Source organism: Rhodococcus sp. NKCM2511 (genome assembly GCF_014905595.1).
In the GTDB taxonomy this organism is placed as follows: domain Bacteria; phylum Actinomycetota; class Actinomycetes; order Mycobacteriales; family Mycobacteriaceae; genus Rhodococcoides; species Rhodococcoides fascians.
In genome coordinates this window covers 577710-634666 of the sequence record NZ_BNHJ02000001.1, presented here as the reverse complement: position 1 = coordinate 634666, position 56957 = coordinate 577710, and the positions used below count along the sequence as shown (strand labels likewise).

55 protein-coding genes and 1 riboswitch (2 of these 56 cut by a window edge) are annotated in these 56957 nt (G+C 65.2%); of the genes, 37 read left to right on the top strand and 18 right to left on the bottom strand.

All coding sequences use genetic code 11. The features are described from left to right. A protein-coding gene (locus JLZ96_RS02790) for a M23 family metallopeptidase (RefSeq protein WP_201009471.1) crosses the window boundary here: on the bottom strand, positions 1-125 show its 5' end (the start). It extends 376 nt beyond the left edge of the window; only the first 125 of its 501 coding nucleotides appear in the window; it begins with the start codon at positions 123-125; its stop codon lies off the left edge, out of view. A 342-nt stretch (positions 126-467) separates the two neighbouring features. Between JLZ96_RS02790 and rpsB the strand changes: the two genes are divergently transcribed. The 6 genes from rpsB to JLZ96_RS02760 all read left to right on the top strand — a co-directional run bounded on the left by rpsB (position 468) and on the right by JLZ96_RS02760 (position 5535). Continuing rightward, positions 468-1358, top strand: a complete 891-nt coding sequence (gene rpsB, locus JLZ96_RS02785) for a 30S ribosomal protein S2 (RefSeq protein WP_032366407.1) — start codon at positions 468-470, stop codon at positions 1356-1358. Between the two features lie 159 nt (positions 1359-1517). Continuing rightward, entirely contained in the window at positions 1518-2342 is an 825-nt protein-coding gene (gene tsf / locus JLZ96_RS02780; protein WP_027496703.1) for a translation elongation factor Ts, read from the top strand. A 164-nt stretch (positions 2343-2506) separates the two neighbouring features. Next, on the top strand, positions 2507-3235 hold the full coding sequence (gene pyrH / locus JLZ96_RS02775) for a UMP kinase (protein WP_027496704.1): 729 nt from the start codon (positions 2507-2509) through the stop codon (positions 3233-3235). 55 nt (positions 3236-3290) lie between these two features. Then, positions 3291-3848: a ribosome recycling factor gene (gene frr / locus JLZ96_RS02770; protein ID WP_027496705.1), complete on the top strand. Its 558-nt coding sequence runs from the start codon at positions 3291-3293 to the stop codon at positions 3846-3848. A gap of 36 nt (positions 3849-3884) precedes the next feature. Further along, positions 3885-4799: a phosphatidate cytidylyltransferase gene (locus JLZ96_RS02765; RefSeq protein ID WP_027496706.1), complete on the top strand. Its 915-nt coding sequence runs from the start codon at positions 3885-3887 to the stop codon at positions 4797-4799. A 16-nt stretch (positions 4800-4815) separates the two neighbouring features. Then, entirely contained in the window at positions 4816-5535 is a 720-nt protein-coding gene (locus JLZ96_RS02760; RefSeq protein WP_201009470.1) for a class I SAM-dependent methyltransferase, read from the top strand. A gap of 21 nt (positions 5536-5556) precedes the next feature. Here JLZ96_RS02760 and JLZ96_RS02755 read toward each other — a convergent pair whose 3' ends face one another. Together JLZ96_RS02755 and JLZ96_RS02750 are read right to left on the bottom strand one after the other, a co-directional pair. Then, the gene (locus JLZ96_RS02755) at positions 5557-6399 is read right to left on the bottom strand and encodes a CoA ester lyase (RefSeq protein WP_374758044.1); all 843 of its coding nucleotides are present in this window, start codon (positions 6397-6399) and stop codon (positions 5557-5559) included. 90 nt (positions 6400-6489) lie between these two features. After that, positions 6490-6930, bottom strand: coding sequence for a lipopolysaccharide assembly LapA domain-containing protein (locus tag JLZ96_RS02750; RefSeq protein ID WP_032370957.1), 441 nt, complete (start codon positions 6928-6930; stop codon positions 6490-6492). A 166-nt stretch (positions 6931-7096) separates the two neighbouring features. Between JLZ96_RS02750 and rlmN the strand changes: the two genes are divergently transcribed. Then, a complete protein-coding gene (rlmN, locus tag JLZ96_RS02745; protein ID WP_045841851.1) occupies positions 7097-8248 on the top strand; it encodes a 23S rRNA (adenine(2503)-C(2))-methyltransferase RlmN in 1152 nt (383 codons plus the stop codon). Positions 8249-8252: 4 nt separating this feature from the next. Here the strand turns inward: rlmN and JLZ96_RS02740 are convergent, their stop codons facing one another. Continuing rightward, the gene (locus JLZ96_RS02740) at positions 8253-8522 is read right to left on the bottom strand and encodes a DUF2631 domain-containing protein (RefSeq protein ID WP_027496710.1); all 270 of its coding nucleotides are present in this window, start codon (positions 8520-8522) and stop codon (positions 8253-8255) included. A 217-nt stretch (positions 8523-8739) separates the two neighbouring features. On the opposite strand from JLZ96_RS02740, the gene puuE reads away from it, so the two are divergent. Beyond that, complete coding sequence (gene puuE, locus JLZ96_RS02735; protein WP_032366410.1) at positions 8740-9639, top strand: allantoinase PuuE; 900 nt, start codon at positions 8740-8742, stop codon at positions 9637-9639. Position 9640: 1 nt separating this feature from the next. Here puuE and JLZ96_RS02730 read toward each other — a convergent pair whose 3' ends face one another. Then, positions 9641-10162 carry a DUF1990 family protein gene (locus JLZ96_RS02730; RefSeq protein ID WP_201009468.1) on the bottom strand — a complete coding sequence of 174 codons (522 nt, stop codon included), beginning with the start codon at positions 10160-10162 and terminating at the stop codon, positions 9641-9643. Positions 10163-10278: 116 nt separating this feature from the next. On the opposite strand from JLZ96_RS02730, the gene dxr reads away from it, so the two are divergent. The 5 genes from dxr (at position 10279) to JLZ96_RS02705 (ending at position 16688) form a co-directional block, all read left to right on the top strand. After that, positions 10279-11424, top strand: coding sequence for a 1-deoxy-D-xylulose-5-phosphate reductoisomerase (dxr, locus tag JLZ96_RS02725; protein ID WP_201010640.1), 1146 nt, complete (start codon positions 10279-10281; stop codon positions 11422-11424). 3 nt (positions 11425-11427) lie between these two features. Continuing rightward, on the top strand, positions 11428-12639 hold the full coding sequence (locus JLZ96_RS02720; protein ID WP_032370793.1) for an RIP metalloprotease: 1212 nt from the start codon (positions 11428-11430) through the stop codon (positions 12637-12639). 61 nt (positions 12640-12700) lie between these two features. After that, positions 12701-13840 carry a flavodoxin-dependent (E)-4-hydroxy-3-methylbut-2-enyl-diphosphate synthase gene (gene ispG / locus JLZ96_RS02715; protein WP_032370959.1) on the top strand — a complete coding sequence of 380 codons (1140 nt, stop codon included), beginning with the start codon at positions 12701-12703 and terminating at the stop codon, positions 13838-13840. Between the two features lie 116 nt (positions 13841-13956). Further along, positions 13957-14793, top strand: a complete 837-nt coding sequence (locus JLZ96_RS02710; RefSeq protein ID WP_201009467.1) for a GNAT family N-acetyltransferase — start codon at positions 13957-13959, stop codon at positions 14791-14793. A 104-nt stretch (positions 14794-14897) separates the two neighbouring features. Then, complete coding sequence (locus tag JLZ96_RS02705) at positions 14898-16688, top strand: penicillin-binding transpeptidase domain-containing protein (protein ID WP_094715307.1); 1791 nt, start codon at positions 14898-14900, stop codon at positions 16686-16688. Positions 16689-16710: 22 nt separating this feature from the next. On the opposite strand, the gene JLZ96_RS02700 is transcribed toward JLZ96_RS02705, so the two are convergent. Further along, on the bottom strand, positions 16711-17580 hold the full coding sequence (locus JLZ96_RS02700) for a LuxR C-terminal-related transcriptional regulator (protein ID WP_236253817.1): 870 nt from the start codon (positions 17578-17580) through the stop codon (positions 16711-16713). Between the two features lie 139 nt (positions 17581-17719). On the opposite strand from JLZ96_RS02700, the gene map reads away from it, so the two are divergent. Both map and JLZ96_RS02690 read left to right on the top strand, forming a co-directional pair. Next, positions 17720-18595 carry a type I methionyl aminopeptidase gene (gene map / locus JLZ96_RS02695; RefSeq protein WP_201009465.1) on the top strand — a complete coding sequence of 292 codons (876 nt, stop codon included), beginning with the start codon at positions 17720-17722 and terminating at the stop codon, positions 18593-18595. Positions 18596-18632: 37 nt separating this feature from the next. Next, entirely contained in the window at positions 18633-20162 is a 1530-nt protein-coding gene (locus JLZ96_RS02690; RefSeq protein ID WP_094622430.1) for a cobyric acid synthase, read from the top strand. Here JLZ96_RS02690 and JLZ96_RS02685 read toward each other — a convergent pair. From JLZ96_RS02685 to JLZ96_RS02675, 3 genes are read right to left on the bottom strand one after another with little or no spacing between them, the layout of a single operon-like run. Beyond that, the gene (locus JLZ96_RS02685; RefSeq protein ID WP_094622431.1) at positions 20146-20841 is read right to left on the bottom strand and encodes an ABC transporter permease; all 696 of its coding nucleotides are present in this window, start codon (positions 20839-20841) and stop codon (positions 20146-20148) included. The genes JLZ96_RS02690 and JLZ96_RS02685 overlap by 17 nt on opposite strands. Beyond that, positions 20838-21788, bottom strand: coding sequence for an ABC transporter ATP-binding protein (locus JLZ96_RS02680; protein WP_201009464.1), 951 nt, complete (start codon positions 21786-21788; stop codon positions 20838-20840). The genes JLZ96_RS02685 and JLZ96_RS02680 overlap by 4 nt, the downstream gene beginning before the upstream one ends. Then, on the bottom strand, positions 21785-22147 hold the full coding sequence (locus tag JLZ96_RS02675) for a GntR family transcriptional regulator (protein WP_027496722.1): 363 nt from the start codon (positions 22145-22147) through the stop codon (positions 21785-21787). The genes JLZ96_RS02680 and JLZ96_RS02675 overlap by 4 nt, the downstream gene beginning before the upstream one ends. Positions 22148-22253: 106 nt before the next feature. Between JLZ96_RS02675 and JLZ96_RS02670 the strand changes: the two genes are divergently transcribed. Continuing rightward, positions 22254-22820: an alpha/beta fold hydrolase gene (locus tag JLZ96_RS02670; RefSeq protein WP_201009463.1), complete on the top strand. Its 567-nt coding sequence runs from the start codon at positions 22254-22256 to the stop codon at positions 22818-22820. A gap of 7 nt (positions 22821-22827) precedes the next feature. On the opposite strand, the gene mtr is transcribed toward JLZ96_RS02670, so the two are convergent. Then, positions 22828-24213 (bottom strand): mycothione reductase, encoded by a 1386-nt coding sequence (gene mtr, locus JLZ96_RS02665; protein WP_201009462.1) that lies wholly within the window; start codon positions 24211-24213, stop codon positions 22828-22830. Beyond that, positions 24210-25250: an alpha/beta hydrolase gene (locus tag JLZ96_RS02660; protein WP_201009461.1), complete on the bottom strand. Its 1041-nt coding sequence runs from the start codon at positions 25248-25250 to the stop codon at positions 24210-24212. The genes mtr and JLZ96_RS02660 overlap by 4 nt, the downstream gene beginning before the upstream one ends. 191 nt (positions 25251-25441) lie before the next feature. Between JLZ96_RS02660 and mqo the strand changes: the two genes are divergently transcribed. The 10 genes from mqo to JLZ96_RS02610 all read left to right on the top strand — a co-directional run bounded on the left by mqo (position 25442) and on the right by JLZ96_RS02610 (position 38220). Then, positions 25442-26962: a malate dehydrogenase (quinone) gene (gene mqo / locus JLZ96_RS02655; protein ID WP_032366421.1), complete on the top strand. Its 1521-nt coding sequence runs from the start codon at positions 25442-25444 to the stop codon at positions 26960-26962. Positions 26963-26973: 11 nt separating this feature from the next. Continuing rightward, on the top strand, positions 26974-27450 hold the full coding sequence (locus tag JLZ96_RS02650; protein ID WP_027496727.1) for a GNAT family N-acetyltransferase: 477 nt from the start codon (positions 26974-26976) through the stop codon (positions 27448-27450). A gap of 51 nt (positions 27451-27501) precedes the next feature. Further along, positions 27502-27637, top strand: a riboswitch (cobalamin riboswitch). 45 nt (positions 27638-27682) lie between these two features. Then, on the top strand, positions 27683-29620 hold the full coding sequence (locus tag JLZ96_RS02645) for a magnesium chelatase subunit D family protein (protein ID WP_374758020.1): 1938 nt from the start codon (positions 27683-27685) through the stop codon (positions 29618-29620). Positions 29621-29631: 11 nt separating this feature from the next. Further along, the gene (cobO, locus tag JLZ96_RS02640) at positions 29632-30252 is read left to right on the top strand and encodes a cob(I)yrinic acid a,c-diamide adenosyltransferase (RefSeq protein WP_027496729.1); all 621 of its coding nucleotides are present in this window, start codon (positions 29632-29634) and stop codon (positions 30250-30252) included. Then, the gene (locus tag JLZ96_RS02635) at positions 30246-31640 is read left to right on the top strand and encodes a cobyrinate a,c-diamide synthase (protein ID WP_201009459.1); all 1395 of its coding nucleotides are present in this window, start codon (positions 30246-30248) and stop codon (positions 31638-31640) included. Before cobO ends, JLZ96_RS02635 begins: the two co-directional genes overlap by 7 nt. Further along, complete coding sequence (locus JLZ96_RS02630; RefSeq protein ID WP_201009458.1) at positions 31631-32020, top strand: cobalamin biosynthesis protein; 390 nt, start codon at positions 31631-31633, stop codon at positions 32018-32020. Before JLZ96_RS02635 ends, JLZ96_RS02630 begins: the two co-directional genes overlap by 10 nt. 37 nt (positions 32021-32057) lie before the next feature. Further along, positions 32058-33725 (top strand): alkaline phosphatase D family protein, encoded by a 1668-nt coding sequence (locus tag JLZ96_RS02625; RefSeq protein ID WP_201009457.1) that lies wholly within the window; start codon positions 32058-32060, stop codon positions 33723-33725. A 70-nt stretch (positions 33726-33795) separates the two neighbouring features. After that, positions 33796-35478 (top strand): ATP-binding cassette domain-containing protein, encoded by a 1683-nt coding sequence (locus tag JLZ96_RS02620; protein ID WP_201009456.1) that lies wholly within the window; start codon positions 33796-33798, stop codon positions 35476-35478. 11 nt (positions 35479-35489) lie between these two features. Next, positions 35490-36725 (top strand): uroporphyrinogen-III C-methyltransferase, encoded by a 1236-nt coding sequence (cobA, locus tag JLZ96_RS02615; RefSeq protein ID WP_027496733.1) that lies wholly within the window; start codon positions 35490-35492, stop codon positions 36723-36725. A 7-nt stretch (positions 36726-36732) separates the two neighbouring features. After that, positions 36733-38220: an MFS transporter gene (locus tag JLZ96_RS02610; RefSeq protein ID WP_032366427.1), complete on the top strand. Its 1488-nt coding sequence runs from the start codon at positions 36733-36735 to the stop codon at positions 38218-38220. Positions 38221-38233: 13 nt separating this feature from the next. Here the strand turns inward: JLZ96_RS02610 and mgtE are convergent, their stop codons facing one another. The 4 genes from mgtE to yaaA all read right to left on the bottom strand — a co-directional run bounded on the left by mgtE (position 38234) and on the right by yaaA (position 42540). After that, entirely contained in the window at positions 38234-39580 is a 1347-nt protein-coding gene (mgtE, locus tag JLZ96_RS02605) for a magnesium transporter (RefSeq protein WP_201009455.1), read from the bottom strand. Between the two features lie 44 nt (positions 39581-39624). Then, positions 39625-40524, bottom strand: a complete 900-nt coding sequence (locus JLZ96_RS02600; protein WP_201009454.1) for a nuclear transport factor 2 family protein — start codon at positions 40522-40524, stop codon at positions 39625-39627. A 64-nt stretch (positions 40525-40588) separates the two neighbouring features. After that, positions 40589-41800 carry a DUF2786 domain-containing protein gene (locus JLZ96_RS02595; protein WP_201009453.1) on the bottom strand — a complete coding sequence of 404 codons (1212 nt, stop codon included), beginning with the start codon at positions 41798-41800 and terminating at the stop codon, positions 40589-40591. Beyond that, positions 41797-42540, bottom strand: a complete 744-nt coding sequence (gene yaaA / locus JLZ96_RS02590) for a peroxide stress protein YaaA (protein WP_032366430.1) — start codon at positions 42538-42540, stop codon at positions 41797-41799. Before yaaA ends, JLZ96_RS02595 begins: the two co-directional genes overlap by 4 nt. 70 nt (positions 42541-42610) lie before the next feature. On the opposite strand from yaaA, the gene JLZ96_RS02585 reads away from it, so the two are divergent. Next, on the top strand, positions 42611-44362 hold the full coding sequence (locus tag JLZ96_RS02585) for a proline--tRNA ligase (protein WP_201009452.1): 1752 nt from the start codon (positions 42611-42613) through the stop codon (positions 44360-44362). Between the two features lie 91 nt (positions 44363-44453). Beyond that, positions 44454-46175, top strand: a complete 1722-nt coding sequence (locus JLZ96_RS02580; RefSeq protein ID WP_201009451.1) for an acyl-CoA dehydrogenase family protein — start codon at positions 44454-44456, stop codon at positions 46173-46175. Between the two features lie 3 nt (positions 46176-46178). Here the strand turns inward: JLZ96_RS02580 and JLZ96_RS02575 are convergent, their stop codons facing one another. Continuing rightward, positions 46179-46793, bottom strand: a complete 615-nt coding sequence (locus tag JLZ96_RS02575; protein ID WP_236253816.1) for a TetR/AcrR family transcriptional regulator — start codon at positions 46791-46793, stop codon at positions 46179-46181. A gap of 83 nt (positions 46794-46876) precedes the next feature. On the opposite strand from JLZ96_RS02575, the gene JLZ96_RS02570 reads away from it, so the two are divergent. Beyond that, complete coding sequence (locus tag JLZ96_RS02570) at positions 46877-48334, top strand: DHA2 family efflux MFS transporter permease subunit (RefSeq protein WP_201009450.1); 1458 nt, start codon at positions 46877-46879, stop codon at positions 48332-48334. Here the strand turns inward: JLZ96_RS02570 and JLZ96_RS02565 are convergent. Continuing rightward, complete coding sequence (locus JLZ96_RS02565) at positions 48297-48737, bottom strand: ferritin-like domain-containing protein (protein ID WP_048318331.1); 441 nt, start codon at positions 48735-48737, stop codon at positions 48297-48299. The two genes, JLZ96_RS02570 and JLZ96_RS02565, sit on opposite strands and share 38 nt — an antisense overlap. After that, entirely contained in the window at positions 48734-49243 is a 510-nt protein-coding gene (locus tag JLZ96_RS02560) for a hypothetical protein (RefSeq protein WP_032390115.1), read from the bottom strand. The genes JLZ96_RS02565 and JLZ96_RS02560 overlap by 4 nt, the downstream gene beginning before the upstream one ends. A 184-nt stretch (positions 49244-49427) precedes the next feature. Between JLZ96_RS02560 and rimP the strand changes: the two genes are divergently transcribed. From rimP to JLZ96_RS02520, 8 genes are all read left to right on the top strand, one after another. Then, positions 49428-50003: a ribosome maturation factor RimP gene (gene rimP, locus JLZ96_RS02555; RefSeq protein WP_201009449.1), complete on the top strand. Its 576-nt coding sequence runs from the start codon at positions 49428-49430 to the stop codon at positions 50001-50003. After that, positions 50000-51007 carry a transcription termination factor NusA gene (gene nusA, locus JLZ96_RS02550; RefSeq protein WP_027496745.1) on the top strand — a complete coding sequence of 336 codons (1008 nt, stop codon included), beginning with the start codon at positions 50000-50002 and terminating at the stop codon, positions 51005-51007. The genes rimP and nusA overlap by 4 nt, the downstream gene beginning before the upstream one ends. 96 nt (positions 51008-51103) lie before the next feature. Then, positions 51104-51436 (top strand): YlxR family protein, encoded by a 333-nt coding sequence (locus tag JLZ96_RS02545; protein ID WP_052053323.1) that lies wholly within the window; start codon positions 51104-51106, stop codon positions 51434-51436. 97 nt (positions 51437-51533) lie between these two features. Continuing rightward, positions 51534-54467: a translation initiation factor IF-2 gene (gene infB, locus JLZ96_RS02540; protein WP_201009448.1), complete on the top strand. Its 2934-nt coding sequence runs from the start codon at positions 51534-51536 to the stop codon at positions 54465-54467. A 157-nt stretch (positions 54468-54624) separates the two neighbouring features. Beyond that, a complete protein-coding gene (locus JLZ96_RS02535; RefSeq protein ID WP_027496748.1) occupies positions 54625-54915 on the top strand; it encodes a DUF503 domain-containing protein in 291 nt (96 codons plus the stop codon). A 100-nt stretch (positions 54916-55015) separates the two neighbouring features. Further along, positions 55016-55504: a 30S ribosome-binding factor RbfA gene (gene rbfA, locus JLZ96_RS02530; protein ID WP_027496749.1), complete on the top strand. Its 489-nt coding sequence runs from the start codon at positions 55016-55018 to the stop codon at positions 55502-55504. Position 55505: 1 nt separating this feature from the next. Further along, on the top strand, positions 55506-56504 hold the full coding sequence (locus JLZ96_RS02525) for a bifunctional oligoribonuclease/PAP phosphatase NrnA (RefSeq protein ID WP_032370813.1): 999 nt from the start codon (positions 55506-55508) through the stop codon (positions 56502-56504). Continuing rightward, positions 56501-56957, top strand: partial view of an MATE family efflux transporter gene (locus tag JLZ96_RS02520; protein WP_201009447.1) — the 5' end (the start) only. The gene runs 872 nt beyond the window's last position; only the first 457 of its 1329 coding nucleotides appear in the window; the start codon lies at positions 56501-56503; the stop codon falls past the right edge of the window. The genes JLZ96_RS02525 and JLZ96_RS02520 overlap by 4 nt, the downstream gene beginning before the upstream one ends.

Below are 56957 nucleotides of genomic sequence, written 5' to 3'. Positions count from 1 at the left end.
GTCACGACACGAGGGTGCGGCCGTATCGGCCACGCGAACGAGTCCGATTCGGCTGCCGCGGCCGGCGTGGTCAGCACGACCGCGGCAAGAACGCAGGCGATGCAGCCGGTACGAAGAGTGTTCACTCGTCGACGATGGCCTGTGAATGTGCTGGAAAACGAGGCCCGGCACGAATTGTGGACAACCGAAATATTCGTCCACAGGCACCGGAATCTCTTGACAGTCGGGCCTGGTTATGACGGGGGCCGCCGCAGGTCTACACTCCTTGTTGCGGCCTGTGCGTGCACGGGTCGACTTCGCGCGTCCGCGTCATCGTATCGACTGCCTCGGCAGAGTTCACGATACGAGAACCGGTTGTCGGCGGTCCTGATCCCCCTGTGGTTCAGGTCCGACAACTTCGGCGGTCGCCAGGGCAGAGGTCACCGACACTCTGCGTCAACCGAACCATGAAAGAGAGTTATTCAGCCATGGCTGTAGTAACAATGAAGCAGCTGCTCGACAGCGGCACACACTTCGGACACCAGACCCGTCGTTGGAACCCGAAGATGAAGCGATTCATCTTCACCGACCGCAACGGCATCTACATCATCGACTTGCAGCAGACTCTGACCTTCATCGACAAGGCCTACGAGTTCGTCAAGGAGACGGTCGCCCACGGCGGCACCGTTCTGTTCGTCGGCACCAAGAAGCAGGCACAGGAGTCCATCGCCGCTGAGGCAACTCGCGTGGGCATGCCCTACGTGAACCAGCGCTGGCTCGGTGGCATGCTCACCAACTTCCAGACCGTGCACAAGCGCCTGGTCCGCCTCAAGGAGCTCGAGGCAATGGAGCAGACCGGTGGCTTCGAGGGACGCACCAAGAAGGAAATCCTCATGCTCACGCGTGAGATGACCAAGCTCGATCGCACCCTCGGCGGCATCCGCGACATGGCCAAGGTTCCGTCGGCCATCTGGATCGTCGACACCAACAAGGAGCACATCGCCGTCGGCGAAGCGCGCAAGCTGAAGATCCCGGTCATCGCGATCCTGGACACCAACTGCGATCCCGACGTGGTCGACTACCCGATCCCGGGTAACGACGACGCGATCCGTTCCGCTGCGCTGCTGACCAAGGTCGTCGCATCCGCAGTGGCCGAAGGTGTGCAGGCCCGTGCAGGCCAGAACACCGCAACCGACGCCAAGCCCGAGGTCGGCGCAGGCGAGCCGCTCGCAGAGTGGGAGCTCGAGCAGCTCGCACAGGCGTCCCCGGCCGCTGACGCTCCGGCAGCAGAGGCTCCCGCAGCCGATGCGCCGGCCGCCGACGCCCCGGCAGCAGAAGAAGCACCGGCAGCAGAAGAAGCGCCGGCCGCTCAGGCTTGATCGAATTCGGTCCCGGTTCACCCTCAGGGGTGGGCCGGGGCCGCTTCGGTATGTCAGGGTTGTGATCGGTCCGGCTCCACAGCGAGCCCGTCGATCACGCTTCGAGAACAGCACTTTCGTCAACGCCCGTATTCAGACTTTTGAGGAGGCTCGCCCACGATGGCGAACTACACTGCCGCCGACGTCAAGCGGCTCCGCGAGCTCACCGGCTCCGGAATGATGGACTGCAAGAACGCACTCGCCGAGAACGACGGCGACTACGACAAGGCCGTCGAGTACCTGCGTATCAAGGGTGCCAAGGACGTCGGCAAGCGCGCCGAGCGCAACACCGCCGAAGGCCTCGTCGTCGCCGAGGGTGGAGTGCTCGTGGAGATCAACTCCGAGACCGACTTCGTGGCCAAGAACGACGAGTTCCAGACGTTCGCCGCGTCCGTCGCGGCGACGGCTGCAGCAGGCGAGCCTGCTGATGTCGACGCTCTCAAGGCACTCGACCTGAACGGCAAGACCGTCGAGACGGCTCTGAACGAGTTGTCGGCCAAGATCGGCGAGAAGCTCGAAATTCGCCGCGTCGTGTCCTACGACGGCAACACCGCGACCTACCTGCACAAGCGCAGCGCGGACCTGCCGCCTGCCGTCGGCGTGCTGGTCGAGTACACCGGTGACGGCGACGCCGCCGGCGATGCTGCGCGCGCTGCCGCGATGCAGATCGCAGCGCTCAAGGCCAAGTACGTCACCCGTGACGAGGTTCCCGAGGATCTGGTCGCCGCCGAGCGTCGGATCGCAGAAGAAACCGCGCGCGAAGAGGGCAAGCCGGAGCAGGCTCTGCCGAAGATCGTCGAAGGTCGCGTCAACGGATTCTTCAAGGACGTCGTTCTCACCGAGCAGAAGTCGGTTCAGGACGGCAACAAGACCGTCAAGGCCATCCTCGACGAGGCCGGCGTGACCATCACCCGTTTCTCCCGATTCGAGGTCGGCGCCAGCTAGTCTGCGCTGGATCCGATCGAGGCGATGCCGTTCATTCGATTTCATCGAGTGGACGGCATCGTTCGTGCGCGAGGCAGGTCGGAGCCGTGTCCACCGATCGGGTGCCGATAGGGCAGGATGATCGGTGAGTAAACCGTAGTGTTCGACGAGTACCGAGGAGAGCTATGACCGATCCGGCCCCTGACCGTCCCGGGTTCCGACGCGTGATGCTCAAACTGGGTGGGGAGATGTTCGGTGGTGGCCAGGTGGGGCTCGATCCGGATGTCGTGAACAACGTTGCCGAGCAGATCGCCGAGGTGGTGGCCACCGGAGTTCAGGTCGCCGTGGTGATCGGTGGCGGAAACTTCTTCCGCGGTGCCGAATTGCAGCAGCGGGGGATGGACCGATCTCGCTCGGACTACATGGGCATGCTAGGCACGGTCATGAATTGTCTTGCGCTGCAGGATTTTCTGGAAAAGCAGGGTGTTGCCACCAGAGTCCAGACCGCGATCACGATGGGCCAGGTGGCCGAGCCGTACCTCCCGCTGCGCGCGCGACGGCACCTCGAGAAGGGGCGTGTCGTCATCTTCGGCGCAGGTATGGGCATGCCCTACTTCTCGACGGATACGACGGCGGCGCAGCGGGCGCTCGAGATCGGTGCCGAGGTGCTGTTGATGGCCAAGGCCGTCGACGGTGTCTACTCGGCCGATCCACGGCTCGATCCCGACGCGACGATGTTCGACACGATCACCCACCGCGAAGCCCTCGAGCGAGGCCTCAAAGTTGCCGACGCGACTGCCTTCAGCCTCTGCATGGACAATCAGATGCCGATGTTGGTGTTCAATTTGCTGATTCAGGGAAACATTGCTCGTGCCGTGTCGGGCGAGAACATCGGCACGCTGGTCACGTCGTGAATGCCGCCGACACGACCGCGAATGAACCGAGAACGAAGACGATGGAGGACAGATCGTGATTGACGAAGCTCTCTTCGACGCCGAAGAGAAGATGGAAAAGGCCGTATCGGTTGCCCGTGACGATCTGTCCTCGATCCGCACCGGGCGGGCCAACCCGGGAATGTTCTCGCGCATCGTCATCGAGTACTACGGTGCCCCGACGCCCATCACCCAGCTGGCCAGCATCAGCGTGCCGGAGGCGCGATTGGTGGTGATCAAGCCGTACGAGTCGAATCAGCTCGGGCCGATCGAAACCGCTATCCGCAATTCCGATCTCGGCGTCAACCCCACCAACGACGGCAACCTGATTCGTATCGGCGTGCCGCAGCTGACCGAGGAACGACGCCGCGAGTTCGTCAAGCAGGCCAAGGGCAAGGGCGAAGACGCCAAGGTGTCCATTCGCAACGTGCGCCGCAAGACGATGGAAGAGCTCAAGCGCATCCAGAAGGACGGCGAGGCGGGCGAGGACGACGTCGTACGCGCCGAGAACGAGCTCGACAAGACCACCGCGAAGTACACCGCCTCCGTCGACGAACTGGTCAAGCGCAAAGAGGGTGAATTGATGGAGGTCTGACCTCCTTCGATAGTTGCGCAACACGGTGGAACGACGATGAATATCGAGGAGTTGACGACAGTGGTGGGACCGGATCGGCAGGAGGGCAGCGGCACGCCCGCTGGCTCGTCCGGGGTCGCCGCCACGAAGTCCGCCGGCAAGGCGGGTCGAAATCTGCCTGCCGCGATCGGCGTCGGCGGCAGTTTGGGTATCGGGTTGATCCTCGTGCTCGTGTTCGTGCCGCTGGTATGGATCGGTGTCGTGGCCGTGGCGTTGGCCGTCGCGACGTACGAGGTGTCCAAGCGGCTCCGCGAGGGCGGTGTTCTCGTTCCGCGCATCCCGCTGATCCTCGGTGGTCAGGCCATGATCTGGCTGGGCTGGCCGTTCGGTGCCGTCGGAGTGCTCAGTGCGGCTGTGGGCACCGTCGTGGTCTGCATGGTGTGGCTGTTGCTGAGACAAGGCTTCGGTACTGCTCCCAAGAACTATCTCGAAGAACTCTCCGTCACCGTTCTGGTGGCGTGTTGGCTACCGCTGTTGGCCTCGTTCGCCGTTCTGATGGTCCTGCAGGACAACGGTGCCGGTCGCATCCTGGTCTTCGTCATCGGCGTCGTGTGCTCGGATGTCGGTGGTTACATCGCCGGTGTGCTGTTCGGCAAACACCCGATGGCGCCGGCCATCAGCCCGAAGAAGTCCTGGGAAGGGCTGGTCGGATCGCTCATCTTCTGCGTCATCGGTTGCCTGCTGACGGTGACCCTGATTCTCGAGGCCAACTCGATGATCGGTGTCCTGCTGGGAGTCGTGCTTGTCGTGACGGGAACTCTGGGCGACCTCATCGAATCGCAGGTCAAGCGTGACCTTCGAATCAAGGACATGGGCTCGTTGTTGCCCGGCCATGGCGGCATCATGGACAGACTCGACTCGTTGCTGCCCTCTGCATTCGTTGCGTGGCTCGTCTTCACCGTGTTGCTCTGACCGACTCCGCCGGACGATGAGCGGTGATCGCGGCGGGGTGATTCCCAGTCCCAACATCTGGCACTGGCCGCATCTGTACGAGGCGGAGAACAGGGCTCAGGACGTCGACGGCGCTGTGTTCGCGACCATTCGATCGACCGTCGATTGGACGGCCGAGAACGTCGTGGACGTGGGCTGCGGCAGCGGTTTCCATCTTCCGATGTTCGCTGCGGACGCCCGGTACGTCATCGGTGTGGAACCGCACGCCCCATTGGTGGCCGCAGCCCGCACGCGCGTCGAGTCACTTGCGAACGTCGACGTGCGTGCGGGTAGAGCGGACGCGCTGCCCGTCGACACAGGTTCGGTCGATCTCGTCCACGCGCGAACCGCGTATTTCTTCGGCCCCGGCTGCGGCCCGGGTATCAGCGAAGCGATGCGAGTTCTGCGGCCCGGAGGGGCGTTGGTGGTCGTGGACCTCGACGCGACGGCGTCTCCGTACGGGGACTGGATGCGTGCGGATCTCCCGCACTACGATCCGGCGGCCGTCGAGGCGTTCTTCGATGCCCAGGGATTCGAGATGCGACGCGTCGACACGAGGTGGGCGTTTCCCGACCGCCGGGTTGTGCGGGATGTGCTGGGAATCGAGTTCTCACCGCGGGTAGCGCGCGCTGCGGCACGGCAGGTCGACGGCCTCACCCTGAATGTGCGCTATCGCATCCACGTTCGATACAAGCCGACCGGCGTCGAGTCGATCTGAGCCTGGCTCGGCAGCGAGCGATCAGGACGCGGCGGAGATTCCGAAGATTCGAGCCAGTTCGTTGATCTTGAGGGCCTTTGCCAGACGCGGCAGATCGCTGCCGTCCTTGACGTGAGCACCGTCGGCACCGAGAGCGTCGATGACATCGTGAGCCCAGGACACGTCGGTCGGGGAGGGGGCCAGTTCGCGGTTGACGATGGCCACCTGATCGGTGTGCATACAGAGTTTGCCTGCCATGCCCATCGAGAGCGTCAGGGCTGCATCGCGCCCGAGGATGCTGTCGTTCGCGGTCAGTGTCGGACCGTCGATGGGTCCGGGCAGTCGTGCGACGCGCGAGGAGACGACCAGTCGCGAGCGCGGGTAGGCCATGGCGAGCGGGTCGTCGCTCATGCCCGTGTCGCGTCGGAAGTCGCCGCTGCCGAAGGCGAGACGGAATGTCGAGTCCGCGCGCGCGATTTCGGTGGCGGCCTCAAGGCCTGCTGCTGATTCGACCAGCGCGAGGATCGGGGTGCCGTCGGCGAGGCGGGCGGCTGTCGCCTCGACCTGACCGCCGCTCTCGGTCTTCGCGAGCATGACCCCCACCAGGCCGGGCAGCCCGGACAACGCGGCGAGATCGTCGGCCCAGTACGGGGTCGTCGCGTCGTTGACGCGCACCCAGGCCGAGTTGCCCTCGCTGAGCCAGCGCACGACGGTCTCGCGAGCGGCAGGCTTCTTCGCCGGAGCGACTGCGTCCTCGATGTCGAGGATGACGGCGTCGACACCGGATGCGACAGCAGAGTCGAAGGTGTCGGGCTTGGTGGCCGGAACCAACAGCCACGATCGTGCGCGGTCGGGTGCAACGCCGGATGCCACCGGTGTCTCCATGAAAGTAGTCACGTCATGCTCCTCGAGTGAAGTCGGGCACCGCCAACCTTATCGATTCAGAGCATCGGTGCCAGCTTCTGTACATAGTGTTCACGAACCGTGACGCTGGTTCTTCTTCGCTGCGCGCCGGACCTGCAGGATTCGGGCACCGCCGGCCATGGCCATCACCAGCGCGCCCGCGATCGCGGCCAGCAGCATGCTGATTCCGAGGGGTAGGTCGAGCTGCCAGGCGAAGATCTGGACGGTGACCGAGTCGAGGTTCTGCACGATGAACACCAGGAGAACGACAAGGACGACGGCCCCGACCACCAGGCCGGTCCAGAGGGCGGCGGTGCGGGTGTGCGCCACATCGGTGGGGGTGTGCTGCTGTTCCGGAACGAACTCGGGGTCGGGCGCGGAATGGCCGTCCGAATCCGGGGTGGTGATCGGGGTGAGGTCGCCGGCGGCACTGGTCGGCCGGTCGAATCCGGGCGTGGCCGAGGCCGATGTGTCGAACGGTGCCTCGTTGTTGTCGTCTGCTCTGGTGGCCATGTCGATGATCCTTTCGCACGCGTGGTCCGAATGCACGCGCAATCGGTCCCGGCGTCGATACCCGTCATGGCACCGTCGAAAACCGTCGCGAATAGGACTGTGAGCAGAACGGGTGGACAATGGTGGGTATGGAGTTGAGCCAGCAGGAACGACGCGGGGGTCGAGCATGAGTGATTCCGCAGCCGCAACGGACAGCACGACCGAGCAGAAGAGACCGAATCTTCCGCTGGTCTTCACAGCTCCGCGTCGGGGTATGCCGTCGCGTCACCTCGCCGACCTGGACAAAGAGGGCCTGCGTGAGGCAGTGAAGGCACTCGGTCTACCGGCATTCCGGGCCGACCAACTTGCGCGGCACTACTACGCGCGGCTCGAGGCCGACACCACCAAGATGACCGATCTTCCGGCCGAGGCTCGGGAGAAGGTCGGTGCCGATCTTTTTCCCACCTTGCTGACGCCGATCAAGCACTTGGCGTGTGATGACGGTGACACTCGAAAGACGCTGTGGAAGGCCAACGACGGGACTCTGCTCGAGAGTGTTCTGATGCGGTATCCGGATCGCGCGACGCTGTGCATCTCGAGTCAGGCCGGTTGCGGAATGGCATGTCCGTTCTGCGCCACCGGTCAGGCCGGCCTGACGCGGAACCTGTCGACGGCCGAGATCGTCGATCAGGTCCGTTCGGCGGCCGCGGACATGCGCGACGGCGTCGTCCCCGGCGGTGAGGGTCGGCTGTCGAACGTCGTGTTCATGGGGATGGGCGAGCCGCTGGCCAACTACAAGCGCGTCGTCGCGGCAGTGCGCAAGATCGTCTCACCAGCCCCCGACGGGCTGGGACTGTCACAGCGTTCGGTCACCGTGTCGACGGTCGGCCTTGCTCCGGCCATTCGGAAGCTGGCCGACGAGGGTCTGTCGGTGACCTTGGCCGTGTCTCTGCACACGCCGGACGATGAGCTCCGAGACACGTTGGTCCCGGTCAACAATCGTTGGTCGGTGGCGGAGGTTCTCTCCGCAGCCCGGTACTACGCCGACCAGACCGGTCGACGCGTCTCGATCGAGTACGCGATGATCCGGGACGTCAACGATCAGCCGTGGCGAGCGGACATGCTGGGCAAGAAGCTCCACAAGGCGCTCGGATCCCGGGTACACGTCAACCTGATTCCCCTCAATCCGACTCCGGGTAGCGAGTGGGATGCCAGCCCGAAGCCGGTGGAGCGGGAATTCGTCCGCCGGGTCATCGCGCAGGGCGTCTCGTGCACCGTCCGCGATACCCGAGGGCAGGAGATCGCGGCGGCGTGCGGTCAGCTCGCCGCCGAGAACTGAACCGCTAGCGGGGCTTGCGGCGGACGATGACGTCGCGCACGACGAGTCCGACCAGTGCCACCGCGAAGCCGACCAACCACAGGTCCTCGACCTTGCCGGTGTGATTTCCGATGATCATGAACAGCAGGAACGCGGCAACGACGATGGCTGCGACGCGCATCGCCTTGTTCGACTCGCCGCTCCAACCCCATGCGGCGGACGGCACCTCGGGCACCTCGTTGCGGGTATCGACGACCGGGTCGTACGAAGCGGATTCCAGTTCGGTATTTGCCACCGGTCGATCCTCTCGGGTGATGCGTTCACGTGGGTCCCGGCACGAACGGTGCGAGACGCGTTGTCGGAACAATATTGGCATACGACCGCCCGTCGTAGTGATCAGGGTTGCATCGCTCACCCAGCGCGTGTGCGGGCTCGAATGAGAGACTGCGGCGGTGACCTCCGAGCGCCTTCCCCATCGTCCGAGTCGGTCCCCGCTGAGCTATCCCCGCGACATGGTCGGTTACGGCCGCACGCCGCCGCTCGCGCAGTGGCCGGATGAGGCGAACATCGCCGTCCAGTTCGTCCTCAATTACGAGGAGGGTGCCGAGAACAACGTGCTCGACGGCGACACGAAGTCCGAGACGTTTCTGTCGGAAATGATCGGCGCACAGGCGTTTCCGAATCGACACATGAGCATGGAATCGCTGTACGAGTACGGATCCAGAGCCGGAGTGTGGCGCGTGCTGCGCGCATTCGAGAAGCGTGGGTTACCGCTGACCGTGTTCGCGGTCGCCAAGGCAATGGAGCGGAACCCGGAAGTGGTTGCGGCACTGCTGGAATTGGACCACGAGATCGCATGTCACGGCTTGCGGTGGTTGTCGTATCAGCAGATCGACGCGAACGTCGAGCGCGAGCACATGGCGGAGGCCGTGACCATCCTGCGCGAGCTGACGGGGTCTGCGCCACTGGGGTGGTACACCGGGCGCGACTCTCCGAACACCCGATCGCTCGTGGTGGAGCACGGCGGATTCGTGTACGACTCCGACTCCTATGCAGACGATCTGCCGTACTGGGAGAAGGTGCCCCGAGACGGCGGGGTCGTCGATCACCTGGTGGTGCCGTACACCCTGGACACCAACGACATGCGTTTCGCATCGCCGGGAGGATTCTCGACGGGCGACGAGTTCTACGCGCATCTACGTGACGCCTTCGACGTTCTCTATGCCGAGGGCGCGAGTGGGAGTCCCAAGATGCTCTCGGTCGGACTTCACTGCCGGCTGGTGGGCAGGCCGGCCCGCATGGCTGCACTGGAACGTTTCCTCGATCACGTCCAGTCGCACGACAAGGTCTGGGTCGCGAAGAGAATCGACATCGCCGAACACTGGCGAGCTGTGCACCCGCCCGAGGCCTGAGTCAGTCGGCCTTTCGGCACGCCGATGCCAGCGCGCTCAGATAGCGGTCGGTGAACGCTGCCTGGATACGCCTGCCCACCGGGCCGGCGAGCTTGGTGTACCAGCGACCGGGACGCGAGAACGCCGATATGTGGGCGGTGACGGCACCGTCGGCGGGGGAGTAGTCGACGTAGAAGAGTTCCTCGCCGGACTCGGGATGCCCGTCGAGTGTTCCGTAGGCGAAACCCTGACGGTTCGCCTCGTCGATGACATAGACCACACGACACGGAATGCGCACCGGTCCGAGTGTGAGAACGACCACCGAGTCGGGCACAGCGGTCTCGGCCTCGGAACGGACCTTCAGTCCTGCGCCTCGGTGCATGTCCCATCGCATCAACGCATCGGCCGCCGCCACGAAGTCGTCCAGCCCCGATCCCACGACCCTCGACATCGTGACGTGGTGGTATCCGGTGGGCAGTGGGCCGGCGGTGGCCCCCGCATCGTCGTAATTGAACGGTGCCGAGCGGTACTTCGAGAAGTCCATGCACCCCAGCGTGCCAGCCTGCGTCGGCACATAGGGGTTTCTCAGCCTCGGTAGGCAACAATGGACCGGTGCCAGACCATCGTGAGCGAACGACCAACTCGGATCGCCCCGAGCCGATGCGTGTGCTGTTGCTGGGAAGTACCGGGTCGATCGGAACCCAAGCGCTCGACGTCATCGCCGCCAACCCGGACCGCTTCGTCGTGGTCGGGCTGGCTGCGGGCGGTGGAAACATCGAACTGCTCCGTCGCCAGATCGCGGAGACCGGTGTCCGACGGGTAGCCGTCGCCCAGCCTGAGGCCGCCGCCGAGCTCGATTTCCCCGGAGCGCTGAGTGGTCCGCGAGCAGTGACCGAGCTGGTCGAGTCGACCCCGGCGGACGTCGTGCTCAATGCCCTCGTGGGTTCTCTCGGCCTCGAACCGACCCTGGCCGCGCTGAACAGCGGTGCTCGCCTGGCGTTGGCCAACAAGGAATCCCTGGTCGCCGGAGGCGAGCTGGTTCTCGCCGCCGCAGCCCCCGGTCAGATCGTGCCGGTCGACTCCGAGCACTCCGCGCTCGCCCAGTGCCTGCGGAGCGGTACGCGCGGCGAGGTGGATCGACTGGTTCTCACCGCATCGGGAGGTCCCTTTCGAGGGTGGAGCGAGAGCGAACTGAAGTCGGTCACGCCGGAGCAGGCCGCCGCGCATCCCACCTGGTCGATGGGGCCGATGAACACGTTGAACTCGGCGACACTGGTCAACAAAGGTCTGGAACTGATCGAGGCGCACCTGCTGTTCGGTGTGCCCTACGAGAAGATCGACGTCACCGTGCACCGGCAGTCCATCGTGCACTCGATGGTGACGTTCGTCGACGGTTCGACCATCGCTCAGGCCAGTCCACCGGACATGAAGTTGCCGATCGGGCTGGCCCTCGGCTGGCCCGATCGAGTGCCCGACGTCGCCCGTGCACTCGACTTCACGACCGCATTCTCCTGGGACTTCGAACCACTCGACGACCGAGTGTTTCCGGCGGTGCAGCTGGCGCGTGAGGCCGGGATCATGGGTGGGTGCATGACTGCGGTGTACAACGCGTCCAACGAAATCGCGGCAGAAGCGTTCCTGGCCGACAGAATCGAATTTCCGCAGATCGTCGAGACGGTGCGCGCGGTACTGGGCGACGGCGGGCAGGACTGGTCGACGGCTCCCAGGGACGTCGACGACGTACTCGCGGCGGACTCCTGGGCCCGGGCCCACGCCCGTGAACTACTGAAACCGAAAGGCCTCTGACACATGGTGTTCGCTCTGGGTGTCGTGCTGTTCGCCGTCGGAATCGGGGTGTCGATCGCGCTGCACGAAGCGGGACACATGTGGACCGCGAAAGCGCTCGGCATGAAGGTTCGCCGCTACTACATCGGTTTCGGCCCGAAGATCTTCTCCTTCCGACGCGGCGAGACCGAATACGGCCTCAAAGCCATTCCGGCAGGCGGGTTCTGCGACATCGCCGGCATGACCGCCATCGACGAGCTCGCGCCCGACGAGGTCGAGCGCGCAATGTACCGCCAGAAGACATGGAAGCGCATCGTCGTCATGGTCGGCGGCATCGCGATGAACTTCGTGCTGGGAATCGTTCTGGTCTACGTGTTGGTGCTCGGCTGGGGCACGCCGGATCGGGTGACGCCGACAACGACGGTCCAGGGCATCGGTTGTGTCAGCACGTCCCAGACCGAGGACGGTGAACTTGCGCCGTGTTCGGGAGACGGTCCGGCTGCCGAAGCCGGACTGCGCACGGGCGACATCATCACTGCGGTGAACGGTCAGCCGACAGAGACCTGGTCCGACGTCGTTCTCGCCATTCGGGACTCGACCGGGTCGGCCGATCTGACAGTCGATCGCGACGGTGCTTCGCAGACTCTGAGCGTTCCGATCCTTCAGGTTCAGCGCTACGTCGTCGATCCTGAGACCAAAGCGAAGAACTCGACAACCGTGGGAGCGATCGGCGTCACCGGCGGTCCACCGCCGAACATTCGATACAACCCGATCGAAGCGGTGCCCGAGACCTTTGTTTTCACCGGGGACATCTTCGTGCAGACCGGGAAAGCGTTGGTGCAGTTGCCGAGCAAGGTGGAGGCACTGTGGGATTCGATCTTCGGTGGTGAACGAGGGCTCGACACGCCGATGAGTGTCGTCGGAGCCAGTGTCATCGGTGGCCAGGCCGTGGAAAACGACAACTGGCAGACGTTCGTCGGGCTGCTGGCGTCGCTCAACTTCTTCCTCGGTGTGTTCAACATCGTGCCGCTGTTGCCGCTCGATGGTGGCCATATCGCCGTGACCATCTACGAGCGCATCCGCAACATTTTCCGCAATCGTCGCGGCCTGCCCGACGGGGCGCCGGTGGACTACATGAAACTCATGCCCGTCACCTACGTGGTCATCATCGTTTTCATCGGGTTCTCCTTGTTGACGCTCACGGCGGACATCGTCAACCCGATTCAATTGTTCTAAGTAGACTCGACAGTCGTAGCTAGGAAAGAAGGCCACTGTGTCCGTGTCAGTCGGATTGGGAATGCCCGCACCGCCGGTGCCCGTACTCGCGCCACGTCGAAAGACCAGGCAGCTCCAGGTCGGGTCGGTGGGTGTCGGAAGCGAGAGCCCCATCTCGGTGCAATCGATGTGCACCACCAAGACCCACGACATCAACGCCACCCTGCAGCAGATTGCAGAGCTGACGGCGTCGGGTTGCGACATCGTTCGTGTTGCGTGCCCCACACAGGACGACGCCGACGCGCTGTCGATCATCGCCAAGAAGAGCCAGATTCCGGTGATCGCCGACATCCACTTCCAACCGAAGTACATCTTCGCGGCCATCGACGCCGGGTGTGCGGCGGTGCGCGTCAACCCGGGCAACATCAAGGAGTTCGACGGCCGCGTCAAGGAGGTCGCCAAGGCGGCCGGTGACGCGAACATTCCGATCCGCATCGGTGTGAACGCCGGCTCTCTCGACCCGCGGCTGATGAAGAAGTACGGCAAGGCGACACCCGAGGCGCTCGTCGAATCCGCGCTGTGGGAAGCGGGCCTGTTCGAGGAGCACGGTTTCGGCAACATCAAGATCTCGGTCAAGCACAACGACCCCGTCATCATGGTTGCTGCGTACGAGCAGTTGGCGGCGCAGTGCGACTACCCACTGCACCTCGGTGTCACCGAAGCGGGACCGGCTTTCCAGGGGACCATCAAGTCCGCTGTGGCCTTCGGGGCCCTGCTGTCCAAGGGCATCGGCGACACCATCCGAGTTTCCCTGTCGGCACCGCCGGCGGAGGAGATCAAGGTTGGCAACCAGATCTTGCAGTCCTTCAATCTGCGCCCGCGCAAACTCGAAATCGTCTCCTGCCCGTCGTGTGGGCGCGCACAGGTCGACGTCTACACCCTCGCCGACGAGGTGACTGCGGGACTCGAAGGAATGGAGATCCCGCTACGCGTCGCGGTCATGGGCTGCGTCGTGAACGGGCCGGGCGAGGCCCGCGACGCCGACCTCGGTGTCGCGTCGGGCAACGGCAAGGGCCAAATCTTCGTCAAGGGCAAGGTCATCAAGACGGTTCCCGAAGCGCAGATCGTGGAGACGTTGATCGAGGAAGCGATGCGCATCGCCGAGGAGTTCGAGAAGGACGAGATCGCCAGCGGTGGCGCGCCGGTGGTCACCGTCAGCTGAGCGGGTACACCTGTTCGGCGTCCGGTTTGCCGCTCTGCCACCGGGGGAACACATTGTCTGGAATGATTCGCTTCAGAATCGGTGCGTACGCGGTAGGTGGGTCAGGAGGTCGGTAGGTGCTCAAGCTCCTCGGCGCGAAGCCTCTCGGTAATCGGGACGTCGCGCACGTGCTCCGGGTGCTCGACGCCGACCCCGTTGCAACCTGCATGGTTGCCGCGCGCGTGCAGGAATCGGGCCTCGATCCGAGGTCGTTCCACGGCGAGATGTGGAGCAGGGGCGGTCCGGACGAGTCGCTGTGCTTCTACGGTGCGAATCTGGTTCCGTTGCTCGGTTCCAGCGACGATCTTCGTTCCTTCGCGGACCGCGCGTGCCGCGGGCCGCGTCTGTGCTCGTCGTTGGTCGGCAGAGCGGAGTTGACGCTTCCGTTGTGGGAAATGCTCGAGACGGATTGGGGTCCGGCGCGAGAGGTACGCGGTGAGCAACCGTTGTTGGCCACGTCGGTACCGTCGTCCATCTCGCCTGATCCTCTCGTGCGGCTCGTTCGACCCGACGAGCTGGACGTGTATCTGACCGCGGCCGTTGCCATGTTCATCGAAGAGGTCGGCGTCGACCCGCGACTGAACGACGGCGGTAGGGGATACCGGCGTCGGATCGCCAGTCTCATTGCAGCGCAACGTGCCTGGGGCAGATTCGAGGACGGCCGCGTGGTGTTCAAGGCCGAGATCGGCTCGCAGTCCGGGACGGTCGGGCAAATCCAAGGGGTATGGGTGCACCCGGACCGACGCGGGCACGGCCTGGGTGCATCCGGAACGGCGACCGTGGTGAACTCGGTCGTCCGCCAGGGGCGTACTGCGAGCCTGTACGTCAACAGCTTCAACTACGTCGCGCGCCGGGCCTACGCGAAAATCGGTTTGACGCAAGTGGCGACGTTCACCACGGTGCTGCTGGACTGAGAACGGTCGCTCGATCGGCCTGTCCCGAAACGCGATTCGTTGCCGTGGTCGACGCACCGGCCGTATTACGATGGGGCGCAATGAGATCACGTGATGCGACCTGGATGCGCGGACGGCTGGGCGTGGTGACCGTGATCGGTGCCGTCGTCGGTGCCTGCCTCACTGGGTGTACACCCAAGCCCGACGGTCCGGAGCCCGCAGCTCAGGCATTCCTCGCGGCCTTCGAGGCCAACGACATCCCCACGGCCGCCGCCGATACCGACAAGCCGGACGCCGCGGCCGCTGCGCTGAGCGAGGCGTGGACCAATCTCCAAGCAGAGGCCCTCGACGCCGAGACGACGTCGGTTCGAGTCGACGGCGACACCGCCACGGTCGGCTACACCTACCGTTGGCAGCTGCCCAAGGATCGGGTGTGGACGTACGACGGCCAACTGAACATGGGTCGGAGTGCGGGAGAGTGGGTGGTGCGGTGGACCGCCTCGGATATCCACCCGAAGCTCGGCGACACGCAGACCATGGCCTTGCGCTCGACGGCTGCACCACGCGCTCGCGTCAACGAGCGCTCCGGCACCGACGTCCTGGTGCCCGGGGTCGTACATCGAATCAAGTTCGACGCCTCGGCCGCGAACAACGTCGTGGCCTCGGCGACGGCGTTGTCGACACTGCTGACACCGTTCGACGCGTCGATCACGGCCCAGTCGATCGTGGAGTCGGCGACTTCCGTCGACGGCGACTACCCGGTGGCGCTGTTGCGAGACAGCGATTTCGAACCCATCTCGGCGGCGCTCACCGAGATCCCAGGAGTCACAGCGTCCGACGAATCGGATCTCGTGTCCACCGACCCCACCTTCGCGCCGGACCTGGTGGGCCAGGTCAAGAAGGCCGTCATAGACGACGTCGACGGCAAGGCCGGCTGGAGCGTGGTGACCAGCAACCGCAACGGCGTCGACATCGACGTCCTCACCGACACCCCGCCCGAGCCGGCACCGTCCTTCTCGATCAGCCTCGATCGGAATATTCAGGTCGCGGCCCAACGAGCAGTGAACGCCAGGGCCGAGCAGGCCATGACGGTGGTCATTCAGCCGTCCACCGGGGCCATCCTCGCTGTGGCGCAGAATCCGGCCGCCGATCGGGACGGTCCGGTCGCGTCGGCCGGTCTCTACCCACCGGGTTCGACGTTCAAGATCATCACTGCCGGGGCGGCGATCTCCAGCGGACTCGCGACCCCGGGGAGCACCGTTCCGTGCCCCGGTCGTATCGAGATCGGCGAACGAAGCGTCCCCAACTACAACGAGTTCGCCCTCGGTGACGTGACCATGAGCACCGCGTTCACCCGATCGTGCAACACCTCCTTCGCGAAGCTGGCGAGCGAGATGTCGCCCGACGCGTTGACTGTGGCCGCGTCCCAGTTCGGCGTCGGTCCGGACTACGACGTCGTGGGCTTGCCGACCGACTCGGGTTCGGTCCCGCCCGCGGACGAACTCGTCCAGCGCACCGAGGACGGATTCGGCCAGGGCAAGGTGGTCGTCTCGACCTTCGGGATGGCACTGGCCGCCGCGACGGTTGCCCACGGCTCCACACCGGTTCCCAATCTTCTGGTCGGACGGGAAACCGCCATCACCGGCGATCATCCACCGATAGAACCTGCCATGGTCGACGGGTTACGCGGCATGATGCGCTCGGTGGTCACCAGCGGCACCGCAGAACGGATCGCCGACCAGGGCGAGGTGTACGGCAAGACCGGAGAAGCAGAGGTCGAGGGCGGATCGCACTCGTGGTTCGTCGGTTACCGAGGCGACATCGCCTTCGCGACTTTGGTGGTACGCGGCGGCAGCTCGGACAATGCGGTCGCCGTCACCCGAGAGATGTTCGAGCAGCTTCCGCCGGGGTACTGAGCGCTACGCCGGTGGGCCGGATTCAGCCCGACAACAGCCCGAGTCGACGACACGCGAGAACCGCTTCGTATCGAGTGTGCGAGTCGGTTTTTCGCATCACGCTGCGGAGATAGGACTTGACCGTCTCGGCACCGATCGACAGCCGTGCCGCGACTTCGACGTTGGTGCAACCGAGCGCGACCTGCGAGATGACGTCGATCTCGCGTGGCGTCAATGCCTGCGAGTCGCCGGAGTCGCTGTCCTGGTTCGCCGTCCGACCGAGTGTTGCTGCCAGTCGCGCGGTGACCGCGTCCAGTCTGTGCTTGACCGCCGCGTCTCCGATCGACCGAGCGAGCTCGGCGAGCTCGTCGTGCACACCGCGCAACTCGGCCGTCCGCGAGAGGTGCCCGTCCGACGTGGCCCGCGCACTCTCCATGAGGCGCACCCTGCGGTCGACCTCGTCGCGGATGGCGATCTCCTGACCGAGGCGCCGGGCTGCGGCGGTCATGATGTCGCCGACTCGATCACCGAGGGGGCCGCGTTCTCGCACCGCTGCGTACATCACCATGCGGGCTGCTCCGGCGACGACAACCGGCACCGCCAGGATCGACTTGAGGCCCTCGCCGAGGACCGGCCGGTCGAAGTGGTGGGTGATCGACATCGACGCGCCGTAATCACTGACGGCCGCGGGCCGACGTTGGTCCATGACCCGGCCACCGAGACCGGACCTGGGCGGGATGGCGAGCCCTTCCAGCCCACGCGTGCGGGTGCCGTGAAATTCGCTCAGGTGCAGCGTTTCCGAGGACACTTCCCCGCCGAACACGACGGGCACGGCGGACGTCGCGGCGACCTGGCGTAGTTCGGCGCGAAGGGCATCGCCGTCCCGGGGGCGCAACAGACTGGAATGGACCACGACGCTTCCTTCCTCGGTTCGGGTACGTCGACGGCGAACGTGACCCAGATCATATCCCGTCGCGCGGTTGCGGATTCGGTGGCCTCGACCAGCAGCGCTGGTTCTTCTGGACACGGATGCGACGACTACTCTGGACGGCATGTCTGTCACCGCCGAGAGCAAGCCCCGTCAGCCACTCGTGCCAGGCGTCGTCTCGCCCGTCCTCTCCGTCCCGAAGTCGATCGAGCGACCCGAATACGCGTGGAAGTCGACCGTGAACGAAGGCAGCGAGCCGTGGGTGCAGACCCCCGAGGTCATCGAGAAGATGCGCGTGGCGTCGAAGATCGCGGCTCGCGCTCTGCAGGAAGCGGGCCGGGCCGTGGCACCGGGAGTGACCACCGATGAGCTCGACCGTATTGCACACGAGTACATGGTCGACCACGGCGCTTACCCGTCCACGTTGGGCTACAAGGGTTTTCCGAAATCGTGCTGCACCTCGCTGAACGAGGTCATCTGCCACGGCATCCCCGATTCGACGGTGATCGAGGACGGGGACATCGTCAACATCGACGTCACCGCGTACATCGACGGTGTGCACGGCGACACCAACGCGACGTTCCTGGCAGGAGACGTGTCCGAGGAGGCGCGCCTGCTCGTCGAGCGGACCCACGAAGCGACGATGCGTGCCATCAAGGCGGTCAAGCCGGGGCGCGCCCTGAACGTGGTCGGGCGAGTGATCGAGTCCTATGCGCACCGTTTCGGCTACGGCGTGGTGGAGGACTTCACCGGCCACGGCATCGGTACGACGTTCCACAACGGCCTCGTCGTGCTGCACTACGACCAGCCGTCGGTGGAGACCATCATCGAGCCGGGCATGACGTTCACCATCGAACCGATGATCAACCTGGGCACGATCAACGCCGAGATGTGGGACGACGGCTGGACGGTGGTCACGCACGACAAGAAGTGGACCGCGCAGTTCGAGCACACGCTCGTGGTGACCGAGACGGGCAGCGAGATCTTGACACTGCCGTGAGCGGAGCCTGCGGAGTGAACAAGAATCCGATACTGCCGTGAAAGGCGCTCTGCTGGTTGCCGGGACGACGTCGGATGCAGGCAAGAGTGTGTTGGTCGCCGGCCTGTGCCGGATGTTGGCAAGACGGGGCGTGCGGGTGGCTCCGTTCAAGGCGCAGAACATGTCCAACAATTCGGTGGTCACGCTCGACGGCGGTGAGATCGGCCGAGCGCAGGCGATGCAGGCATCGGCCTGCGGTCTCGAGCCGAGTGTCCGCTTCAATCCGGTATTGCTCAAACCTGGAAGCGACCGGACCTCGCAGTTGGTGGTGCGCGGGCGGGCGGTAGCGCAGGTGAGTGCGAGCAACTACATCGAGCATCGGCAGTCGTTGCGCGCCGTGGTGGCAGACGAATTGGCCTCTCTGCGTGAGGAATTCGATGTGGTGATCTGCGAGGGGGCGGGCTCGCCCGCCGAGATCAATTTGCGCGCCACGGACTTGGCCAACATGGGGTTGGCGACGGCGGCGTCTCTTCCGGTGATCGTGGTGGGGGATATCGATCGAGGGGGAGTGCTGGCTCACTTGTTCGGCACCGTGGCGGTGCTGTCTCCGGAGGATCAGGCGCTCGTCGCCGGGTTCGTGATCAACAAGTTCCGCGGTGATCCTGCTCTGCTGGCACCCGGTCTCGATCAGTTGCGCGCGTTGACGGGACGCCCGACGTACGGTGTCGTTCCGTTCGCCGACGGATTGTGGATGGACGCCGAGGATTCACTCGGAACCGTTCCCGATGCTCCGGTGGGGAGGCCGCGTGCACCGCACGGCTCGCAGTGGTTGCGCGTCGCGGCCGTGCGTTTGCCGAGAATCTCCAACACCACCGACGTCGAGGCGTTGGCTTGCGAGCCCGGGGTGTCGGTTCACTGGGTCACCGAGCCGTCCCGGCTCGAGGATGTGGATCTGGTGGTCGTTCCGGGCAGTAAGTCCACCGTGTCGGATCTGGAGTGGTTGCGGCGCACCGGACTTGCCGATGCGATCGCGGCACGCGGGGCTGCGGGACTTCCGGTTCTGGGGATCTGCGGTGGCTATCAGATGTTGGGCCGAACGATCCACGACACCGTCGAATCCGGAGCCGGCGCAGTCAGTGGTCTCGGTCTGCTCGATCTGTCGGTCGAGTTCGCGGCCGACAAAGTGCTTGCGCAGGTGGCGGGGCTGTCGCTGCAGTTCGGCCCGAATTCCGTGTCGGGCTACGAGATTCACCACGGCCGGGTCGCACGGAACGGCGACGACGCCTTGTTGGCCTCCGCGTCGGGTAGTTCCGAAGGCAGCCTACGCGGCAGCGTTCTGGGTACCCATTGGCATGGACTGCTCGAGTCCGATGATTTTCGTCGATCCTTTCTCGCCTGGGTGGCGGAGAAGGCGGGGCGCGCAGGATTCGAAGTTGCGTCCGACACGTCGGTCGCGGCCCTACGAGAACAGCAGTTGGATCTGCTGGCCGATCTGGTGGAAAGCAACATCGACGTCGACGCCGTTCTCGATCTGATGGAGAACGGCGTCGACGTCTCGACCAAGAAGATCGTCACGCAGATGCTTTGAGCAAGCCCATCCAACTCACGGTCGAGAAGATCCCGGTGATCACGAGCGGAACGACCACCAGCAGAAGCACGCGTGGCGTGTCGGTGAAGAACGTCCCGACGTCGGGCCACCAATTCTGCCACGTGATCACGATCGCGCCGCCTCCGAAGACGACGAGGCCGGCGAGTCCGAGCGTGAACAGACCGTTCGTGCGGAAGCGTCGATAGACGACTCCGACGAACGCCCCGACGGATCCGATCAGTAGTAGTCCGATCACCAGAGTCAGCCACTGCAGGAGCGGATTGTCGGTGGCGTAGCGGGCCAGACCGAACATGCGGATCTTCAGGCCGAAGCCGCCGGTCGCGGCTTCGACGACCGACAACAGGTAGACGATCGTGCCGAGGGCGACCGATTGTGCTACCCCCACCAATGCTGTCGCAGTGAGAAATTCGCGACGTGTGATGCTCAGGCTCAGCGCGTACGGGAAGCACTGGGTGATAGCCGTGACGTAGAAGGCAATAGCGAAGCCATAGACCGAGAACACTCCGCCGCTGAAGCTGAAATCCGAATCGCTATCCGGAACGACCGAGAAGATGCCGTAGGTGATCACGAAGACTGCGACGAGGATTCCCAGGGGCCACGCGAATGTGGTTGCCCAAGAGGTGTTGTGGACCCGAGCTACGTTCAATATGCGCTTCATGACAAGGCCTCCTCGGCGGTGGTCGACTCGTGGGTAGAGCCGGAGTGGGCAGTGGTTCGATCGATGATCAACTGCTGCAACGGAATCGGTTCGATACTGAGACCGGACGCCACGCCGAGGGATTGCTGGTGATCGTTCAGTCGTCCGTCGATCGTCGCTCGGGCTGTCGAGCCGAGAGCAGTTCTGTGCAGAACTCGATGCTCTGCAGCGAACCGGTCGACAGCCTCGGTCGGGCCGGTGATCTCGAATGCTCTCTCCCGCAGATCGTCCGACTCGGCGTCGAGCAGAATTCTTCCCTTGTCGATGAGAATCACGTGCTCGATCAGATTGCTGACCTCGTCGATGAGGTGCGTCGACAGAACGACCGTTCGGGGGCTCTCCGCGTAGTCGGCCAGCAGTCGGTCGTAGAACATGTGTCGTGATACTGCGTCCAGCCCCAGATAGGGCTCGTCGAAGAACGTCAGTGGCGCTCGGGACGCGAGACCGATGACGATTCCGAGTGCCGACGTCATTCCGCGAGAGAGCTTCTTGATCTTGCGACCCAACGGGAGGTCGAAATCGCGCAGCAATTCGGCGGCGAAGTCGTTGTCCCAGTGCGGAAGAATGTGGGACGCCTGCGCGATGGCGTTCTTGACTTTCAGATCGTCGGGATACTTCTGGCTTTCCTTGACGAAGCACACGTGACTCAGAGCGCGTGGGTTTTCCCACGGGCGCTCGCCGAACACCGAGATCTCACCATCACTTTCGCGCATCTGGGCGGTCATCATCTGCATGACGGTGGTCTTGCCTGCTCCGTTGCGGCCGAGGAAGCCGTAGATCTTGTTGCGTTCGATCTCGAAACTCACGTCGTCGACTGCAGTGAACGAGCCGAACTTCTTGGTCAGGTGTGTGGCCGACGCAACGATGCGACGGGGTTCGTCGGTCGTACGGACATCGTGAATGCTCATCGCGCTGCCTCCCAGTTGTCGAGCATGGTCTTGAGTTCGTCGACGGTCATTCCGAGCTTGCGTGCCTCGGTGACGAGCGGGTCGATGTACTGACGGGCGAACAGATCGCGTCGACGGAACCGAAGTGCGTCCCGTGCGCCTGTGGTGACGAACATCCCGATTCCTCGTTTCTTGTAGACGACGCCGTCGGCGACGAGCTTGGCCAGGCCTTTGCCCGCTGTGGCCGGATTGATGCGGTGGAACGCGGCGAGCTCGTTGGTGGAGGGAACCTGTTCCTCCTCGGCGAGCGAGCCGTCGATGATCGAGTTCTCGACGAGCTCGGCGATCTGCAGGAAGATCGGCCTGCCCTCGTCCATCAGAGCCACCACCGTTGCGGTGAGGTCCGATGCCTCACTGGTTCATTACTCATGTAACTAACCATAGAACCGATGCGTGGTTCTGGCAACAGGCAGTACCGTCGTCCCCATGGAGTTCACGCATGTGAGTGCTGCGGGCGGGTCTGTTTCGATACGAGTAGCAGGACCGGACAGTCGGCACGCCGTGCTCCTGTTGCCCGGGATCGGCGATTCGGTCGATGTCTACGACTCGGTCAGCGAGCGGTTGCACAACTCGGATCTCAAAACCGTTGCGGTGGAAGACATCGATGGAGTGGGGGACGACGCTGTTCTCGCCCTACTGGACGAGCTGAAGCTGTCGTGGGTCCACCTCGTCGGGAGCGGGGCCGGTGCAGAAACGGCCTGGAGGCTCGCGGCCAAGACCTTCGGGAGGTTTGCCAGCCTCATCGCCGTGGATCGTTGCCATCCGGCAATCGCCGACGATCGGGGAGTCGTGCGCGACGCCGAATGCCCCGCAATCGAGTTGCCGACGACGCTTGTCATCGGCAACTCCGCGATGCGTCCGGCCGCCGACAACAGCGGCCGCTTCGTCTACTCGGACTTCCGGGTCGTAGCGCTCGACGGTGTCGAACATGTCGCGGCCGACGCCCCGGCTGCGCTGGCCACGGAGATAGTGCTCCGCACCAGCCCCTGGTGACCGAAAACTACAGTTCGAGGCCCAGGAGCGCGTTCTCGACCACCTCGGGCAGTCCCGGATGAATCCAGTACTGACCGCGGGCCATGTCCTGGGCGGATAACCCGAAGCTCATCGCCTGGATGAGCGGCTGGATGAGCGTGGGGGCCTGAGCTCCGATGATGTGGGCCCCGAGTATCTTGCCGGTGCCCTTCTCGGCGATGATCTTGCACAGCCCCTCGCTGTCCTCCATCGCCCAGCCGAAGGCGACGTCGCCGTAGTTCTGGACCTTCACCGTGATGTCGAGCCCTGCGTCTCGGGCCTGTTCCTCGGTCATCCCCACCTCCGCGATCTGCGGGTCGGTGAACACGGCAGCGGGAACGAATCGGTGATCGTAGGTACGCAACGCCGACGTGTCGCCGTGCCAGGCGTCCTGCAACAGGTTGTACTGGACCACGCGCGCTTCCTGATTCGCCACATGCTTGAGCTGATACGGCGAGGAGACGTCGCCCAGTGCGAACACGCCCTCGGCGGTGGTGCGGCCGAACTCGTCGACCGTGATGCGGCCCTCGTCGTCCAGCTCGATCCCAGCAGCACCGAGATTCAGTCGGTCGCCGTTGGGCTGCCGGCCGACGGCCACGAGGAACGCGTCTCCGAGGACCTTGGTGCCGTCCGCAAGTTCGACGCCGTGCAGTCCGCCCTCGGAAATCCCGCGCGTGTCACCGGAATCGAGGTGAACGTCCCACTTGGCCCGGGCGAGCTCGGTGAATCGTTTCGCGATATCGGCATCCAACGCGCGCAGCAGTGAATCCTTACGGGCGACGATCGATACCTTCGATCCGAGTGCGGAGAACACGTGCGCGAATTCGGCTGCGATGTAACCGGATCCGAGGATCACGAGGTGTTCGGGCAGTGCCGGTAGGCGCATGACGTCGTTGTTGGTGTGGTAGGTGACACCGGAATCTTCGATCGATTGCGGCACGGTGGGACGTGAGCCGGCCGCGATGACGATCTGGTCCGCCGTGATGGTCTTACCGGTTCCGGTGTCGATGGTGCGCGGGGCGACGAAGCGTGCGTGACCCTCGAACAGCGTGACGTTAGGGCTGCCCTCGGCGCGGTATCGCTTGCCGCCCTCGGAGATGGGGTCGATACGTCCGAAGACCCGCTCGACGATGTCCGGCCAGCGGACCGTGTCGACGTGCGCATCGATGCCGTACTTGGAGGAATCTCGCACCGTACGAGCCACCTCGGCCGCGTACACGTACATCTTGGTGGGGATGCAGCCGACGTTGAGGCACGTACCGCCGAACGTCGCATTCTCCTCGATCAGGGCGACCTTCTTGTCGTCGAACCTCTGATCGACGATCGAGTTTCCCGAGCCCGAGCCGATGATGACGACGTCGAAATGTTCTGTCATGAAATGTGTCCGATCTCGGTGTGGTCCTTGCCCGACGCGTGGTCGGTCTTCTCTCCCCGGTGCAACCACTCGAGCCATTCGTCCATTTCCTCGAAGGCCCGTGAGCGAGGGCCCTCGGTGGACAGGAAGACGTCGTGGCGTGCGCCCTCGATGGGGACGATCGAGGTTCGATCACCCAGGCAGCCGGCCCAACGGGCGATTTGCCGGACATCGAGAACGGCATCGGCCGCGTCGACGGCCGAGCTGTAGCGGCGGGAGAAATGCGTCACCTTCGAGCGAAGGATCAACGACGGAATTCCGATATCGAGGCCGCGGTGCAGCTCGGCATGCCCGTGCCGGACCGCACGGATCCAGCCGAAGGTGATGGGGAAGCCGGCGAGGGGTTTCCAATCCAGGTCGTAATCCCACTCGCCCTGCTCCGATGCCGCGAGGGAAAGGCCGTAGGTATCCAAGCCGCCCCCGGGGACCGGCGTCTTTGCCCGAAATCTGCCGATCACGTCGATCGCCGCGGTACCGACGCTACGTATCGCCGGCGGGCCCTGCAGGTCGAACCAGGGGCTGTTGAGGACGACGCCTGCCAGGCCCAACCCGGACGAGCCGCCCTCCTGACGGTTGAGACGGTTGAGCCACAGCGGCAACACGAGGCCACCGGTGGAGTGCGCCATCAGCAGCACCGGCGCGTCCGCGCGCTCGGCGCGGACCAGGCTCAGCGCCTCGTTCAGCTCGGCGTCGTACATCGCCAGATCGGTCACGAAGTGTGCGGTCTGGCCCTCACGGCGCGATCGTCCACATTTGCGCAGGTCGAGCGCGTAGAACGCGTATCCCTTGGCGGCCAAATGCTCGGCGATGTGTCGCTGGAAGAAGTAGTCGGTGAATCCGTGGACATAGATCACCGCGCGGTCGAAGTTGGCGACACCCGGCGGTTGATACCGCACCAGAGTGGCCTCGACCTGGCCCTCGCCGTCCGGATCGTCTCCGAGTGGGATGGTCGTCTGTTCGTAGCCGTCGCCGAGGACATCGGGAACCCAGGTAGTCACAGATCACAACTGTAGTGGGCGCCGCCGACAGCGTCCGAGGAGCACAATCGAGAGCAGGTTGACGTGGTGTCCGATGGGGTAGGCCCAGCTAGTAACCTGACCGCATCGGGTGAGTAACCCTCTACAGAAGAGTTCTCGGACCGATACCGCCACCGGCCGAGACCTTTACAGACAAGGAAGTCGATTCTCCAGTGTCCACAGATGAGCAGGGTAAGCGGATCAAGACCGACGTCGTTCTGGTCGGTGCCGGAATCATGAGCGCCACCCTCGGTGCGCTGCTCCGTCAGCTCGAGCCGAACTGGTCGATCGACGTCTACGAACGTCTCGACGCCGCAGCGGCCGAGAGCAGCGACGCGTGGAACAACGCGGGCACCGGGCATTCGGCGCTCTGCGAGCTCAATTACACGCCGCAGAACAAGGACGGCAGCGTCGATATCGCCAAGGCGCTCAACGTCAACGAGCAGTTCCAGGTCTCGCGGCAGTTCTGGGCCCACGGCATCGAGACCGGCGTCCTCTCCGACGCCAAGAACTTCATCAATCCGATCCCGCACGTGAGCTTCGTGCACGGCGAGGACAACGTGAAGTACCTGCGGGCGCGCTACGAGGCGCTCGTCGGCAACCCCTTGTTCGCCGGCATGGAGTACATCGATTCCAAGGACGAGTTCACCGCGCGACTGCCGCTGATGGCTCGTGGCCGTGACTTCTCCGATCCGGTTGCGCTCAACTGGAGTCAGGAAGGCACCGACGTCGACTTCGGTGCGCTCACCAAGCAGCTGCTGAACTACCTGTCCGCTGCGGGTGGCACCGTGCACTTCGGGCACGATGTGCGCAACATCACCAAGCAGTCCGACGGCACGTGGGACGTCAAGGTGGCAAACCAGCGCACCGGTGCCAAGAAGACCGTCAACGCCAAGTTCGTGTTCGTCGGGGCGGGCGGCGGCGCGCTGCACCTGCTGCAGAAGTCGGGCATCGCCGAGATCAAGGGCTTCGGCGGGTTCCCCGTCAGCGGCGAATGGCTGCGGTGCACCAACCCCGAGCTGATCGAGCAACACTCGGCCAAGGTGTACGGAAAGGCCTCGGTGGGAGCACCGCCGATGTCGGTTCCGCACCTCGACACGCGCGTCATCAACGGCCAGCAGGGATTGTTGTTCGGACCGTACGCGGGATGGTCACCGAAGTTCCTCAAGCAGGGCAAGATCACCGATCTGCCCGGCTCGGTCAAGCCGGGCAACCTGATGTCGATGCTCGGCGTCGGCGTGACCGAGCTCGGGCTCGTGAAGTACCTGGTGAGCGAGTTGGCTCAGTCGCAGGCCGATCGGGTCGAGACTCTGCGGGAGTTCGCGCCGACCGTCGTCGCCAAGGACTGGGAGCTGGTCACGGCCGGTCAGCGTGTGCAGGTGATCCGGAAGAAGGGACGCGGCGGCGTTCTCGAATTCGGTACCGCTGTGGTCAACGCTGCTGACGGCAGCATCGCGGGCCTGCTCGGTGCCTCTCCCGGCGCATCGACAGCCGTACCGGCCATGCTGGACGTGCTGCAGCGGTGCTTCGGAGACAAGTACGACGCGTGGCAGCCCAAGCTCAAGGAAATGGTCCCGTCCCTGGGGGTCAAACTGGCTCAGAACAGCTCGCTGTTCGACGAGGTCTGGGCCTGGACCTCGAAGACACTGGAGCTGGAAAGTTCGCGTGAGCTCGCACAGCCCACGGGTGTGTGATAGCAAAAGGTATGAATACGCAAGCAGCAGCTCTCAAACGATCGTGGGCACTAGACCTGTCCAACAGCACGTTGTACGACCTGTTGAAGCTGCGTGTCGAGGTGTTCGTGGTCGAGCAGGCCTGCGCCTATCCGGAGTTGGACGGACGTGACCTGCTGACCGAGACGCGGCACTTCTGGCTCGAACGAGACGGCGAAGTGGTGTGCACTCTGCGTCTGCTCGAGGAGCACGACGACGGCGAGAAGGCGTTCCGTATCGGCCGCTTGTGCACCCAGCGTTCGGCCAGGGGACAGGGACACACCACGCGAATTCTGCGGGCCGCCCTGGCCGAGGTCGGTTCGGCACCGTGCCGGATCAACGCGCAGAGCTACCTCGTCGACATGTACGCCAAGCACGGCTTCCTGCCCGACGGCGAGGAAGTGCTCGAGGACGGTATTCCGCATACTCCGATGCGTCGCGGTGGCGGCACCGCCTGGAGCGAGGCGTAACAGCCCGTTCGGATCCGAGGCTACGAATGCCACACACGTCCAGGCGTGTGTGGCATTCGTTCGTTCGGCGGTAGTGTTCCGTTCGAAGTCGAGTGCGGAGAAGTCCTGTGAGAATCAGGCGCGGTCCCGCCACTGTGATCAGGAGTGTTCTCCTGTCAGCCAGATCGCCGCCCGGCTTCGTGTAGTCCACCGAACGCTCGGCGCGGAACTCCGAGCACGAAGGGAATTGGTTGTGCAGCGAGAGAGCAGTGTCCCCGAACCGGGGTATCCGTTCAGTGCGATCGTCGGTCAGGATCAGCTGCGGTTGTCGTTGATCCTGTGCGCGGTGCACCCCGGTATCGGCGGTGTGCTGGTGCGCGGCGAGAAGGGGACCGCGAAATCGACGGTGGTTCGCGCGCTCGCAACTCTGCTGCCGGCCGTCGAGGACGAGGACGGTGCCCGCCCGGCCAAGCTGGTCGAGCTTCCGGTGGGAGCGACCGAGGACCGCGTGGTGGGGTCCATCGATCTCGAGAAGGTACTGCGCGACGGGGAACGAGCATTCCAACCCGGCCTGCTCGCAGCAGCACACCGCGGCGTGCTCTACGTCGACGAAGTGAACCTGTTGCACGACCATCTTGTGGACGTCCTGCTCGACGCGGCGGCGATGGGTCGCGTACATGTCGAACGAGACGGCGTATCGCATTCTCACCCAGCACAATTCGTCCTCGTGGGCACGATGAATCCCGAGGAGGGAGAGCTCCGGCCACAGTTGCTCGACCGATTCGGTCTGGCGGTCGAGGTCACCGCGTCGCGTGATGTGGACGTGCGCATGAACGTCGTGCGCAGGCGTATGAACTACGAGCGTGATCCCCACGCGTTCGCGGCCGCGTACGTCGACGAGGACGCCGCCGTTGCAGCGCAGATCGTGGCCGCACGCACGATCCTCGACGATGTGGTGTTGAGCGAGAAGGAACTTCGGCGCATCGCCGCGCTGTGCGCATCGTTCGACGTCGACGGTATGCGCGCAGACCTGGTGGTCGCGCGTACGGCCTCGGCCCACGCTGCGTGGCGAGGTGCGAGCGAGGTGACCGAGGAGGACGTGCGCGTCGCGGCCGAATTGGCGCTACCGCACAGGCGTCGACGCGACCCCTTCGACGAGCCGGGTATAGACGACAAGCAGCTCGACGACGCCATGCGCGACGCCGCCGAACAGGCCGAGCAGCAACCCGATCCCGAGCCGGAACCGGATCCCGACGGTGACGGCGGAGCACCGAAGCCCGACGCGGCGGAAAATTCCGACGCGCCGTCGAGCACGGAATCCGACGCGCCGCAGGAACCGGCCGACAGCCAGGAGAAGGCCCCGACCGGTGCGGGCAGCGACCGGCAGGCAGGAACGCCGGGCGCGCAGTTCAAGGCGCGGCTCATCGAGCTTCCCGGGGTCGGTGAAGGTGCTCCGGGTAGGCGCTCGCGGTCGAGGTCCTCGTACGGACGGTCGGTTCGTCCCACCGTCGAACCGGGCCGGGGTCTGCATCTGATCGGTACGTTGTTCGCGGCAGCCGAGCAGCAGGTGGTGCGTGGGCGCACGTCCGGTCGGCTGCGACTGGCGCCCGAGGACCTGCGCGGAGCCGTCAAGGAGGGACGCGAGGGCAACCTCATCGTCTTCGTCGTCGACGCGTCGGGATCCATGGCTGCGCGAGATCGACTGTCGGCGGTGACGGGTGCGGTGCTCTCACTGCTCCGTGACGCCTATCAACGGCGCGACAAGGTCGCGGTCATCACCGTGCGCGGCACCGAGGCCGAGACAGTACTGCCGCCGACGTCCTCGGTCGATGTCGCTGTGACGCGGCTGCGAAAGATGAAGACCGGGGGCAAGTCTCCGTTGGCGCAGGGATTTCTGACAGCGCGGGACTTGGTGCTGCGCGAGAAGGTTCGAGACCCGCTGCGGCGCGCGTTGGTGGTCGCACTGACGGATGGGCGTGCCACGGGCGGCACCGATCCCGTCGGTCGGGCGCGAATCGCCGCCGGGCGCATCGCTGCGGACAAGATCGCGTCGGTCGTCGTCGACTGCGAGTCGGGCATGGTGCGCCTGGGATTGGCCGCGGACTTCGCCGGCTGTCTCGGAGGCGGATACGTGGCGCTCGCGGACCTGTCGGCCGAGCAGGTCACCGCCGTCGTTCGCGCAGCGGCGTAGGGGGACACGCGATGCCACAGGGAGTACCTGCTCCGGGAACCGTTCCGGAGGACGGCCTCACGACACGTCAGCGCCGCAACCTACCGGTGCTCGCCGTCCACACCGGTCCCGGTAAAGGAAAATCGACCGCTGCGTTCGGAATGGCGTTGCGGGCCTGGAACCAGGGTTTCGACGTCGGCGTGTTCCAGTTCGTCAAGAGTGCGAAGTGGAAGGTGGGCGAGGAAGCGGCATTTCGTGCTCTGGGCGACGCGCACGAGAGCACGGGAATCGGCGGCGCTGTCGAATGGCACAAGATGGGCGAGGGGTGGTCGTGGACTCGCAAGAAGGGCAGCGAGGTCGACCACGCCGACGCCGCGGCCGAAGGCTGGCGTGAGATCGCACGGCGCATCGAGCAGCAATCCCATCGCTTCTACGTGTTGGACGAATTCACCTATCCACTCAAGTGGGGTTGGGTCGACGTCGCGGAGGTGGTCGAGGTGCTGACACATCGGCCGGGCAACCAACACGTCGTCATCACCGGCCGCGACGCTCCGCCGGAGTTGATCGCGGCCGCCGACCTCGTCACCGAGATGACCAAGGTCAAGCACCCGATGGATGCGGGTCGAAAAGGGCAGCGGGGCATCGAATGGTGAACCGGTCGTGTCCGGCTGTGGTGATCGCGGCACCCGCGTCGGGCAGCGGAAAGACGACGGTCGCCACCGGACTGATGGGTGCCCTGCGCGGTGCCGGCCGTCGGGTCGCTCCGTTCAAGGTCGGCCCAGACTACATCGATCCCGGTTACCACTCGCTCGCCGCGGGCCTGCCCGGTCGAAATCTCGACGCAGTCATGGTCGGTGCCGACCGCATCGGCCCACTGTTTCTGCACGGCAGCAGCGGCTGCGACATCGCGGTGGTCGAAGGCGTCATGGGCCTGTTCGACGGCAAGATTGACATGACCGGTCCGGGGGAGGCGTCCGCCGAGGGCTCGACCGCGCGAGTGGCGGCCATGCTCGGCGCGCCGGTGGTGCTCGTGGTCGACGCACGCGGGCACAGTCAATCCCTCGCCGCCGTGCTGCACGGATTCTCCACCTACGACTCGAGTGTGCGGATCGGCGGTGTGATTCTCAACCGCGTCGGCAGTGATCGGCACGAACAGGTGCTCCGTCAGGCCTGCGAACGAGTGGGTGTTCCGGTTCTGGGCTCCCTGCCGAGGATGAGTGAATTGGTCGTTCCGTCACGGCATCTGGGGCTGATCACCGCGGTGGAGCACGGCGGTGCCGCTACCGATGCGGTCGACGCGATGAGTGCATTGGTCGCACAGTTCGTGGACATCGAGGCGGTCGAGGCTCTGGCGCGTTCGTCGGTGACCGTCCCGGCCTGGAACCCTGCGCTCGAGGTCAGACCGTCCGGCGGCGCACCGGTGATCGCTGTCGCCGGCGGCCCGGCGTTCACCTTCGGCTATACCGAGCACGTCGAACTGCTCCGGGCTGCCGGCGCAGATGTTGCGGTCTTCGATCCGCTGCGCGACGGATTACCCTCGGGCACAGCAGGAGTGGTACTTCCCGGCGGGTTCCCGGAAGAACATGCCGCCGCCCTCGCGGCGAACGAAGTGCTACTCGCCGATATCAGGACAGCTGCAGCCCGCGGATTGCCCATACATGCCGAATGCGCCGGGTTGCTCTATCTCGCACGGAGATTGGACGGCCACGCCATGGCCGGGGTAGTGGACGTCGACGCGGAATTCGGGAACACGCTCACCCTCGGATACCGCGATGCCGTCGCCCTCGAACCGTCGACGCTGTTCGACGCGGGTAGCCGCGTCACCGGCCACGAATTCCACCGAACGAAACTGGTGGACGTCCGAGAGAGCGCACCGGCGGCGTGGGGTTGGCACAGGCACGGGGTCGACGGCAGAACCGCCGCACGCGAGGGTTTCGTGCAGGGTGGTGTCCACGCGTCGTATCTGCACACGCACGCGGCGGGAAACCCCGAGTCGATCACTCGATTCGTTTCTGCCGCACACGATTACGCGTGCGTGTGAGGCGCGGCGTCGTCATCGGAATCGGCGCCAGAGCAGGGGTCGGACCCGACGAGGTATTGCAGGCGATCACCGAGGTGATCGACGAGAACTGGTCGGTGGTGAGCATCGCATCGATCGACCGAAAAGCAGAACTGGTGGCAGCGATCGCGTCGAGAATGGGTGTTCGAGGAGCGACGTTCTCGGCGTCGGACCTGTCTGCAGTCGTCACCGAATCCGGGTCGGACCGGGTGCGAGACGCAGTCGGTACTGCCAGCGTCGCGGAAGCGTCGGCTCTGTTGGCCGGCTCGGCGCGGCGCCTGCTGGTTCCGAAGGCGGTCGGTGCCACCGTGGTCGTCGCGGTGGCCGCGACGGACGAAGAACCGGCGGATCTGCCGCACTGACTGGCGAAAGCGAGCCGACGAGGGCACTGTGGGTCGAATGAGTTCCGACAGTCTGGTTCTACTCGGCCCGATCGTTCGTTATGTCGGCACCGAGACCGCGACCCTGTGGTTCGAGATGGCGCACCCGTGCACCGTCACCGTCGTCACCGATGCCGGCGTCCGAGCATCGGAACGAACGTGGGGAGTGCACGGTCACCACTTCGCTCTCGTTCCTCTCGAGGGCCTGCCCGCCAACGCGCCGGTGAGCTACGAGGTGTTCGTCGACGAGCACAGGGTGTGGCCGGAGGACGGCAAGCGAGCCAGCATCCACACCGTGGACGCAGCGGGGCCGGTCACGATTGCGTTCGGGTCGTGTCGGCGCGGTGACGATTACAGCGCGAAGTCTCTGAAGACGATCGGTGCCGATGCACTCGCCGGGCTCGGATCTGCCCTCATCGAGCAGGATCCGGGCCAGTGGCCCCAGGCCCTGTTGCTTCTGGGTGACCAGGTGTACGCCGACGACCCGTCGCCCGAGATAGTCGAACGACTGCAGGCGCGACGGGAGTCGGGAGAGGGACCGACCAGTGCCATCGGCACCGACGCGGAGAACGAGATCTGCGACTTCGAGGAGTACTCGTGGCTCTATCGGGAATCGTGGGGACTCGAGCCGGTGCGGACGCTGTTGGCGAGCATCCCGTCGTGCATGATTCTCGACGATCACGATCTGCGCGACGACTGGAATTCGTCGGCCTCCTGGCGTCGTGACATCGAGACCCGGCCGTGGTGGAACGACCGCGTGATCGGGGCGTACTCGTCGTACTGGGTGTATCAACATCTGGGCAATCTCTCACCGAAAGAACTGGCGGGGGACGAGATGTACGCCGCCGTTCGCTCCGCCGAGACCGACGCGGATCGAGAGAAACTGTTGGCCGACTTCGCCTTACGTGTCGATCGAGCCCCCGAGACCGGCCGGTGGAGCTTCTATCGAGATTTCGGCGACACCCGTCTGATCATGATCGACTCACGCTGCTCACGAAATCTCGACCCCGACAACCGCGAAATGGTCGACGAGAAGGAATGGGCGTGGGTCCGCGAGCGCGCACTCGAGACGACGCCCCGACACCTGCTGTTCGGATCGTCACTGCCGTACCTGATGCTGCCGGCACTGCACCATCTCGAACAGTGGAATGAGGCTGTGGCACAGGGGAGTTGGGGGCCGAGGTCGGCCAAGGTGGCCGAAAAGATGCGAATCGGACTCGACCTCGAGCACTGGGCCGCATTCACCAACTCGTTCAACGACATGGCAGCCCTGACGCGTGAGCTCTCGCGCGGTGACGACAAGCCCGCGTCGATCATGTGGCTCTCGGGAGACGTGCACTGCTCGTACGTCGCCAACGCCGACTTCGGTGTCGGCGGGCGCGACGTGCCCGCGACGTATCAGCTGACGATGTCTCCGTTCCGCAATCCGCTGAATCTGCCGATCCGCGCGGTCAACAAACTTGCCGTCAAACGCCCGGCGGCGAGGATTCTGTCGAAGCTCGCACGGGCCGCCCATGTGGGCCCGTCGGGTGTCGAGTGGCAGGCCGAGGCGGGCCCGTGGTTCGACAATGGGGTCATGCTGCTGACCCTGCACGGCGACTCGGCGCGACTGCAGGTCCACCACGCGCACGTCGACGATGCCGGGAAGCAGGTCCTGACACGAACGTCCAGCCTGGCTCTCGCCTAGACCAGGCACCTCGCCGGCTCGGGCGAAAACGATTGGCCATTGTGGGGCCGATGGGGTTGGCTGGTTCGTTGTGGCCCATCTCGAACTCAACGACATCGTTTTCTTCCTGCCCGACGGACGGCAGCTGCTCAACGGCGTCGGCTTCCGGGTGGGCGACGGTGCCAAGACCGCACTTATCGGGCCCAACGGAACCGGTAAGACGACGTTGACGCGCATCGTTGCGGGCGACGAGGCTCCCGACGAGGGCGCGGTATCGAGCTCCGGTTCGCTCGGGGTGATGCGGCAGTTCGTCGGGCAACTGCGAGACGACTCGACGGTGCGTGACCTGTTGCTGTCGGTCGCGTCCCCAGCCGTGCGGTCCGCAGCTGCTGCGCTCGACGCCGCCGAAAACACGATGATCGAGGTCGACGACGAGAAGACCCAGATGAAGTACGCGCAGGCCCTGTCCGATTGGGGCGACGTGGGCGGCTACGACCTGGAACCGTTCTGGGACAAGGTGACCACGGCTGCACTCGGTATGCCGTTCGATCGGGCGAAGTGGCGCGCGGCTTCGACGCTCAGTGGCGGTGAGCAGAAGCGGCTCGTGCTCGAGTCGTTGTTCGCCGGCACCGACGATCTGCTGCTGCTCGACGAGCCGGACAACTACCTCGACGTGCCCGGCAAACGTTGGCTCGAAGCGACCATTCGCGACTCCGACAAATCCGTCCTGTTCATCAGCCACGACCGGGAGCTCATCGCCAACGCTGCCAACCGGATCGTGACCCTGGAGCCGGGGGTGAGCGGGGCCACCGCGTGGGTGCACGGCGGTGGGTTCGCGACGTATCACGCAGCGCGGGAAGACCGGAACGCGCGACTCGACGAACTGCGCAGGCGGTGGGACGAGGAATTGGTCAAACTGCGCGCGCTGGTGTTGCGTCTGCGCGAGAAGGCGAAGTTCAACGACGGCGTCGCCGCCCGCTACCACGCATCGCAAACGCGACTGGCCAAATTCGAGGAGGCCGGACCGCCCGAGGCCGTGCCGCTCAAGCAGCACGTCACCGTCCGGTTGCGCGGTGGTCGAACGGCCAAGCGCGCGCTCGTGTGCACGGCCCTGGAACTGACCGGCCTGATGAAACCGTTCGACACCGAGATCTGGTACGGCGATCGCGTGGCGGTATTGGGTTCCAACGGCTCGGGCAAATCGCACTTCCTGCGTCTGCTCGCCAACGGCGGCACCGATCCCGAGAAGGAGCACGAGCCGGTCCAGGAACTCGCACTCGCGCCCGTTCCGCACACCGGGACAGCGGTACTCGGGGCCCGGGTACGGCCCGGTCTGTTCGCGCAGACGCACACGCGTCCGGATCTCGCCGGCAACACGCTGCTCGAGATTCTTCACATGGGCAACGAGCACCGGGACGGCATGGGCCGTGAGGCCGCCGGCCGAGCGTTGGACCGATACGGTCTGGCGCGCGCGGCCGAACAGTCCTACGACAATCTGTCGGGCGGGCAGCAGGCACGTGTGCAGATTCTTTTGCTCGAGCTCTCCGGTGCCACGCTGCTGCTGCTCGACGAGCCGACCGACAACCTCGACCTGATGTCGGCCGATGCGCTCGAAGACGCCATCGCGGCATTCGAGGGCACCGTGATCGCGGTGACACACGACCGGTGGTTCGCCCGCAGTTTCGATCGATTCCTGGTGTTCGGTGCCACCGGGCAGGTTTACGAAGCAGCCGAGCCCGTATGGGACGAGAAGCGAGTCCAGCGCGCGCGGTAGCGTTTCCTCTCGTGAACGCGACTGACTCTCCCTATCTGGTCGGCCTGAATCTCGAAGGGCGGCGCGTCGTCGTGGTCGGTGGCGGCACCGTCGCACAGCGTCGACTACCGCTGTTGATCTCGTCCGGAGCAGTGGTCCACGTGGTCACCCGCGAGGCCACTCCGGCCGTGGAGGCAATGGCGACAGCAGGGCAGGTGACGCTCGAACTGCGCGATTACCGCCACGGCGATCTGGCCGACGCCTGGTACGCCATCGCCTGCACCGACGAGGCCGAGACCAATATCGCCATTGTTGCGGAAGCGACCGCGTCCAAGATTTTCTGTGTCCGTGCCGACATCGCCAAGGACGGCACAGCCGTCACTCCGGCGTCGGCCGAATGGGACGGCCTCACGCTGGGAGTGCTGGCAGGCGGCGAACATCGCCGATCGGCCGCCGTGCGCAATGCCGTCGTCGAAGCGCTGCAGTCCGGCGTCGTGGCCGACTCGGCGCACGCGCCGCTGACCGGTGTCGCGCTCGTGGGCGGCGGTCCGGGCGACCCGGATCTGATCACCGTCCGGGGCCGCAGACTGCTGGCATACGCGGACGTCGTGGTGGCCGATCGCCTGGCTCCACCCGAGTTGCTCGCCGAACTCGGACCACACGTCGAGGTCATCGACGCCTCGAAGATTCCGTACGGCCGGGCGATGGCGCAGGAAGCCATCAACCAGGCGCTGATCGACGGTGCCAAGGCCGGCAAGTTCGTGGTTCGGCTCAAGGGCGGTGACCCGTACGTCTTCGGTCGCGGTTACGAGGAACTCGAAGCGCTGGCCGCCGAGGGCATTCCGGTTACGGTGGTACCGGGCATCACCAGCGCGATCTCGGTTCCGTCCTCGGCCGGAATCCCGGTGACGCATCGCGCCGTCACCCACGAATTCGTCGTCGTGAGCGGTCACGTGGCCCCCGATCACCCCGATTCTCTGGTCGACTGGGACGCGTTGGCCAAGCTCAAGGGCACAATCGTGTTGCTGATGGCCGTCGAGCGCATCGGGCTGTTCGCCGATGTACTCGTGGCGGGCGGCCGCCCGTCGGACACCCCGGTCATCGTCGTTCAGGAGGGCACCATGCGCACCCAACGTGAAGTTCGGGCCACGCTGAGCACCGTCGCCGACGCGGTCCGCGAGGCCGAGATCAGGCCGCCGGCGATCGTCGTCATCGGCACTGTGGCCGGGTTCTCTGTACACGCCGGTAACGTGAACGCTCGTGCCTGAGTCATCGATGTCCAACACCTCCGCCACCGAGATCAAGTACCCGGTGACGACTCGAGCGTTCGGGATGGCGATCATCGTCCTGAGCGGGCTGCAACTGATGGTGGTTCTCGACGGTACCGTCGCCAACCTGGCCTTGGCTCCGCTGCAGGCCGATCTGGGTCTGTCCGACGCCGGGCGCAACTGGGTGTTGACCTCCTACGCGTTGGCCTTCGGTGGGCTGATGTTGCTCGGCGGCAGGCTCGGCGACGCCTTCGGGCGAAAGAAGATGTTCCTCGCCGGCGTCGTCCTGTTCACGATCGCCTCGTTGCTGTGCGGACTGGCAGTCAACGAAGCCACGCTCGTTGCGGCGAGGGCACTGCAGGGGGTCGGTGCGGCGGTGGCGTCGCCCACGGCATTCGCGCTGGTGGCCACGACATTCGCTCCGGGCCCGGTGCGTAATCAGGCCATCGCCATCTACGCCGCCATGACCGGTGTCGGGTCCATTGCCGGGCTCATCATCGGCGGCGCTCTGACCGAGGTGTCGTGGCGTTGGATCTTCCTGATCAACGTACCGATCGGCATCGTCATCGTCGTGCTCGCCGTCGTGTCGCTGCAGGAGACCGTCGGGGCGAAGCTCGCCCTGGACGTGCCGGGTGCGATCCTGGCGACCCTGGGCTGCACGGGTGTGGTCCTCGCGCTGAGCGAGGGTACCGAGCTGGGCTGGTCGAGCCCGATCGTCATCGTGTCGTTGATCGCCGGACTGCTGTTCCTCGGATTGTTCCTGTTGGTCGAGCGACGGGCCGAGAACCCGCTGCTGCCGTTCTCGTTGTTCGTCAGTCGCGATCGAGTGGCGACCTTCGTCGCGATCTTCTTCGCCGGCGGGGTCATGTTCTGTCTCGCGGCGTATGTGGCGTTGTTCGTGCAGGACATTCTGGGCTACAGCCCGCTGCATGCCGGCCTGGCGTTCGTGCCGTTCGCCTTCGGTCTCGGTGCCGCGGCGTTCCTCGCGTCGCAGCTGGTGACTCGGATCGCTCCGCGCTGGCTGATTCTCTGTGGTGCGGTCATCATGGTCGGCTGGCTGCTGGTGTCCGTGACGACGATGGACGCGGATTCGGCGTACTTCCCAGGGTTGTTCTTCCCGGTGATCGGGATCGGCTTCGGCGTCGGTCTGACGGTCGTTCCGCTGCCGCTGTGCGCCATCGCGGGCGTGAGCCCCACCGAAATCGGTCCGCTGACGGCAATCTCGCTGGTCGCCCAGACCCTCGGCGGTCCTCTGGCGCTGGCCGTCATCGGGGCACTGGTCACGTCGCGAACACTGTCCCTCGGCGGCATATCCGGGCCGGCGACTCTGATGAACGACAGTCAGCTCGACGCACTGAGCTCCGGGTACATGTTCGCGCTGTTCTGCTGCGCGGTCTGCGCCGTGATCGCCGGCATCGCCGCACTGTTCATCCGGTTCACCCCGCAGCAGGTGGCCCAGGCGCAGGCCGCGCAGGAAGACGCCCAGAAGGGCTGACGAGCGGGGCCGATCAGACTCCCAGTACGGCCTTGGCGATGAGGAAGTAGACGATCAGGCCGGTCGCATCGCAGAAGGTCGAGATGAAGGGCGTCGAGAACACCGCGGGGTCGACGCCGATCTTCTTGGCGATCAGCGGCATCGCACCGCCGACCGTCGCGGCGAGCGTGCATATCGACAGCAGCGTCGTGCCGATGACCAGGCCCAGGTGCCAGTCGTAGACGAGTCCGGCAATGACGAACCCCAACGTTCCGAGCATCGCTCCCATCGTCGCGCCGACGCGGACCTCGCGAAACAGCACAGCGGCGATGTCGCGCGGGCGGACGTCACCCAGGGCGAGCGCGCGGGTCACCGCGGTCGCGGCCTGCGAACCGGTGTTCCCGCCCGTGCCGGTGAGCAGCGGAATGAACAGCGCGAGGGTCACCACCGCGGCCAGTGCATGCTCGAAGATCTCGAGCACCTGCACGGTGAGGATGGCCGACAACGCCAACACGAGCAGCCAGACCACGCGCGAACGAACGATGGACAGGACCGGCGTCGACAGGTACGGCCGACGCAGCGGTTCTGCACCGCCCGCCCTGGCGGCGTCCTCGTCCTCGGCCTCCTCGAGAATGCGAGAGGACTGCTCGAGGGTGAGGATGCCGATCAGGCGCTGTTCGGAATCGACCACCACCACCGCCGGACTGCGATGCTCAAAACACAGACGTGCCGCGACCTCCGCCGACGAGTCCGCCCGCACCACCGGATGCGACGAATGGAGCTCTCCGACCGGCGTGGTCGATTCCGCCGTCGCCAGATCGGCGAGCGTCACCACACCGAGCAACGTGCGATGGTCGTCGGTGATGGGCAGCAGGTACACCGATTCTGCGTCGGGACCGGTCCGTCGCACCGCGTCGAGAGCCTCGGCTGCCGTGGTGTCGCTGCGTAGGCGCACGTACTCCGGGCTCATTCGACGGCCTACCGAACCGCGGTCGTAGCCCAGCATCGGTGCGGTGAGCGCCCGTTGGGCGGGCGACAGGCCGAGCATCATGCGATGCGCGATGTTGGAGGGCAGCTCGTCGAGCAGTTCCACTCGGTCGTCGGGATCGAGGTTCTCGAACAGGGCGATGACGTCGTCGCTACGCAAACTCTCGAACAGCTCGCTGCGAATGGTCGCGTCGAAGCGCTCGAACACGACGACGGCCTCGTCCTTGGGCAACAGCCGAAACAGAACCGCCCGCTGCGCCGAGTCGACCCGTTCGAGCATTCTGACCGCGTTCGTCGTGGACAGACCCGCCATCAGGGTCGACAACGCGGCCACGTCGCGCTCGGCCAGTAGTTCCGATGTCCTGGTCACGATGTCGTCGAGAGTCTCGGGCACCGGTCCATTTTGCCTTGCCGGCGGTCATCGACCGACAGCGGTCGCTACTCCGGAACGACGTCCCAGTGCTCGACGATGGTGCCGTCGAACCGGAAGATGTCTCCCGCGACGAAGGGGTCGGATTCTGCTGCGCCCGGCGCTTTCGCGAACGTCCACACCAGATCGCCGTCGGCCAGCGAGACGACCGATTCCGAGGCAGGGAACTGCGCGCCGCCGGCGAAGAACTGTTGCAGTGCCGCGGTGCCGTTGCCCGCAATCGGATTGTGTTGCAGGTAGGACGGGGCGAAGTCGGTCCCGAGCACGGACGCGTCGTGTTCGCGGAAGAGCGCGTCGTAGGTAGCCGTCACCGACATGCGTCGGCGCTCTTCCTCGTCCTCGGTCGGCTCGGTGGGCGCGGTCGGGTAGCGGTAGAGGTCACTGAACATGGTGTTGCCGCTCATCGACGTGGCCGGCACGGATTGCGTCATGGCCCAGTGCTCGGTGACCTTGCCGCCGTCGAAGGCGAAGAGGTCGATGTTCGCCTCACCGGTGGTCTCGGATGCCGGATCAGCGGTGGCCTGCCAGTGCACTGCCACCCATCTGCCATCGGCCGCGACACGCTTGACGACGGCTCGTGCACCGGGAATCCGTGTCCGGGTGGCCTCGAATCGGGCGACGATCGCGTCGGGCCCCACCGCTGGTCCAGGTCGATCGACGGCGTTCTCCGCCACGACCGACGCGGCGGCGGCGGGTTCTTCGGCCGTGAACGCAGATTCGAAGAGCGTCAGCGCTGCTTCTTCGTTGCGTGATTCGGTGACGCTGTCGGAGCGGTCGTCGGGTGACTGCGCGGCGACGGAGACGTCGTTCGGCTCCGGGGTGGAGGGCGACGTACCGCACGCCGTGATGGCGGACAGTGCGACCAGAACGGGCACGGTGAGTCGAGCAGCTGCGCGTGTTCGGTTCATGTCTGCTCAACTGACTTGAAGCTACAACAGTTCCCGAATCGGACGACGAACCTCGTGGAATGTTTCAGCGGGACAGATCGGCTCGGTCGGCCGCGGCTCGTCCCGAGTCCCATCCTTCGGCATCGAGGCGCGGGCCTCGCATCGGCTTGGCGGTGGGAAAGAGGCGGTCGAACTCCGCTTCCACGGCAACGGTCTGTGCCGCGAGAATCGGCAGCAGGTCGCCCGATTCCTGTCTCGCCTCGTCGAGGGCATGCGCGTCGGCATCGGTGAGACGATCTCCGATTCGGATGGCGTAGGCGTAGAGGAACGCCTTGCCGAATGCGGCCGAGCCAGCCTTCTTTCGCTTCTTGGCTTCGGGCGAGTGGCCGAGAGCTCGGGTTGCCTGCACCAGCAACGAGGTGAAGACGAGCTCGGCCTGTTCCACGTCCACCGGCGCGCCCACGAGCGTCGCAACGGCGTACTCCGCGTCCCAGATCGTCTTGACCCGGTTGGCAGTACCGGCGACGTGCAAGAGCTGGGCTTTGGCGGGTGCGTGCGGACCGTCGATGTGCACCCGTCGACCGCGAACGTCGAGATGACCCTCGGCCAACAGCAGCGTGTCGATCGAGTATCGCGTCATCAACTCCTGCGCCTTGGCGGTCAGCGTCTCGGCTTCCTCCGCGAAATCGGTGGCATCGGCCTTGGCCAGCAGACCGCGAATCTTGGCCAGCATCTTGCTGTTCGGTGAATCCGCGCCGGTGGTCGTCGGCACCGACGAGCGTGTGCGGGGCCACTGCGAAGGCTTGGCACCCAGTTGCGGCCAACGGGGGAGGGTTTGCCACTGGCCGAGCAGCGTGAGCACGTCGAGCCACTGATCACTGGCGGCGATGTAGTCGGACTTGCCGGACGCCATGAGGTACGCCGTGAGGAAGTCGGGAGTGGCGTCGACTCGGGCTGCCACCGTCGGGAACTGTTCGCAGATCGCCGACATCTGATCGACCCAATCGTGCGGGGCGCGGGAGTCCGCTTCGATGAGATCGGCATGGTGCAGCAGTGCCGCGGCAGCGAGATTCGTCACCGCCACCGTGTGCTGACGCCGGACCACATGCATCAGATCCAGTGGTTGCCAACCGTTCTCGTACAGCGTGCCGATCATGTTGGTCAGTGCCAGCGTGCCGAGTTCGTTCGCTTGCATCGAGACCAATCGGTCGGCGATGTCGTCGGCGATGCGTTGACTCTTGTTCTTGCCGACCGACGCGTCGGCTCCTTGTCGCAGCAGTTCCGGAACGGCGCTCATTCGGTGAGCACGATCAGTTCGGTGTCCGACGCTACTTCGACTCGAAGACCCGCCTTCGACGCCACGCGCGCAACAGCTTTCACATCTTTGGGCTCGGCCGTGGTCAGGGTCAGCGCGCGGGCGAGCAATCCCTTGTGATGCTTGTTGAAGTGGCTCACCACCGACCGACTGCCGTCGGGCTTCTCGGTGAGCACCGTTGCCGTGATCGCCCCGGGGATGGGCCCGAGCTGTTGATAGGTGCCGGACCGGAGGTCGACGACGATTCCCTCGGCCTCGGTGAGAAGGGCCTCGGACAGTCGAGGCTTCCAGTGCGCTCGCAACGTCCCGAAGTTCGGAATGGACGACCCGCCGGAGAGTCGATAGGACGGAATCGGGTCGGACGCGCGAACGGCCCCGAACAGTGCCGACCCGATCCACAGCCTGGCATCCGCACGCGCGCGTCCGGCACGGGTGAAGGTCGACGCCCCGAGAGCGTCGTACAGCACTCCGGTGTACCGGCGCAGGGCGGGAGTGGTGGGCGAGGCGAACAGGCGAGCGTTCCGTTCGATCTCGTCCACCTGGGTCGGACCGAGACCGAGAGCGGTGATGGACGCGTCGACGTCGCCGGAGAGCCGGACTAGGGCGTCGGCAAGCGTTCGTCGGAGCGGAAGCAGGGACGGCAACGACAACCGGTCCAGATCGAGAGGTGCTCCGGAACCGCCGTCGGACTTCGTCTCGGAGGGAGGCAGCAGAATCAGCACGGGGGTCAAGGCTACTCACTTCGCGGCCGCCTATCCGCAGGCGCTGCACCACCGACTAGTCTGACAACCCGTGATCACCCGTCTTTCGCAGCTGTTCCTTCGTACCCTTCGCGACGACCCGGCCGACGCCGAGGTCGACAGCCACAAGCTGTTGGTTCGCGCCGGCTATGTTCGTCGTATCGCGCCGGGCGTCTATTCGTGGCTGCCGCTGGGTCTCCGGGTGCTGCGACAGGTCGAACGCGTCGTGCGCGAGGAAATGAACGCCATCGGGGCGCAGGAAATTTCGCTGCCCGCCCTGCTGCCGCGTGAGCCGTACGAGACGACGAACCGGTGGACCGAATACGGGGACGCATTGTTCCGGTTGCAGGATCGCAAGGGCAACGACATGCTGCTCGGTCCGACCCACGAAGAGTTGTTCGCGTTGACGGTCAAGGCCGAATACAACTCCTACAAGGACCTGCCGGTCACGCTGTACCAAATTCAGACCAAGTATCGCGACGAAGAGCGTCCTCGCGCCGGCATTCTGCGCGGACGCGAGTTCGTCATGAAGGATTCCTACTCCTTCGACATGGACGAGGACGGACTGAAGCGGTCCTACGCCGCACACCGCGACGCCTACCAGCGCATCTTCGCCAGGCTCGGGGTCAGCTACGTCATCGTCGCCGCGACGTCCGGCGCGATGGGCGGAAGTGCGTCCGAGGAATTCCTGGCCGAGAGCGACATCGGCGAGGACACCTACGTTCGGTGCATCGAATCGGGATACGCGGCCAACGTCGAGGCCGTCACGACCCCGGCACCGGACCCCATCGCCATCGAGGGGCAGCCTGCCGCGGTCGACTACGAGACGGGCAACACTCCCACCATCGCGACGCTGGTCGAGTGGGCGAACGGCGCAGATCTGGGTCGTACCGTCACCGGTGCCGACACGCTCAAGAACATCCTGCTCAAGGTGCGGTCCGCCGGTGGCGAGTGGGAGCTGCTGGCCATCGGCCTGCCCGGCGACCGTGAGGTGGACGAGAAGCGCCTCGAAGCATCGCTAGAGCCTGCCGAATTCGCATTGCTGACCGACGCGGACTTTGCTGCTCACCCGTTCCTGATCAAGGGATACATCGGGCCACGTGCGCTGCAGGCCAACGGAGTTCGCTACCTCGTCGACCCCCGGGTGGTGAACGGAACATCGTGGATCACCGGTGCCGATGTGCAGGGCAAGCACGTGGTGAACCTCGTGGCCGGCCGCGACTTCGTTCCCGACGGCACCATCGAGGCCGCCGAGGTGCGTGACGGGGACATGTCACCCGACGGACGGGGGCCGCTGGTCAGCGCTCGCGGAATCGAGATCGGGCACATCTTCCAGTTGGGCTACAAGTACACCGATGCATTCTCGGTCGACGTACTCGGCGAGACCGGCAAGCCCGTGCGACTCGTACAGGGTTCCTACGGCGTCGGTGTCTCCCGTCTGGTGGCCGTCATCGCCGAGCAGATGCACGACGACAAGGGCCTTCGGTGGCCGTCGGAGGTAGCACCCGCCGACGTACATCTGGTGATCGCGAACAAGGACGAGGCCGCGCGCGCCGGCGCAGAATCCATTGCAACGCAACTCGATTCGCAGGGCATCGAGGTTCTCTTCGACGACCGCAAGGCCTCGCCCGGCGTGAAGTTCAAGGACTCCGAACTGATCGGTGTTCCGCTCGTCGTCGTCCTCGGCCGCGGTTGGGCCGATGGCAAGGTCGAAATCCGGGACCGCTTCTCGGGTGAGAGCCGTGAACTCGACATCGATTCCGCGGTCGACGAGATCGTCGCCGCGGTGCGCGCCACCACGTAACAGCCCGTCCCGATCTCTCCACGCTCGATCTCCCCACGCGCCGGTCTACTCGCTGGTAGCTTCGGGTCACACGACTAGGAGAGGTCACACCGTGGCTCAGTTTGCGCTGTTCGATCCGACAACTTTCGATCCCGCCGAGCTCGACGAGGAGTCTCGTCGTCAGCTCCGCGCACTGATCGATTGGTTCGAGGATCGCGGTAAGGCCAGGCTGCTCGCCGACGATCTCGAGGGAGTCTGGCCCGCCGACTTCCTCGAGTTCGTCGCGGCCCAGAAACTGTTCGCCACGTTCTCGACGCCGGCCGAGTATGCGAACGGGTTGCCCAACGCTCGTTGGGACGCTGCCCGCAACGCTGCTCTGAGCGAAATTCTCGGGTTCTACGGCTTGGCCTACTGGTACACCTGGCAGGTCACGGTGCTCGGCCTCGGCCCGATCTGGATGAGCGACAACGACGACGCCAAGCGCCGCGCAGCGCGTGAGCTCGACCGCGGCGGCGTCATGGCATTCGGATTGTCCGAGCGCGCACACGGTGCCGATGTGTACTCCACGGACATGCTGTTGACGCCCTCCGTCGACGACGACCTCGAGTTCACCGCGTCGGGGGAGAAGTACTACATCGGTAACGGCAACGTGGCGGGCATGGTGTCGGTATTCGGTAGACGCACCGACATCGACGGGCCGGAGTCGTACGTCTTCTTCGTCGCCGACAGCTCGCATCCCGCGTATCGGTTGCGCGAGAGCGTCGTTCACGGCCAGATGTACGTCAGCACCTTCTCGCTCGAGAATTATCCCGTTCGCCGCGAGGACATTCTGCATACCGGACCCGACGCGTTCTCGGCTGCATTGAACACCGTCAACGTCGGCAAGTTCAACCTCTGCACCGGCTCGATCGGCATCTGCGAGCACGCGTTCTACGAGGCGATCACACACGCCAACAATCGGATTCTGTACGGCAACCGTGTCACCGAATTCCCCCATGTGCGCAGTGCATTCGTCGATGCCTACTCGCGGCTGACCGCCATGAAGCTGTTCAGTGCGCGTGCGCTGGACTACTTCCGCGCTGCGGGTCCCGGCGACCGGCGCTACCTGTTGTTCAACCCCATGACCAAGGCCAAGGTGACGTCCGAGGGCGAGACGGTGGTCCGCTTGCTGCACGACGTGATCGCCGCCAAGGGGTACGAGAAGAACACCTACTTCCGTGAAGCCGCGCAACTGATCGGAACACTGCCGAAACTCGAGGGAACGGTGCATGTCAACGTCGCCTTGATGCTCAAGTTCATGCCGGCATACATGTTCTCGCCCACCGATCAGGCGGAGGTCACCAGGTTCACCGACGCCGTCGACGACGGATTCTTCTTCGCCCAAGGCCCCGCTCGCGGCGCGAGTTCGGTTCGGTTCCACGATTGGAAACCGGTGTATCGCAAGCATTCCGGTGTTCCCAACGTGGGTCGTTTCTACGAGCAGGCCCAGGCGTTCGCGTCGTTCCTCGCCGAGTGCGCCCCCGACGAGTCGCAGCAACAGGACCTCGACTTCCTGCTCGTGGTGGGGCATCTGTTCTCACTCGTCGTCTACGGGCACCTGATCCTCGAACAGGCCGACGAGATCTCCACCGACATGCTGGACCAGATCTTCGACTTCCAGATCAGGGACTTCTCCGGCTACGCCGTCGCGCTGTACGGAAAGCCGTCGTCGACCGATGCGCAGCAGAAATGGGCGCTGGACGCCGTACGCAAGCCGGTGGTGGACGCAGCACGATTCGAGACGGTCTGGAACGACGTCGTCACGTACGACGGTCGGTACGAGATGCGTCCCTAGGCGTCACAGCTGTCCGGAATCGGCTGGGACGAGCTTGGTTCCGAACGCGCACATCGTCATCTCGTGCAGTCCCTCGCTGTCCTCCGGATGCTCGGGTGCCTGCATCGACAACAAGACGTTGAGCAGCATTCCGTGCGCGATGAACTGCCGAGCCTGATCTTCCGAACACCCGGTACAGCTGCGGATCTGGTTGTAGATCGCGCCCATTCCTTCTCGTGCCTGGCGGCCGATCTCGGGTACCGACCCTGCACCGAACCCGTGCATCATGACCATCAAGAGGTCGCGATCGGCCACCAGATCGGCGTAGGCACCGCCCAGGTCGGCCCAGGTCTCGTCGTCCGTCGGGTCCAGAGGCCCCGAAGCGAGCACTGCGTCGAATGCCGTCATGATGCCGTCGATGGAGCGTTGGAAGACCAGCCGAAACAATTCGACTTTGGTTCCGAACATCCGAACCACATACGGCTGCGACACGCCCGCTTCCTTGGCCACCGCATCGGTGCTCGTCCCGGCAAAGCCCCCGCGTGCGAACGCTCGTGTCGCGGCGTCGAGGACGAGTTCTCGACGGTCGGCCGCGTCCATTCGGGTTGCTCGGGGCTTGGGCGTGGGAGTGTCGGACATATTGACAGGTTATCAGTCGATAACTTACGGTCGCATCATAAGTAATCATTCGATGCTTACAAACTCGAGACGGGACGTTCGCCATGACCGCTACAGCCTCTCCGCCTGCAGTGCACCCCGCCGCTCGGTCTATTCCCGTGTGGCTGGGAATCGTCGCCGCATCCCTGCCCATGTTCATGGCGACCCTCGACAATCTGGTGATGACCAGCGCGCTGCCGGTGGTTCAGCAGGATCTGAATGCGTCGGTCGGACAGCTGCAGTGGTTCCTCAACGCCTACACACTGAGCTTCGCGACATTCATGCTCACTGCAGCAACCTTGGGCGATCGCTGGGGCAGGCGCGCGGTGTTCCTCGGCGGGATAGCGCTGTTCACCGCGGCCTCCGTGGCCAGCGCGCTCGCCACGAGTCCGGCAATGCTCATCGCCGCGCGGGCGATACAGGGCCTCGGTGCCGCGGCGATCATGCCGCTGTCACTGACTCTGCTCGCAGCTGTCGTTCCGATTGCCAAGCGCGCCATGGCAATCGGAATCTGGGGCGGTGTCTCGGGCCTCGGTGTCGCACTCGGGCCTGTCGTCGGTGGTGCGGTCGTCGACGGTATTTCCTGGCAGGCGATCTTCTGGATCAACGTCCCGGTGGCGCTCGTCGCGGTACCGCTGGCGTACATCGCCCTGACCGAGTCGACCGGACGCAGGCAACCTCTCGATCTGCTGGGTGTGGTGCTCGCGGGCGGCGGGGTATTCTTGCTCGTGTGGGCGGTGGTCCACGGCAACGACGACGGATGGGCATCGACCACCGTGCTCGCGAGCTTCGTCGGCTCTGCGGTGCTTCTCCTCGCGTTCGTCTCCCGAGCATGGCGAACCCCGTTCTCGGTACTGCCGTTGACGCTCTTCCGATCACGCAGTTTCACGCTGGCGAACATCATCGGAATCACGTTCTCTCTGGGCATGTTCGGGGCCGTGTTCCTGCTTGCTCAGTACCTGCAGATAGTGATGCACTACAGCCCGTTCGAGGCGGGCCTGCGCACATTGCCCTGGACCGCCGCGCCTATGGTGGTCGCACCCATTGCGGGTCTCGTGGCCGATCGAGTCGGCTTGCGCGGCTTGTTGGTGTCCGGACTGGCGTTGCAGTCGCTGTCACTGGTGTGGATGGCACTGATCCTCGGACCCGACACCGCCTACCTGTCGATGGTGCCCGCGCTGTTGATGGCCGGAGTCGGCATGGGGTTGACCTTCGCGCTCTCGGCGACCGCAGTGTTGCGAGACATGGCCGACGACGATCACGCCACGGCGAGCAGTGCGAACTCCACTGTGCGGGAAGTGGGAATTGCGCTCGGAATCGCCGTCCTGACGGCGGTGTTCATCGGAAACGGAGGATCACTCACCCCCGCTGGATACACCGACGCGTTGGCACCCGCTCTACTCGTAGGCGCAGGGGCGGTGGCGATCGGATTGGTTGCGGCACTGTTCATGCCGGGTCGTTCCGCCGGTCCGGCGGACGACGTGGTCACGGCTGACCGGGAAAAGCCGTCGACGACGGGATGACACCCAGGATCTGCTGCCATGTGGCCAGTCTGATCGCGGCCTCGGTCAGTGCCTGGACGCCCATCTCGCGAGTGCCGCCGGATCGACTGCGCTCGACGGCCGAACGCCACGCCACACTCGTGTCGATCTCTGCCTGAACAGCGAGCTGCACAGCCGAGATCGCATCGGTCACCGGAAACGGCGACGCGTATGCCGGATCGGGCAGGGGCGCTGTGACGCTGGCCGCGCGGAGTGCGTCGATGGTCGAGTCTCGACGCGCTCGGTGTGCCGCGGTGCACGCGGCCACCATGTCTGCTCGGGTCGGGTTGGAGAACGCCGCGACGATCCCGTACGCGAAGACGGCTGCGTACTCGGCGACGAGTGCATCGACGAGCCCCTGTTGTTCGGGTCCGAGATCGCTCATGCGAGTACCACCTGAGCGAACACCGTGCACGAGGCACTGATCGACCCGAGAAGGCCGGCGCGATAACCGCTTTCGTCGCGGGCGGCGGTCGCCGCACTGCGTGCCGAGGCGGTCAGCGCATCGCGCACCGCGACGAGATCGGGTGGCGGCGCGGACTGGGCCGCGGTCGTGGTCGTCGTGGCAGTCGCCGACGAGGTGTCGGTGGTCGCTCCGGTAGCCCGGGCGATCTCGGTCTCGAGTGCATCCGCATGTTCGGTCCGCTGGGCCGCGACCACGCCGAGAGCTCCTGCGTAATCGGGAGCGACCGTTGCCGCCGAAGACGCAGCCGCGGCGTCGGAGCGAGCGGAGCGCAACTGTGCCGTCAGAGAATCGAGTGCGGGACCGGAGATTTCCTCCGCGCCGCAGGCCGTGACGGTCGACGCCGTGGCCGCAGTGAGGACGGCGGCACCGGCGAGCCGGAACAGCCCACGTCTGTTCAACGAGAGAGGGGCGGTCGGCGTGGGCACCCCGATATCGTGCCAGACCCTCGACCGTGTCGGACCCTCGAGGCGACACGGCCGTGCCCGTGTGTCGCCTCGGCCGTGCGTGGTCGCGAGCACCACCTGCGGGGCGGTAGTCTGTTGGTTCACCAAACGCGGTCCGGCGCACCTGCGCCGCATTGCCGACAACTACACACGAGGAGTTCGCGACATGCCTGTTCCGTCCCAGGAAAGGGTTGTCGAACTGCTCGGCGACCTGGTTCGAGATCGGGGCTACGACCTCGAGGACGTGAACGTGGTCGCTGCCGGTAAGCACAGTGCCGTGCGCATCATGGTCGACCGTGAAGACGGCGTCGACCTCGACGCGCTGCCGGAGTTGAGCCGGGTGATCTCCGATGTGTTCGACGGCGTGACCGATTTCGGCGAAGCGCCGTACACCCTCGAGGTCACCACTCCCGGAATCGATCGCCCGTTGACACAACCACGGCATTGGCGTCGCGCGCGTGGTCGCAAGGTGCGGATCGAACTCGCCGACGGCAAGGTCGAGGGCCGCGTCGGACTTCTCGACGGTGACTCGGTTGCCCTCGTGATCAAGGACAAGGGAGTTCTCTCGACACGATCGATCGCGCTGGCCGATGTTGTGAAAGCTGTTGTGCAGGTAGAATTTTCGCGGCCGACCGCAGAAGAGATGGATCTTGCGGGCGGCGTGGTGGGCGGTAGGCCGTCACCCGCGAACACCGACGAAATCGTGAATGTGGAAGCACCGGAGAAAGGGTCGGACAAGTGAATATCGATATTGCAGCTCTGCGCGCCATCGAGGCGGACAAGGGCGTTCCGATCGAGATGGTGATCTCGACGATCCAGACCGCGCTGTTGACCGCCTACCGGCACACCGAGGGGCACCAGTCCAACGCGCGAATCGACGTCGATCGCAAGACCGGTTCCGTCCGGGTGATGGCCAAGGAGTTCGACGCCGAGGGCAATCTGATCTCCGAGTGGGACGACACTCCGGAAGGCTTCGGCCGGATCGCTGCCACCACCGCTCGTCAGGTGATTCTGCAGCGTTTGCGCGATGCGGAGCACGAGCGCTCCTTCGGGGAGTACTCGACCCACGAGGGTGAGATCGTCAACGGCGTCATCCAGCGCGATACGCGCGCCAACGCCAAGGGCACCGTCATCGTCCGGATCGGCAGCGAGGCGAATGGGGCCGACGGCCTGCTTCCGCCCGCCGAGCAGGTTCCGGGGGAGACGTACGAGCACGGTGAGCGCATCAAGTGCTACGTCGTCGGAGTCGCGCGGGGCAACCGCGGCCCGCAGATCACGCTCTCGCGCACACACCCCAATCTGGTGCGCAAGTTGTTCGCGCTCGAGGTGCCCGAGATCGCCGACGGTTCGGTCGACATCGTGGCGGTAGCGCGTGAATCAGGGCACCGCTCGAAGATCGCGGTCGCGTCGACGGTCTCGGGCCTGAACGCCAAGGGCGCATGTATCGGGCCGATGGGGCAGCGAGTGCGGAATGTGATGAGCGAACTGGCCGGCGAGAAGATCGACATCATCGACTTCGACGAGGACCCGGCGACGTTCGTCGGGAATGCACTCTCGCCGTCGAAGGTTGTGTCTGTGACCGTGGTGGACGCAGCCGCTCGCGCGGCGCGAGTGGTGGTCCCGGAGTACCAGTTGTCGCTGGCGATCGGCAAGGAAGGGCAGAACGCTCGACTTGCCGCTCGATTGACCGGTTGGCGTATCGACATCCGCAGTGACGCGGCGGCACCCGAGACGACCAGCGCCTAGGGCCGGAATGCGGAGATCGAGGCAATACAGCGGTAGAGTGGTCGATGGTTCGGTAACGACCTCTCCGCTCGGAGACGTGAACGCGAGAATCCGGTTGTGACAAGCCGGCCGATTCGTACATGTGTCGGGTGCAGGGAGCGAGTGCCGGCCGCCGATCTGTTGAGGATCGTGGTTCGAGAAGCTGGTTCGTACGAATTCGCTCTCGTCCCCGACATCCGGCATTCGATGTCCGGTCGTGGTGCTTGGTTGCACTACAACCGAGAATGCCTGCACAATGCGGAACGTCGCCGAGTCTTCGGCCGCGCGTTTCGGATATCGGGAAATGTGGAATCGTCCGCAGTATCGGACGTGCTCGACGAGCACGAACGGCTGCACGGCGAGAACACGACAAGAGCAACACCCGTCGACAAGAACAGGCAACAGCACTGATGAGCACACCGTGAAGCACCAACGATGAACGTCCATCGGAGATAACCCGAGGTCGTGCGGGCACCAAGCCTCGCTCGGCCTCTCAGTGAGGAGAGCAGTGGCAGGCAAGGCCCGCGTGCACGAGTTGGCAAAAGAACTCGGTGTCACCAGTAAGGAACTACTCGCACGGCTCAAAGAGCAAGGCGAGTTCGTCAAGTCCGCATCATCCACAGTCGAAGCCCCCGTGGCTCGTCGACTTCGTGAATCCTTCCCGTCCGCAAACGCGGACGCGCCGGCGTCCGGTGCAGCAGCACCCAACGGTCGCGCGGCAGCAGATCGTGCGTCGGATTCCGCCGCGAAGCCCGGCGCAGCAAAGCCGGGTGGACCTCGTCCCGGACCCAAGCCCGCAACCCGCCCGGCCGAGCCCGAGGCCCCCGCTGCACAGGCACCCGCAGCGCAAGCTCCGGCAGCGCAGTCGCCCGCTGAGGTAGCTCCCGCTGCCCCGTCGGCACCGGCCGCTGCGCCCACGCCGGCACCGGCTGCGCCCACCCCTCGTCCGGCAGCACCCGCTGCTCCGGTCGAGCAGGCACCTGCCGCGTCGGCCGAGACAACCGCGTCGGCTCCGGCCGCCCCCAAGCCCGCTGGTCCTGGCCCCAAGCCCGGCCCGAAGGCTCCGCGCGTCGGAAACAACCCGTACTCGTCGGCTCCGGTCGAACGACCGGCCCCGCGACCCGCTCCCGGTGCCGGTGCTCCGCGCCCCGGCGGCGGACGACCGGCTCCCGGACAGGGCGGACCCCGGCCGGCCGCACCGGCAGGCGGCGCTCGTCCGGCTCCCGGACAGGGCGGCCCCCGTCCCGCACCGGGTCAGGCCGGACCTCGGCCCAGCCCGGGCTCCATGCCTCCTCGCCCCAATCCGGGTGCGATGCCGACTCGTTCGGCACGTCCCGGCCCCGCAGCAGGACGTCCCGGTCGCCCCGGCGGCGCACCGGGTGGACGTCCGGGCGGCGGCGGTGGCGGTGGCTACCGCGGCGGTGGCGCTCCCGGCGCTCCCGGTGGTGCACCAGCAGGTGGCGCTCCCGCAGGTGGCTTCCGTGGCCGTCCCGGCGGCGGTGGCCGTCCCGGTCAGCGTGGCGCAGCCGCAGGTGCGTTCGGTCGGCCCGGCGGAGCAGTCCGCCGCGGTCGCAAGTCGAAGCGGGCGAAACGCGCCGAGTACGAGAGCATGCAGGCTCCCGCAGTCGGCGGCGTCAGGCTGCCCCGCGGCAACGGCGAGACCATTCGTCTCGCCCGCGGAGCATCGCTGTCGGACTTCGCAGACAAGATCGACGCCAACCCCGCTGCACTCGTGCAGGCACTGTTCAACCTCGGTGAGATGGTCACCGCGACGCAGTCGGTCAACGACGAGACGCTGGAGCTTCTCGGCGGCGAGATGAACTATGTCGTGCAGGTCGTCAGTCCCGAGGACGAGGATCGCGAACTGCTCGATTCGTTCGACCTCACCTACGGCGAAGATGCCGGCGGCGAGGAAGACCTCGAGCAGCGTCCCCCGGTGGTCACCGTCATGGGCCACGTCGATCACGGTAAGACTCGACTGCTCGACTCGATTCGTAACACCACGGTGCGCGAAGGCGAGGCCGGCGGCATCACGCAGCACATCGGTGCGTACCAGGTGTTGACCGAGCTCGAAGGCAACGAGCGTCTCGTGACCTTCATCGACACCCCCGGTCACGAGGCCTTCACGGCCATGCGTGCTCGTGGTGCCAAGGCCACCGACCTTGCGATCCTCGTGGTCGCGGCCGACGACGGTGTCATGCCGCAGACGGTCGAAGCCATCAACCACGCCCAGGCGGCCGATGTGCCGATCGTGGTCGCGGTCAACAAGATCGACAAGGAAGGCGCGAACCCGGACAAGATCCGGCAGCAGCTGACCGAATACGGTCTGGTCGCCGAGGAATACGGCGGCGAGACGATGTTCGTCGACATCTCCGCCAAGCAGGGCACCAACATCGATGCCCTCCTCGAAGCGGTGCTGCTGACGGCCGATGCGTCACTCGATCTGCGTGCCAACCCGGACATGGATGCCCAGGGTGTCGCCATCGAGGCACACCTCGACCGCGGTCGCGGTCCGGTGGCCACCGTGCTCATCGCCCGCGGAACGCTGCGCGTCGGTGACTCGATCGTCGCCGGCGATGCCTACGGCCGCGTGCGTCGCATGGTCGACGAGCACGGCGAGGACGTCACCGAAGCGATGCCGTCCCGGCCCGTTCAGGTCATCGGCTTCACGTCGGTGCCCGGTGCAGGCGACAACCTTCTGGTCGTCGACGAGGACCGGATCGCCCGTCAGATCGCCGATCGCCGTAATGCCCGTAAGCGCAATGCTCTGGCGGCCAAGAGTCGCAAGCGCATCAGCCTCGACGATCTCGATGCAGCTCTGAAGGAGACTTCGCAGCTCAACCTGATCCTCAAGGGTGACAACTCGGGAACCGTCGAGGCGCTCGAAGAGGCCTTGCTCGGTATCCAGATCGACGACGAAGTCGAGTTGCGCGTCATCGACCGCGGTGTCGGTGGCGTCACGGAGACCAACGTCAACCTGGCGTCGGCATCCGACGCGATCATCATCGGCTTCAACGTGCGGGCCGAGGGCAAGGCAACCGAACTCGCCAACCGCGAGGGCGTCGACATTCGGTACTACTCGGTGATCTACCAGGCAATCGACGAGATCGAGAAGGCCCTCAAGGGCATGCTCAAGCCGATCTACGAAGAGGTCGCTCTGGGCCAGGCCGAGATCCGCGCGCTGTTCCGTTCCTCGAAGGTCGGAAACATCGCCGGTTGCCTCGTCACCTCCGGTACGATCCGTCGCAACGCCAAGGCGCGCCTGCTCCGTGACAATGCGGTCGTGGCCGAGACCGTGACGATCTCCTCGCTTCGCCGCGAGAAGGACGACGCAGTCGAGGTTCGTGAGGGATACGAGTGTGGTTTGACGGTGACGTACTCCGACATCAAGGTGGGCGATGTCATCGAGGCGTACGAGCTCCGTGAAAAGCCGCGCGACTAGAACAGGTCCGGAGCTGAACAGCTCCGTTCCCGGTCGCGTCGGCTCGGTGGTGAAGCCAGGGGAGTGACACTGCACTCCGGGGACGAGCCGGTGGTGGTACGACATATGTACCGCCACCGGCTTTGTCGTCGGAGCTGATCGAAGGGGCGACGTCAGCGTGTATCTGGGTGCTTTGGAGTTGGACGTGTTGTTGGGGGACGTGCGTTCGCTCGCTGAGAAACGGTCGATGGTGGAACCGGTTCTCGGCGATCTGCAGAGGCTGGGAGTGTCTGCCGCCGAAACCGGTGAGCGAGAACGTATTCGGCGTTCGATGTTGGGCGTGGCAGCGGCGGGCACGAACGTCGACCTGTTGCACGACAAGCTCGACGAGTGCGAGCGGCACGTCGCCGAGCGTCAGGATCTGGAACTGTTGGCAGTACGCCGAAGAATTTTCGGCCCCGAGGATTAGATCGGGGAGTTCGTCGAACGTGTTCGGCGAATGTTGGAGCGTAATCGCCGAGACGTCGCACTGCAGTGACGTCCGGCCATGAAAGAGGAGTGTGATTGTCGTGGTGGATCAGGCCAGGGCTCGTAAGTTGTCCAAGCGAATCGCCGCTATCGTTGCGACGGCGATCGACCACGAGATCAAAGATCCACGGTTGGCGTTCGTGACCATCACCGACACGAAGGTGACGGCCGACCTGCACGACGCCACGGTGTACTACACCGTGATGGGCGAGGATCTCGATACCCCGCCCGATCTGCAGGGAGCTGCGGCGGGTCTGGAGAAGGCCAAGGGCGTTCTCCGCTCGAAGGTCGGAGCCGGTACCGGTGTGCGGTTCACTCCGACGCTGACGTTCGTGACGGATACCGTCCCCGACACCGCCCGGCACATGGAAGAGCTGCTCGAACGCGCTCGCGCAGCCGACGAGGAGCTGGCTCGCGCCCGGGCGAACGCGAAGCCTGCCGGAGACCCGGACCCGTACAAGGCTCCCCGCGAGGAGTCCCCCGCGGATCGCGGCGATGCAGAAGCCGTCGAGCCAGCCGAAGCCGACTGAGATGTCCGATGGTTCTGGTTCGGAGTTCGAGCTGGACGAGGATCTGGCGCGTGCGATCGAGATGCTCGAGCGCGCTTCCTCGGTGACCGTGCTCTGCCATGTCCAGCCGGATGCCGACACGATCGGCAGCGGATTGGCAATCGGTTCGGTACTCGAACGTCGCGGCGCGCAGGTGCAGGTGGCGTTCGCCGCGCCCGCGTTTCTGCCTCAATCGATGGAAGAGCTACCGAACCGGCATCTGCTGGTGGAGCCGGAGAAGGTGGCCGAATCGGTCGATCTGGTGGTCACCGTGGACGCCGGAAGCCGAGGTCGACTCGGTTCGCTCGGCGAGCGGCTCGACTCCGCATCGGAGTCCCTGGTCATCGACCATCACCGGAGCAACACGCGGTTCGGAACACTGAACGTCGTCCACGCGTCCGCCGAGTCCACCACGGCCGTGATCGTCCGCCTGCTGGATCGGTGGGGTGTCGACATCGATGCGGACCTGGCGCATCTGCTGTTCGCGGGTCTGGTCACCGATACCGGGTCGTTCCGGTGGGTGCGGCCGGGTTCGCATCTGCTCGCCGAGAGATTGCTCGCGACCGGCATCGACGGTGCACGTATCGCCCGTCGCCTCCTCGATACGCACCCCTTCGACTGGCTGCCGATGCTTGGGGCGGTACTGGGTTCGGCCGAGCTGCTGCCCGACGCGGCGGGCGGACGGGGGCTCGTGTACGCCGTCATCCGGAGCGAGGATTCGGCCGGTCTGAGGTCGGAGGAGATCGAGAGTGTCATCGACATCGTGCGGACCACCTCCGAGGCGGAGGTGGCCGCGGTGTTGAAGCAGCAGGATTTCGGGTCGGTCTGGGTGGTGTCGCTCAGATCCAAGACGCAGGTGGACGTATCTGCAGTGGCGACCGGGCTCGGCGGCGGTGGACATCACAACGCCGCGGGCTACACCGCGACCGGTGAGCTCCCCGACGTGATCGATGCGCTCCGTGAGGCCTTGTCGGAGTCGTGAGTTCCACCCCTGTCACGGCTCGCCGAATTCTCGGTCTGTCGCTTCCATCTCTCGGAGTTCTGGCCGCTGAACCCCTCTACCTCCTGTTCGACGCGGCGGTGGTCGGTCGGCTCGGCGCGTTGGCTCTGGCCGGCCTGGCGATCGGGGGGCTCGTCCTCGCTCAGGTCAGCACGCAGCTGACCTTCCTGTCCTACGGAACCACTGCGCGCGCGGCGCGCATGCACGGTGCGGGTCGTGAGCGCGACGCCGTCGGTGAAGGGGTGCAGGCGACGTGGCTGGCGGTGGCCATCGGTCTCGCGATCGTCCTCGTGGTCCAGTTGTTTGCCGCCCCCGTCTTGTCTCTACTGGCCGGTGGCGGTGACATCGCCGCGGAGGCACTTCTGTGGCTGCGCGTGGCGCTGGTGGGGGTGCCGTTCATTCTGATATCGCTGGCCGGGAACGGCTGGATGCGCG

What these genes read in the sequence shown, in the direction of transcription:
- rpsB (WP_032366407.1), top strand. Translation starts at nt 468, where the DNA reads ATGGCTGTAGTAACAATGAAGCAGCTGCTCGACAGCGGCACACACTTC.
- JLZ96_RS02525 (WP_032370813.1), top strand. Translation starts at nt 55,506, where the DNA reads ATGTCCGATGGTTCTGGTTCGGAGTTCGAGCTGGACGAGGATCTGGCG.
- JLZ96_RS02595 (WP_201009453.1), bottom strand. Translation starts at nt 41,800, where the DNA reads ATGAGCGCCGTTCCGGAACTGCTGCGACAAGGAGCCGACGCGTCGGTC.
- JLZ96_RS02750 (WP_032370957.1), bottom strand. Translation starts at nt 6,930, where the DNA reads ATGGCCACCAGAGCAGACGACAACAACGAGGCACCGTTCGACACATCG.
- JLZ96_RS02720 (WP_032370793.1), top strand. Translation starts at nt 11,428, where the DNA reads ATGGTGTTCGCTCTGGGTGTCGTGCTGTTCGCCGTCGGAATCGGGGTG.
- pyrH (WP_027496704.1), top strand. Translation starts at nt 2,507, where the DNA reads ATGACCGATCCGGCCCCTGACCGTCCCGGGTTCCGACGCGTGATGCTC.
- JLZ96_RS02635 (WP_201009459.1), top strand. Translation starts at nt 30,246, where the DNA reads ATGGTGAACCGGTCGTGTCCGGCTGTGGTGATCGCGGCACCCGCGTCG.
- ispG (WP_032370959.1), top strand. Translation starts at nt 12,701, where the DNA reads ATGCCCGCACCGCCGGTGCCCGTACTCGCGCCACGTCGAAAGACCAGG.
- map (WP_201009465.1), top strand. Translation starts at nt 17,720, where the DNA reads ATGTCTGTCACCGCCGAGAGCAAGCCCCGTCAGCCACTCGTGCCAGGC.
- JLZ96_RS02570 (WP_201009450.1), top strand. Translation starts at nt 46,877, where the DNA reads ATGACCGCTACAGCCTCTCCGCCTGCAGTGCACCCCGCCGCTCGGTCT.
- mtr (WP_201009462.1), bottom strand. Translation starts at nt 24,213, where the DNA reads ATGACAGAACATTTCGACGTCGTCATCATCGGCTCGGGCTCGGGAAAC.
- JLZ96_RS02650 (WP_027496727.1), top strand. Translation starts at nt 26,974, where the DNA reads ATGAATACGCAAGCAGCAGCTCTCAAACGATCGTGGGCACTAGACCTG.
- JLZ96_RS02625 (WP_201009457.1), top strand. Translation starts at nt 32,058, where the DNA reads ATGAGTTCCGACAGTCTGGTTCTACTCGGCCCGATCGTTCGTTATGTC.
- JLZ96_RS02565 (WP_048318331.1), bottom strand. Translation starts at nt 48,737, where the DNA reads ATGAGCGATCTCGGACCCGAACAACAGGGGCTCGTCGATGCACTCGTC.
- JLZ96_RS02765 (WP_027496706.1), top strand. Translation starts at nt 3,885, where the DNA reads ATGAATATCGAGGAGTTGACGACAGTGGTGGGACCGGATCGGCAGGAG.
- cobO (WP_027496729.1), top strand. Translation starts at nt 29,632, where the DNA reads ATGCCACAGGGAGTACCTGCTCCGGGAACCGTTCCGGAGGACGGCCTC.
- tsf (WP_027496703.1), top strand. Translation starts at nt 1,518, where the DNA reads ATGGCGAACTACACTGCCGCCGACGTCAAGCGGCTCCGCGAGCTCACC.
- JLZ96_RS02685 (WP_094622431.1), bottom strand. Translation starts at nt 20,841, where the DNA reads ATGAAGCGCATATTGAACGTAGCTCGGGTCCACAACACCTCTTGGGCA.
- JLZ96_RS02760 (WP_201009470.1), top strand. Translation starts at nt 4,816, where the DNA reads ATGAGCGGTGATCGCGGCGGGGTGATTCCCAGTCCCAACATCTGGCAC.
- dxr (WP_201010640.1), top strand. Translation starts at nt 10,279, where the DNA reads ATGCGTGTGCTGTTGCTGGGAAGTACCGGGTCGATCGGAACCCAAGCG.
- rimP (WP_201009449.1), top strand. Translation starts at nt 49,428, where the DNA reads ATGCCTGTTCCGTCCCAGGAAAGGGTTGTCGAACTGCTCGGCGACCTG.
- JLZ96_RS02755 (WP_374758044.1), bottom strand. Translation starts at nt 6,399, where the DNA reads ATGGAGACACCGGTGGCATCCGGCGTTGCACCCGACCGCGCACGATCG.
- JLZ96_RS02670 (WP_201009463.1), top strand. Translation starts at nt 22,254, where the DNA reads ATGGAGTTCACGCATGTGAGTGCTGCGGGCGGGTCTGTTTCGATACGA.
- JLZ96_RS02730 (WP_201009468.1), bottom strand. Translation starts at nt 10,162, where the DNA reads ATGGACTTCTCGAAGTACCGCTCGGCACCGTTCAATTACGACGATGCG.
- JLZ96_RS02705 (WP_094715307.1), top strand. Translation starts at nt 14,898, where the DNA reads ATGCGCGGACGGCTGGGCGTGGTGACCGTGATCGGTGCCGTCGTCGGT.
- JLZ96_RS02610 (WP_032366427.1), top strand. Translation starts at nt 36,733, where the DNA reads ATGTCCAACACCTCCGCCACCGAGATCAAGTACCCGGTGACGACTCGA.
- JLZ96_RS02600 (WP_201009454.1), bottom strand. Translation starts at nt 40,524, where the DNA reads ATGAACCGAACACGCGCAGCTGCTCGACTCACCGTGCCCGTTCTGGTC.
- rlmN (WP_045841851.1), top strand. Translation starts at nt 7,097, where the DNA reads ATGAGTGATTCCGCAGCCGCAACGGACAGCACGACCGAGCAGAAGAGA.
- puuE (WP_032366410.1), top strand. Translation starts at nt 8,740, where the DNA reads ATGGTCGGTTACGGCCGCACGCCGCCGCTCGCGCAGTGGCCGGATGAG.
- JLZ96_RS02575 (WP_236253816.1), bottom strand. Translation starts at nt 46,793, where the DNA reads ATGTCCGACACTCCCACGCCCAAGCCCCGAGCAACCCGAATGGACGCG.
- JLZ96_RS02680 (WP_201009464.1), bottom strand. Translation starts at nt 21,788, where the DNA reads ATGAGCATTCACGATGTCCGTACGACCGACGAACCCCGTCGCATCGTT.